This window comes from Acidovorax sp. SUPP2825 (assembly GCF_030158995.1).
In the GTDB taxonomy this organism is placed as follows: domain Bacteria; phylum Pseudomonadota; class Gammaproteobacteria; order Burkholderiales; family Burkholderiaceae_C; genus Paracidovorax.
Map to the genome: position 1 here is coordinate 112,689 of NZ_BQXK01000003.1, position 53,645 is coordinate 166,333.

Here is a 53,645-nt window from a genome sequence, read left to right on the forward strand (position 1 = left end):
CAGCCCGCGGCCACGGCCGGGCAGTTCGACTCCGAATCGCTGTGGGAGCGGGTGCAGCCGCAGGTTCAGCCCGGCGACCGCATCCTGATCGTGCGCGGCGCGCAGGGCGAGGCCGACGGCCCGTCGGACGCCGCCCAGAGCGGCACCGGGCGCGAATGGCTGGCGCAGCAGATCGCCGCGGCCGGCGGGCAGGTGGAGTTCGTCGCCGCCTACGAGCGCGCCGCGCCGCAGCTCACGCCCGCGCAGCAGGCCCTGGCCACGCAGGCCGCCACGGACGGCTCGCTCTGGCTGTTCAGCAGCTCCGAGGCCATCGCCCATCTCGCCGCCGCGCTGCCCGGCCAGGACTGGCGCGAGGCCCGCGCGCTGGTCACCCACCCCCGCATCGCGCAGGCCGCCGACGCCCTGGGCTTCGGGGCCGTGCGCCAGTGCCGGCCCGCCCTGGACGACGTGGTCGCCTCGATAGAATCGCACCCATGAGTTTTGAGCCCGCTTCCGCCCCCGCCGCCCCACCGCTGGCCGCCCCGCCCTCCGGTGCGGCCGTGCCCGCAGCGCCCGCGAAAGGCGCCAGCGGCAACCGCTACGCGCTCTGGGCCCTGGGGTTCGTGGCCGCGGCCGGCCTGCTGGGCAGCGTGTTGCTGTGGCAGCGCCTGAACACCATCCAGGAGCAACTGGCGCGACAGACCGCCGACTCCGGCACCCAGGCCATCGAAGCCCGCACCCTCGCCCACCAGGCACTGGACGTCTCGCGCGAAACCGCCGCACGGCTCACCGTGAACGAAACCCGCGTGAGCGAAGTGGCCCTGCAGCGCGCCCAGCTCGAGGAGCTGATGCAGAGCCTGTCGCGCTCGCGCGACGAGAACCTGGTGGTGGACATCGAATCCGGCATCCGCCTGGCCCAGCAGCAGGCCCAGTTGACCGGCAGCCTGGAGCCGCTGGTGGCCGCCCTCAAGAGCGCCAACCAGCGCATCGAACGCGCCGCCCAGCCCCGCCTGGCGCCCCTGTCGCGCGCCATCGGCCGCGACCTGGAGCGCATCGGCGCCGCCCAGGTGACCGACACCGCCGGCCTGCTCGCGCGGCTCGACGATCTGGTGCGGCAGGTGGACGAGCTGCCCCTGCAGAACGCCGTCGCCCAGGCCGCCGCCACGCGCCGCATGAACGCCCAGGTGCCCGCGGGCGACGCCGCCGCGCCGGCTGCGGCCCCCAGCCCCTGGTGGCAGTCCGCGCTGCAGCGCGCGTGGGAGGTCGTGCGCGACGAGGCCCGCGGCCTGCTGCGCGTGAGCCGCATCGACCGGCCTGAGGCCATTTTGGTGTCGCCCGACCAGGCGTTCTTCCTGCGCGAGAACCTGAAGCTCAAGCTCATGAACGCCCGCCTGGGCGTGCTGGCCCGCCAGCTCGACTCGGCGCGCGCCGACCTGGCCGCCGCCAGCGCCGCGCTCAACCGCTACTTCGACCCCGCGTCGCGCCGCACGCAGATGGCCGCCACGGTGCTGCAGCAGGCCCAGTCGCACATCCGCACGGCCGAGCTGCCGCCGCTGGACGAAACCCTGTCTGCCCTGGCCACGGCCGCGGCGGGCCGCTGAGCCGCCGGAGGACCGCCCACCCATGCGCGCCGCACTCTGGTTTCTGGCACTTTTTGGCGTGGCCGTCGCGGCCGCGCTGTTCGCGGGCAACAACCAGGGCACGGTGACCCTGTTCTGGCCGCCCTACCGCGTCGATCTGTCGCTCAACCTCGTCCTGCTGCTGCTGGTCGGCGGCTTCGCCACGCTGTATGCGGCGCTGCGCGCCTTGGCCGCGCTGCTGGAGCTGCCCCGCCAGGCGCGGCGCTGGCGCGCCCAGCAAAAGGAGCGCTCCATGCACGCGGCGCTGCTCGATGCGCTGTCGCAGCTGCTGGCCGGGCGCTTCATCCGCTCGCGCAAGGCCGCCACCGCCGCCCTCGCACAGGAAAGCGCGCTGGAGGCCTCGGGCGAGGCCGTGCCGCACGGCCGCCAATTGCGCACGCTGGCACATCTGGTGGCCGCCGAAAGCTCGCACGCCCTGCAGGACCGCGCCACGCGCGAGGCGCATTTGCAGAACGCGCTCAACAACATTCCCGACCGCGCGCCGGTCACCGAGCTGGAGCTGCGCGAAGGCGCGCACCTGCGCGCGGCCCGCTGGTCGCTGGACGAGCGCGATGCCAACGCCGCGCTCGAACGCCTGGCCGCCCTGCCCCAGGGCGCGGCCCGGCGCACGCTGGCGCTGCGCGCGCGCCTGAAGGCCACGCGCCTGGCCCACCAGACCCAGGAAGCCCTGGAAACCGCGCGGCTGCTGGGCAAGCACCGGGCGTTTTCACCCGCCGCAGCGCAGAGCATCGTGCGCGGCCTGGCCATGGAGCTGCTGAACGGCGCGCACGACCCGGCCCAGCTGCAACAGGTCTGGATGTCGCTGGAGCCCGCCGAGCGCGCCATGCCCGAGTTGGCCATCCACGCGGCGCAGCGCCTGAGCACCCTGAGCGGCGACGCCGGCCAGGTGCGCCAATGGCTGTTGCCCGTGTGGGAACGCATGGTGGAACTGCCGCACGCCATTCCCGACCACCAGGCGCTCAAGCTGGTGCGCGCCCTGGAAAACAACCTGGACGCGCTCGACGCCGCCTGGCTCGCCCGCATCGAATCGGCCCAGCAGGCAAACCCCCGCGATGCGCGCCTGCAGTACCTGGCCGCCATGGCCTGCCTGCGGCGCCAGCTGTGGGGCAAGGCGCAGCAACTGTTCACCCAGTCCACGGGGCAGTTGGGCGATGCGAGCCTGCGCTGCAGCGCGTGGCGCCACCTGGCCGAACTGGCCGAGCAGCGCGGCGACGCCGTGGCCGCGGCCACGGCCTGGAAGAACGCGGTCCTGGCGTCCTGACGCAAGGCCGGGCCTGGGCGCCGTGCCTGGGCTTGCGCCTTCCCCCGTCTCTGCGGCAGTCCTCGGCCGTGGGCCGCGTTACACCAGCGCGACCGCCGGCGCCGCATCCAGATTCCAGCCGCCCTCCTCCCACGCCCACACCACCTGCGGCGCAATCGCCTGCAGAAAATGCCGGTCGTGCGACACCACCAGCAGCGCGCCGGTGAACGACGCCAGCGCGGACTGCAGCGCCTCCACGGCCCGTGCATCGAGGTGGTTCGTGGGCTCGTCCAGCAGCAGCATCTGCGCCGGATCGCCGCTCCACAGCGCGCAGGCCAGCGCGGCCTTGATGCGCTCCCCGCCGCTCAAGGTGCCCGCCGGCCGCTGCACGCAGGCGGCGTCCAGCCCCAGTTGCGCCAGCCGAGTGCGCAGCGCGGAGGACGGCAGCGGCGAGCCGGTCTGCGCCAGCCGCTCCAGCACGCTCAGCCCCGGCGGCAGCAGCGCCGCGCTGTGCTGGTCGAGCCAGGCGGTGCGCACCATGCACTGCACCCGGCCGGACTCGGGCGCCAACTGCCCCGCCACCATGCGCAGCAGCGTGGTCTTGCCGCAGCCGTTCGGGCCGGTGATGGCGATGCGCACCGGCCCGCTCCACACCCCGTCGAGCGCTGGGGGCGGGCCGCTGCGCCGTGGCGACCACGGCACGGGCGGCACGGCGCGCTCCAGCCGCAGCACCGGCTTGGCCAGCGGAATGGCGCTGGCCGGCAACGGCAGTGCCAGGGCCGCGGCGGGCGCCACCCGGCCGGCGGCCTCGCGCACGGCGGCATCCAGCCGCCCCCCCGCCTCTTCGCGGCGCACATGCTCCCGCCCCGCGAAGGCCTCTGCACGGCTTTTTTGAAGGCCCAGCAGCAGGGGCGACTGGTTCGCGTCCTGCGCTGCCGCGCGGCCCCGGGCGGCCCGCCGCATCTGCGCGTCGTGCTGCCGCCGCAAATCGCGTTGCGCAGCATCGCGTTCGGCGCGCGCATGGTGCAGCGCGGCCTGGGCCGCCTGGGCCTCGGCATCGCGCTGCGCCGCGTAGACATCCCACGCACCGCCGTAGTGGCGCAGGCCTTGCGGGGTGAGCTCGGCGATGCGGTCCACCGCCTCCAGCAGCGCGCGGTCGTGCGTGGCCACCAGCACCGCGCCCCGCCAGTCCGCCAGGGCCGACAGCAGCCAGCGCCGGGCGGGCGCATCGAGGTGGTTGGTGGGCTCGTCCAGCAGCAGTACGTCGGCACCCGAGAGAAACGCCCCCGCCAGCGCCACGCGGGCCCGCTCGCCGCCGCTCAGGCAGGCCGCTTCGCGATCCGGGGACAGGTGGCCCAGCCCCACGCCGTCGAGCGCGCGCTGCCAGCGGGCCGCGCAGTCCCACTGCCCGTCCGCGAGCAGCAGGTCGGCTTCATCGCCCTGCCCGGCCTCCAGGCGGGCCAGCGCCCCCAGCACGGAGTCGATGCCCGCCAGCGCCGCCACGGTGCCACCCGGGCGGTGCTGGTCCACCGCGTGCAGGCGGCCCGGCCGCTCCACCGTGCCCGAGGCCGGCGCCAGCGTGCCGGCCGCCAGGGCGAGCAGCACGCTCTTGCCCACGCCGTTGTCGCCCACCAGGCCGGTGATGCCGGGGGCGAGGTGGAGCGTGGGCGGCTCGGCCCAGAGCGCCTCCCCGTCGGGCCGCCGCCATTGCACCCGGGCCAGGCGCAGCAGCGCGCCCTCCCGCCCCGGCGCGCAAGCCGCCAGGGGAGAGGACGTGAAAGAAGAGGAAAGGGAAACGGATGCGGTGCGCGCTGCACCGCGGGGCGGACGGGCGTCCGCGTTGAATGTCGCCATGGTCAAGCTCCAAGCCATCGAATCGGCCGCCTCCCCGGATCGGTGAGGGAAGCGGAACGGACGGAGGGGGCTTACAGGCGCATGGGTGAAGAACCTCGGTGGCGGCGATCGGAGCGATCGAAGGGCCGGACTATACGGCCGCAGGACCAGCAACGCAAATTCACTTAGGTTAAATGAATTACGGATAGTACAATTTTCAAATCCACCCGACGGAGACCGCCATGAACGCCGTGCCAAGACTGAAACCCGACCTGTCCACCCTGCCCCCGCCCGCCGCCGTGCAGCAGCTGCACCACTACGCCTACAAGGCGCGCGACGCCGAGGAAACGCGGCAGTTCTACGAAGACATCCTGGGCCTGCCGCTTTATCACATCATCCAGAGCGATCACGTGCCCAGCACGGGCGAGTACTGCCCCTACACGCACTTCTTCTTCCGGCTGAAGGACGGCTCGTTCATCGCCTTCTTCGACCTGGGCGACGACGTGAAGGCCGAGCCCTCGCCCAACACCCCGCTGTGGGTCAACCACATCGCGTTCCGCGTGGACACGGTGCAGGAGCTGGAGAACACCAAGGCCCGCCTGGAGGCGCATGGCGTCGAAGTGCTCGGCGTGACCGATCACCACATCTTCAAGAGCATCTACTTCTTCGATCCGAACGGCATCCGACTGGAGCTGTCGGCGCAGCTGGCCGATGCGCAGCAGATGGACAAGGACAGCACGGTGGCCCACCAGCGCCTGAACGAGTGGACCGCGCGCAAGGAGCAGTGGCGCAAGGAGCGTGCCGAGGGCAAGAGCGCCGCACCGCTCAAGCCTGCGCAGAACGACCGGCCGGAGTACGCCAAGGGTTGACCGGCCCGCATCGCGGCACCTCGGCCTGGGCATCAGCCTGGGGCCGGGGCCGGCCGCTCAATCGTCCAGCGTTTCGCGCCCGCGCATGACCTGGTGGCGCTCCCAGTAGTGCTCCAGCGTCGCCTTGAAGCGCTGCTTGTCCTTCTTGAGGCCCGGCAGCTTGAGCTTCGTGCTCTTGGCGCGCAGCAGGCTTTTTTCCGGGTGCGTGATGGTGAGCGAATCGCCCAGGATGCTGTCCTTGAAGGCCATGGCCTTCACCGCGTCCCAGGGCACCGTGGTGCCATCCGCCGACGCGGCGATGCCTTCGTGGCTCACCTGCACGGTGTGGCCGCCCTTCAGCGCGAACGACCGGGCCGGAAAGTACTTGAGCACCACCGCCAGTTCCTCGGCGGTGGCCGGCTCGTAGCGGTAGGCCAGGCTGCGTTCGTGGCCCTGCGCGAAGGCCTGCTCGTAGTCGCTCCACAAACGCTGCTCGATGGCGTCTGCCGTGAGGATGTCCTGCGCCCAGGTGCGCTCGGGCGGCCGCACCACGATGGCGCCGTAGTCCGATTCGGGCAGCACCCAGCCCACGTTGCGGATGCGCTCGGGCATGAGCGGGTGGGTGTCGAACGGATGGGGCACGTTGGCCGTCTGCATCGCCGTGCGGAACTCCGCCGACTGCGCATAGGGCGGCAGCCCGCTCGAGATGAAGTGCGCGATGCCCAGATCGCCCGCCAGCTGCTCTTCCTTGTCGAACAGGTCGCTCTCGATCTTGTGGCGGTACCTGGCATAGGCCGCGATCTTGACCAGCGACTGCCCGATGGCCTGGGGCGAGACCAGCTGCGCGGCGATGCGGTCGGCCTGGAACTCGCGCGCCCGGCTGTCGCGGGCCAGCGCCCATTCGAAGATCAGGCGGTGCAAGCCCAGTAGCGGGGACACCACCGCCGTCAGGCCCGAGGTGCGCATGGCATGGTGGTACTGGTCGTACTGCACCAGTTTCGGCCCCAGGCGCGCGCTGCTTTCGGTGTCGCCGCCGCCCAGGTGGGCCAGCTCGTGGGCGAACACCGCGTCGGCCTCGGACTGGTCGAGCAGGCGCAGCAGCGGAATGCTGACGAACAGCGTGCGCCCGGTGAGCGCCTGCCCCGCCACGTGGATGGGCGCTTCGGTCACGAAGAAATTGGCGTCGATGCCGGCCACGATGTGCTGCGGCGGCGCGGTCTGGAGCCGCGCGGCCATGTGGCGGATGCGCTGCCACAGCAGCGGCGCGTCGGCCTCCTGCACCAGCTCGCCCTCGACCTCGCTGTGGCGGTTCACCCGCTTGAAGATGCCTACCACCGCCAGCACCACGGCCACCGCCACGCCGATCGCCACCGCCATGATGAGCTTGGGCGAATAGCGGTGCCAGAAATACGCCGTCACCCAGAACGACAGCCAGGCCACCATCGCGCCCTGCACCACCACCTCCAGCGCGCTCGCGGCGGTCATCAGGCGCCAGCCGGCCACGAAGCTCGCGTGCTGCAGCCGGCGGTTGACGAAGGCCAGCGCCCCGAGCGCCAGCGCGGCCGCCAGCACCAGCGCGCCGGCCACCAACGTCCACAGCGCCACGGTGCGCGCCACGAAGAACTGCCAGTTGTTGGAATACGGCGGGCACATGGCCTCGCGGTATTCCTGCGCATCGGGCGTGCGGTCGGTGCAGATCGTGGAGGGCGGATGGGCCCGGTAGTAGTCCTTCTGTTCCTGCCGGTCCGCCGGGGACAGGTCCGTGGCGGCGTCGATGCGCGATTCGATGGCGACGAGGAACCTGGCGTCCAGGTCGCGCTGCACATGGTTCGCGAAGAACAGGGTGACCAGCGGCACCGCGAACAGCGACAGCACCGACCAGAGAAAGGCTTTGCCGAGACCGGCGCGCAGCGAGGGATGAAGAGCCATGGGTGCGGATTTGTTGGAATGGGAATGGGACCTTGGCGGCACGGCACGGAGCCGGCCACCCCCTGGCGGGTGCGCCGGATGGCTCCGAGGCCGACGATTATCAGCAGCCATCTTGCTCACATCCCCTTGCAGCCTTCGGCAAAAGGTAACAAAGCGATAGCAGATCCGGCCCGCCCGCCGGGCCCAGCGCCCGCGGAGCGCCGGTGCCGCTGCCTTAAAATGCCCGGTCCCCTTCCTGACCCGAAGCCCAGGCAGCCGCCTGCCCGTTGGCCTCTTCTTGCACCCACCAGACCCCATGAGCTCGCCCCTGAACCAACCCGGCCTTGAAAGCCTGTCCAAATCCTTCGAGCCCGCTGCCATCGAGGCCCATTGGGGCCCCGAGTGGGAACGCCGGGGCTATGGCGATGCGGGCTACCGTGGCTCGCGCCAGGCCCAGGCGGGCGAGCCCGCCTTCTCCATCCAGCTGCCACCGCCCAACGTGACGGGCACGCTGCACATGGGCCATGCGTTCAACCAGACCATCATGGACAGCCTCACGCGCTACCACCGCATGAAGGGCTTCAACACGGCGTGGATTCCGGGCACCGACCACGCGGGCATCGCCACGCAGATCGTGGTGGAGCGCCAGTTGCAGGAGCAGGGCATCAGCCGCCACGACATGGGCCCCACGCCGCCCGAGGCGCGCAAGAACTTCTTCGCCAAGGTCTGGGAGTGGAAGGAGCACAGCGGCAACACCATCACCACGCAGATGCGCCGCATGGGCGACAGCGTGGACTGGAGCCGCGAATACTTCACCATGGACGACAAGCTCTCCAAGGTGGTCACCGACACCTTCGTGCGCCTGTACCAGCAGGGCCTGATCTACCGCGGCAAGCGCCTGGTGAACTGGGACCCGAAACTGCAGTCCGCCGTGTCCGACCTCGAAGTGGAGAACGAAGAGAAGGACGGCTCGCTCTGGCACATCGCCTACCCGCTGACCGACGGCAGCGGCAGCCTCACGGTGGCCACCACCCGCCCCGAGACCATGCTGGGCGACGTGGCGCTGATGGTGCACCCCGAGGACGAGCGCTATACCGCGCTCATCGGCAAGACGGTGACGCTGCCACTGGTGGGCCGCGAGATCCCCATCATTGCCGATGCCTACGTGGACAAGGAATTCGGCACCGGCGTGGTCAAGGTCACGCCCGCGCACGACCCCAACGACTACCAAGTGGGCCAGCGGCACAACCTGCCGATGATTACGGTGCTTGATTTGCAAGCCCATGTCATCGCGCACCCTGCCGGAGATGACGCAGCAAGGATGCAAGAGCTTCGTCAGCGCCTTGATTCAGGAGAAACATCCTTCTTGATTGCGAACTCCCTTGCCAACTACGAAGGTCAAGTAGCCATTCCGGCCAAGTATCGGGGCCTGGACCGCTTCGTGGCTCGCAAGGCCATCGTGGCCGACCTGGAAGCCGCGGGCGCCCTGGTCGAGACCAAGAAGCACAAGCTGATGGTGCCCATCTGCACCCGCACAGGCCAAGTGGTCGAACCCATGCTCACGGACCAATGGTTCGTCGCCATGAGCAAGACCAGCGACCAGGACCCAACCGGCAAGAGCATCGCGCAAAAAGCCATCGACGCCGTGGCCTCGGGCGAAGTGCAGTTCGTGCCCGAGAACTGGGTGAACACCTACAACCAGTGGATGAACAACATCCAGGACTGGTGCATCAGCCGCCAGCTGTGGTGGGGCCACCAGATCCCGGCGTGGTACGACGAAGCGGGCAACGTGTACGTGGCGCGCGACGAGGCCGAGGCGCAAGCCCAGGCCGGCGCGGGCGCCAAGCTCACGCGCGACAACGACGTGCTGGACACTTGGTACTCGGCCGCGCTGGTACCGTTCTCCTCGCTCGGCTGGCCCGAAGCCCTTGACGATCAGAACGCCACCAAGGACTACGACCTCTACCTGCCCTCCTCCGTGCTGGTGACGGGCTACGACATCATCTTCTTCTGGGTCGCCCGGATGATCATGATGACCACGCACTTCACCGGCCGCGTGCCGTTCAAGCACGTGTACATCCACGGCCTGGTGCGCGATGCGCAAGGCAAGAAGATGAGCAAGTCCGAGGGCAACGTGCTCGACCCGGTGGACCTGATCGACGGCATCGCGCTCGACCCCCTGCTGGAAAAGCGCTCCACCGGCCTGCGCCGCCCCGAGACCGCGCCCCAGGTGCGCAAGAACACGCAAAAGGAGTTCCCCGAGGGCATTCCCGCCTACGGCGCCGATGCGCTGCGCTTCACCTTCGCGGCGCTCGCCAGCCTGGGCCGCAGCATCAACTTCGACAGCAAGCGCTGCGAGGGCTACCGCAACTTCTGCAACAAGCTCTGGAACGCCAGCCGCTTCGTGCTGATGAACTGCGAAGGCCAGGACTGCGGCCTGCAGGAGCACACCCCGGCCGATTGCGAAGGCGGCGGCTATCTGGCCTTCAGCCAGCCCGACCGCTGGATCGTCTCGCTGCTGCAGCAGGTCGAGGCCGAGGTGGCCAAGGGCTTTGCCGAGTTCCGCCTGGACAACGTGGCCAACACGATCTACGACTTCGTCTGGAACGAGTTCTGCGACTGGTACCTGGAAATCGCCAAGGTGCAGATCCAGACCGGCACGCCGGCCGAGCAGCGCGCCACGCGCCGCACGCTCATCCGCACCCTGGAAACCATCCTGCGCCTGGCGCACCCGCTGATCCCGTTCATCACCGAAGCCCTGTGGCAGAAGGTCGCGCCCGTGGCCGGCCGCGCGGGTGAATCGGTCAGCATCGCCGCCTACCCGCAGGCGCAGCTGGAGAAGGTCGACGAAGCCGCCATCGCCCACGTGGCGCGCCTGAAGGCTTTCGTGGACGCCTGCCGCACGCTGCGCGGCGAGATGAACGTCTCGCCCGCCACGCGCCTGCCGCTCTACGCGGTGGGCGATGCGGCCTTCATGCGCTCGGCCGCGCCCGCGCTGCAGGCCCTGGCCAAGCTCAGCGAGGTGCAGGTGTTCGAAGACGATGCCGCCTGGGCCGCTGCCGCGCAGGCCGCGCCCGTGGCCGTGGTGGGCGACGTCCGCCTGTGCCTGCACATGGAGATCGACGTGGCGGCCGAAAAGGCGCGCCTGTCCAAGGAGATCGCCCGCATCGACGGCGAGATCACCAAGGCGCAGGCCAAGCTGTCCAACGAGGCCTTCGTGGCCAAGGCACCGCCCGCCGTGATCGACCAGGAGAAAAAGCGCGTGGCCGATTTCGGCGCCACGCTGGCCCGCCTGCGCGACCAGCTGGCCCGGCTGGCTTGATAGCGCGGGCTTCGCCCCCACGTTCACCCTTTACGACACCGACTGACCGACCCCAAGAAGGACCATCGATGACCGACAACACTTCCGCGATCCGCAAAGCCGTGTTCCCCGTGGCAGGCCTGGGCACCCGCTTCCTGCCCGCCACCAAGGCATCCCCCAAGGAAATGCTCCCCGTGGTGGACAAGCCCCTGATCCAGTACGCGGTCGAGGAAGCCTATTCCGCCGGCATCCGCCACATGATCTTCGTGACCGGCCGCAGCAAGCGCGCCATCGAAGACCATTACGACACCGCCTACGAGCTGGAAAACGAACTCGAAGCCGCCGGCAAGAACGACCTGCTGCAGCTGGTGCGCTCGGTCGCCCCCAGCGACATGGATTGCGCCTTCGTGCGCCAGCCCCGCTCGCTGGGCCTGGGCCATGCCGTGCTGTGCGCCGAGCCGCTGGTCGGCCGCGAGCCCTTCGCCGTGCTGCTGGCCGATGACCTGATGGTCGGCCTGCCCGGCGGCCAGCCCGTGCTGGCGCAGATGGCCACCGCGTTCCGCAAGCAGGGCCGCTCGCTGCTGGCCGTGCAGGAAGTGCCCGCCGACCAGGTGCGCCGCTACGGCATCGTGGCCGGCGAGCCCGCCGGCGGTCCGCTGATCCGCATCGACCGCATCGTGGAAAAGCCCGCACCGGAAGACGCGCCCTCGCGCATGGGCGTGGCCGGCCGCTACATCCTCACGCCCGGCGTGTTCGACGAGATCCGCAACCAGCCCCAGGGCGTGGGTGGCGAGATCCAGCTGACCGATGCCATCGCCCGCCTCATGGCGCGCGAGGCCGTGTACGCCTTCCGCTACGAAGGCAAGCGCTACGACTGCGGCAGCAAGGAAGGCTTTCTGGAAGCGACGGTGGAACTGGCGCTGCAGCACCCGCAGGTGGGCGCTGCCTTCCGCGAATACCTCAAGACCGTGGATATCTGAAACAGATCTGAAACAAGCGCGGGGCCCGGTGCGGCCCTGCACTGAGGGCACTGCGGACACAAATTGGCCCGGTCACCGCTGCGTCCGCGCAGTGCCGGGCCGGCTCAGCGGCTGAAACGGAAAGGCCGCCCTGCTGGCGCTCAGCGCCGGCGCAGCAGGTGGATGAATTCGTCGCCCACGGTCTGCTGCTCGACCAGCTCGTTGCCCGTCTGCTTGGCGAAGGCCTGGAAGTCGCGCAGCGATCCGTTGTCAGTGGAGACCACCTTGAGCAACTGGCCGCTCACCATGTCGGCCAGGGCCTTCTTGGCCTTGAGAATGGGCAGCGGGCAATTGAGACCGCGGGTGTCGATTTCCTTGTGGATGTCCATCACATGCTTCCTGGGCGAATGAGCCCCATTCTAAGCAGCGGAAGGGGCTGCGCCGCTGTGGAACAGATCCACGAATTCGGGTTCGATGCCTTGGGTTCGCAGCCAGTCCGCCAGGGCGTAGCCGGTGCCCGCGGGCCAGCACTTCACGGCCTCGGGCGCCAGCAGGCGGTAGTCCACCAGTTCGGGCGACAGCCGCACCTCGCCGTGCGCCACCGCGTGATAGGCGATGATGACCTGGTTCATGCGCTGGAAGTCGTACACGCCGATGAGCGCCAGCGCGCTCACGTCGAGGTTGGTCTCTTCCTTGATCTCGCGCGTGATGCCCTCCTGCGGCGTCTCGCCCGCCTCCATGAAGCCCGTGATCAGCGCGTACTGCTTGCCCGCCCAGGCCGCATTGCGCGCCAGCAGCACCTGCCCGTCGCGCACCACCACCGCCGCCAGCACGGGCGTGGGGTTGTTCCAGTGCGTCCAGCCGCAGGCCGGGCAGCGCAGGCGCTCCACATCGCCGCCATCCTCGGCCACCGTGACGCGCGCCAGGGGCGTGGCGCAGTGGGTGCAGAAACGGGTTTCGTACATAGGCGCTACATTTTCAATAGCAGACAAGGCAATGGATACCCCGGCATGCGGCCTTTTTGAGCCTGAAAGCCGGTGCGGCGCCCCATCCAAGGCATCCCAGCGGCCGGCTCACGCCGGGAACACGCCCGTGGACAGGTAGCGGTCGCCCCGGTCGCAGACCACGAAGACGATGGTCGCATTGGATTCGCGCCGCGCGATCTCCTGCGCGGCCCAGCAGGCGCCCGCCGCCGAGATGCCGGCAAAGATGCCCTCTTCCCGCGCCATGCGCCGGCACATGTCCTCGGCGTCGTCCTGGCCCACGTTGATCGTCTCGTTCACCGCGCTCGGGTCGTAGATCTTGGGCAGGTATTCCTGCGGCCATTTGCGGATGCCGGGGATGCGCGAGCCCTCCTTGGGCTGCGCGCCGATGATCTGGATGGCGGGGTTCTTTTCCTTCAGGAAACGCGACACGCCCGTGATGGTGCCCGTGGTACCCATGGCGCTCACGAAGTGGGTGATGCGCCCTTCGGTCTGCTCCCACAGCTCGGGGCCCGTGGTCTCGTAATGGATGCGCGGGTTGTCGGGGTTGGCGAACTGGTCCAGCACCACGCCCTTGCCCTGCTTGACCATGGTCTCGGCCAGATCGCGGGCGTATTCCATGCCGCCGCTCTTGGGGGTGAGGATCAGCTCGGCGCCGAAGGCCTTCATGGTCTGAGCGCGCTCCACCGACAGGTCTTCCGGCATCACCAGCACCATGCGGTAGCCCTTGATGGCCGCGGCCATGGCCAGCGCGATGCCGGTGTTGCCCGAGGTGGCCTCGATCAGCGTGTCGCCCGGCCGGATGTCTCCGCGCTCCTGCGCCCGGCGGATCATCGACAGCGCAGGCCGGTCCTTGACCGACCCGGCCGGATTGTTGCCCTCCAGCTTGCCCAGCACCACGGTGCCGCGCTCTGCGTTCTCCTGCGCGCCGATGCGCTGCAGCGCGACCAAGGGGGTGTGTCCAATCGCGTCTTCGATGGTGGGATAGGTCTTCATAGCGCGCTACTGTGCCATAATTCGCGGCTTCGATCTTCGCGTCGCCCGGGTGGTGGAATTGGTAGACGCAGGGGACTCAAAATCCCCCGCCGCAAGGCGTGCCGGTTCGATTCCGGCCCCGGGCACCATGGCCCCTGCGCTATGGTTTTGAGGGACTTTCCTCATAGTTTCCGCAACCGTTTTCACAACGGCCTGCGCGGACCACTCATCCATTCCCTCCGCCAAGGCTGAGCACGCCAAGTCAACGGCCCGGCTCGGCGCCACGGGCTTGCCCGTCGTGCAGCTCCGGCCGGCCACCCCGTCCGCGTAAGCGGCCCGGCGCACCCCAGGGCCTGGACGGCGTTGTCATAGGTGTAGACCATCACGGCCTGCCACGAGCGGAAATTTTCTGAGGTTCATCGCCTCAACCCCGCACGAGCTCACGACAGGCCGCCCGCATGAAGAGGGGACGCCACCTCAACGGGAATGGGTCAGCCATGTGCGGGCTCCTTGCTGGGGAAGAGATCGGGCCAGATCAAATGCCAATCGTCGGGGCGGAGGTCTTTGCAGCCGGCGAAGCCCTGCGACTCGCGCTCGATCAACATGCGCAGGCTTTGGCTTGGCATCTTCAACACCGGTTCAAGCGTCGCGAGTGGGCGCTTTTTTTCAGGCGGAGCGGCTACATTGATGCATGAACATCAAACCTTCAAGCCACCGGCTCGTGATCGCAATCTTGGTGGCGCTCCACTCAGCAAGCGCGAGCGCACAGCTGAGAGACTTCCTTCGCGCAGACCTCGATCGCATTGGATACACGCTTGAAGGGAGTCATGATATTCAGCTCCTGATGCTCGGAAGCGTCTACGAACAACGACCCGATGGGGCATGTGATGAGGAGAGAACAACGCTCGTCGACCCCGCGGCCTTTGATCGCACAAAGCCCCAGACCGCGCCACCTGCCACCAAGACCGAGCGATTCATTGTGAGTTGCAGGCCCGTTCCAGAACAGTACCGAAGCAGCCTTCCGCCTATGAAGGCATCGCCGTTTTTCCCCCAATAGTTGCACAAGGCAACTTCCAAAGCATCACGCCCTCCTCCGAGGGCGTTTCTGTTTGCAGCGCCCCCATTCGGTGCCGGCAGTCCTCGGGTATCGGCCAACAAAAAGCCCCGGGGCGTCACCGCACCGGGGCTTTTCAAACCGCAGAGGCATCGCCTCCGCAGGCATTACTTCACGGCGTCCTTGATGTTCTCTTTGGCATCCCCGTAGTTCTTCTGAGTAGTGCCCTCGACCTGCTTGGCAATGCCCTTGGCTTGCTGCTCGGGGCTGTTGATCAGCTCGCCGGTCTTTTGTTGAACCTTGCCTGCCACGTCCTTCAATGCGCCCTTGACTTGATCAGTATTCATGGTGATTCCTTTCGGTGAAGTAAGTGCAAAACAAAATGGCTTTGCATGACCTGAAGGCTAAGACCCGATCCGCAGGGCCCGCGCGGGCCGAAACCATCCGTTGGCGTCAGCAACTGCCTACACAAGAAAAAACCCGCAGCGCTGTGGCGTGCGGGTCGGCAGATTTCGAAAGCAGTTTTTAATTAAAACTGGATATCGGCACTGATTGTTCGATGCAGTACCACGCTCAAGCGGCTGAATGGCTCATTTGGTCCACTTGCGCTGCACCTTGGGTTTGACCCGGATGTCCACGGCCTTGCGCACTTCGGGGCGTCCGGTTTCCGCATTGGTGTCCACCACATCTTCGAGGGCGATCTTCTCCACCTCGGAGTCCGTCTGTTCTTCCAGCTTCTCGAGCACGGCACCCACGCGCTTTTCCGCGTCCGACACCTCCCGCTCGGTGCCGCCGCGATTCATCGGAGGCTCCCTGCGTCGCTGCCTGCCGCGTACTGCACATGCGGTGGTTCGTCCGCCTGTTCGGGCGGAGGCGCGGGCACATCGGGCACATCGGGCTCGACGGGCAGGTCGGCCTTGCCTGGGGCGGGAGGATGGGAGGCCATGGAAGTTGGAGAGGTTGGTGGGGGCGGGATGGAGCGCGGTACAGGGTGCCGGGTGCCGGCGTCGGGATGCGGACCGAGATGCTCTGTTTCCTGCAGCTCAGAGACCGCTCATGACCGAAGCGGCCAGGTAGGCGATTCCGAGGCTGGAAAACAGCATGAATCCGGCGAGGACAGTCAAAGTTTCTTTCATATGTTCAATCCTTCAATAGGAACAGACCATCGAAAGCAAGCTATGACTGGCATCCACGACGCTGGGGGCACAAAACGGGGTGAGAAGAATCTCCTCGTATCAGCGGTTGGATGGAGTGCGTCCGCTGCCGGACTGCTTGCCACCGCCGGAATCCTTATTCACCGTGGCCCAGGCCCGGCGCTCGGCCTCTGGCTTGCTGAGACCCTGGTGTTCATCACTGTCTTCGATGTGTTCGGCTTGGCGTTTTTGCTTGTTTGTGTACGCCGACTTGTCACCTCTTGGCATGGCTGCTCCTCGGATGGGTTTGTCGTGCTGCTTGGGGTTCAACACGCCGTGAAGCAGCACAGGCGATACCTTAAAACCGCCCCCCGCGGGTCGTCTGTAGGACGAAGGCGTTTGCAGCAGGGTCTCAGGACCCGGCCACCATGAAAAAACCCGGCGGCCTCTCCATGGCTGGAGGGGCGGCACCGGGTGCGGACACCGGCATGGGGCCGGTCGAATCGATGGGGCGACGGCTGGCGGTCAGCTTTCCTGGCGGCGGATCAGTTGGCGGCCCGCGTCGGTGATGGCCAGATCGCCGGCCGGATTCTTGGCCACGTAGCCGCGTTCGTAGAGCCGTCCCGACAGGTGGTGCGTGAGCGCCTCGGGCACGCTGATGGCACGGCCCAGCTCCAGTTGCTTGAGCGCTTCGAGCTCATCCACCGTGGGGTCGAAATGCGGTGCGTGATAAACGGTTCCCATGAAGCTTTCTCCTTGTTGGTTGCACAGACGCTGCAGTTCGTGGGCCCACGGCCTAGCGCTTGAGCTGCAGCTGACCAAAGGGTAGCCGCGCCGCCACCCGCGCGCAATCGGCCGGCGGCACGGAAGGCGCCCGGGGGCTCAACTCGCGGCCATGTCCTGCAACCAGTGGGCGAAGGCGGCCAGCACGGGAGGCTGCGGCTGCGCCGGGGTGATGAGGTAGTAGGCGCGTTCGCCGCGCAGGGGCCGCTCGCAGGCCAGCACCAGCTCGCCCCGCGCCCGCTCGGCCTCGATCAGCAGCGGGGGCATGAGCGCCACGCCCAGCCCGTGCGAAGCGGCCACGGCCAGCATGGAGAACAACTCGTAGCGCGGCCCGTCGAGTGCGCGCGGCGCCTGCACGTCCATCGCCTCGAACCATTGCCGCCATCCGTAGGGGCGCGTGGTCTGCTGCAGCAGCGGCAGGCCCGCCAGCGCCTGGGGTTCGAGCGGCCGCCCGCCGGGCAACAGGCGCGCGCTGCACACGGGCACCACGTCTTCCTGCAAGAGCCGCAGGGCCTGCGTGCCCGGCCAGTTGCTGACCTGCTCGGGCGTGCCGGCATACAGCGCGGCGTCGAATCCGGTGTCGGCGAACAGGAAGGGCCGCGTGCGCGTCTCGATGTGCACGACGATGTCCGGGTGCGCCTGGGCCAGCAGGGGCAGACGCGGGATCAGCCAGCGCGTGGCGAAGGTGGGCACGGCGGCGAGCGTGATCGAGCCGCCCTGCCCCTGGTGCGCCATCACGTCCAGCGTGTCGCGCTCCAGCCCCTGCAGCCAGCGGCCCACCTGCCGCGCGTAATGGGTGCCCGCCGGGGTGAGTGCCACGCCGTGCCGCGTGCGGCGAAACAGCGCCACGCCCAGGAAATCCTCCAGCGCCATGATCTGCCGCGACACGGCGCCCTGGGTGAGCGCCAGTTCCTGGGCCGCTCGGGTGTAGCTTTCATGGCGGGCCGCAGCCTCGAAGCAGGCGAGCGACTGGGTGGAGGGCAAGGTTCGGCGCATGGCGCGATTGTGCCGAAACCCGCACTCGACTGGCCATCCAGATATGAATTGATCGCATGTCTGGATGCAGCATCCTCGCTTGCACCACACGATCCATGCGCCTACCATCGCATCAACCCGGCCGCCCATGCGCTTTTCTCACACCGGCGCCGATCCGAACCGACCTTCCCCGGAGACACCCCCATGGCCCACGCCGCCTTCCAATGGAGCGACCCGTTCCTGCTCGACCAGCAACTGACCGACGACGAGCGCATGGTTCGCGACGCCGCCGCCGCCTTCTGCCAGGACAAGCTCGCCCCGCGCGTGCTGGAACAGTTCCGCCATGAAAAGACCGACATCGCGATCTTCCGCGAGATGGGCGAAGTGGGCCTGCTGGGCCCCACCATTCCCGAGCAGTACGGCGGCCCCGGCCTGAACTACGTGGCCTACGGCCTCATCGCCCGCGAGGTCGAACGCGTGGACTCGGGCTACCGCTCGATGGCCAGCGTGCAAAGCTCCCTCGTGATGGTGCCGATCCACGAGTTCGGCACCGAGGCGCAAAAACAGAAGTACCTGCCCAAGCTGGCCAGCGGCGAGTGGATCGGCTGCTTCGGCCTGACCGAGCCCGACCACGGCTCCGACCCCGGCAGCATGGCATCGCGCGCCAAGAAGGTACCGGGCGGCTATTCGCTGTCGGGCGCCAAGATGTGGATCACCAACAGCCCCATCGCCGATGTGTTCGTGGTCTGGGCCAAGGAAGTGTCCGAAGGCGGCGCGGTCGGCCCGATCCGCGGGTTCGTGCTCGAAAAGGGCATGAAGGGCCTGAGCGCCCCTGCCATCCACGGCAAGGTGGGCCTGCGCGCCAGCATCACCGGCGAGATCGTGATGGACGAAGTGTTCGTGCCCGAGGAAAACGCCTTCCCTGAAGTGCAGGGCCTCAAAGGCCCCTTCACCTGTCTGAACAGCGCCCGCTACGGCATCGCCTGGGGCGCCCTGGGCGCGGCGGAATTCTGCTGGCACACCGCCCGCCAGTACACGCTGGACCGCAAGCAGTTCGGCCGGCCCCTGGCGGCCAACCAGCTCATCCAGAAGAAGCTGGCCGACATGCAGACCGAGATCGCCATCGGCCTGCAGGCCTGCCTGCGCCTGGGCCGCATGAAGGACGACGGCACCGCCTCGGTCGAGGCCACGTCCATCATCAAGCGCAACAGCTGCGGCAAGGCGCTGGACATCGCCCGCATGGCGCGCGACATGATGGGCGGCAACGGCATCAGCGACGAATTCGGCGTGGCGCGCCACCTGGTGAACCTGGAGGTGGTCAACACCTACGAAGGCACGCACGATGTGCACGCGCTGATCCTGGGCCGGGCCCAGACCGGCATCGCTGCCTTCGCGAACTGAACCGGCGGACCGACCCACGCGCCCCCGGCCTGGACCGCCAGGGCGGGCGCTGCCGGGCGGTTCATGGCCTTTCAGGCCTCCAGCACAATCAGTACTAGGGCATATTGCTACTTTTTTCATAGCAAATCGATTTCTGCATGACCACGACCCCCCAAGCCCCGGCGGGCGCCCTCGCCGGCATCCGCGTGCTCGATCTGTCCCGCGTGCTCGCCGGCCCCTGGTGCACCCAGGTGCTGGCCGATCTGGGGGCGGACGTGGTCAAGGTGGAGCGCCCCGGCGTGGGTGACGACACGCGCCACTGGGGCCCGCCGTTCCTGAAGGACGACGCGGGCAATGACACGGCGCAGGCCGCCTACTTCACGGCCTGCAACCGCAACAAGCGCTCGGTCACCATCGACATGGCCACGCCCGAGGGGCAGGCGCTGATCCGCCAGATGGCGCAGCAGGCCGACGTGGTGGTGGAGAACTTCAAGGTCGGCGGCCTGCGCCAGTACGGACTGGACCATGCCAGCCTGCGCGCGGCCAACCCGCGGCTCATCTACTGCTCGGTGACCGGCTTCGGCCAGGACGGGCCCTACGCCGAGCGCGCCGGCTACGACCTCATGATCCAGGCCATGACGGGCCTGATGAGCATCACCGGCCGGGCCGACGGCGAGCCCGGCGCCGGCCCGCTGCGCGTGGGCGTGGCCGTGATCGACCTGTTCACCGGGCTGTACGCCAGCAATGCCATCCTGGCTGCGCTGCACGTGCGCGAGCGCACCGGCGAAGGCCAGCACATCGACATGGCGCTGCTGGACGTGGGCATGGCCATGCTCGCCAACCAGGCCTCGGGCTTCCTGGCCACCGGACAGGCGCCGACCCGCCAGGGCAATACGCACCCCAGCCTCGTGCCCTACCAGGACTTTCCCACCGCCGACGGCGCCATGCTGCTGGCCATCGGCAACGACGGGCAGTTCGCGCGGTTCTGCGCGGCGGCCGGCCGGCCGGAATGGGCGCATGACGCCCGGTTCGCCACCAACCCGCTGCGGGTCAAGCACCGGGCCGAACTGGTCCCTGCCCTGCAGGAGGTCACCCGCACCCGCACCACGGCCGACTGGATTGCCCTGCTGCAGGACAAGGCCGTGCCCTGCGGCCCGGTCAACACGCTGGCCGAGGCGTTCGACGACCCGCAGGTGCAGGCCCGGGGCCTGCGCGTGGAGCAGGCCCGGTGGCCGCAGGGCGAGCCCGGCGACGGCATCGGCCGCATCGCCGGGGTGGCGAGCCCGCTGCGGCTGTCAGCCACGCCACCGGTGCTGCACCGGGCACCACCGGCCCTGGGGCAGCACACCGACGAGGTGCTGGCGGGCCTGGGGCTGGACGCCGAACGCATTGCGCAACTGCGCGCGGCGAACGTGGTTTAACCCACCCCCAGCCGACGGCATCGGCGCCGCCAGGAAAAAGCCTTGCCTTCGCGCAAGGCTTTTTTACATGGGCCGGGCGCTCGGGATTACCCTGACAGATGGCCCTCGAAAACCATCTGCTACCCATTGCCTCGCCGGCTGGCAAGAAGATTGCGTTGTACCCCCTGAATCGGAGCGCGGGCGCAACACGGGAAAATATTAGGACCGGGCCTACACCATCACGCTCTAAAATTTGTAAACACGCGTATCCAATGCGAAGGAGGCAGCGATGAAGGCAGTGCAGCAGGAAATTGACGAGCGGACCAACCTCACCGGAACCAACAAATTCGAGTTGCTGCTCTTTCGGTTGGGCATCGACGAAAACCTGGGCAAGTCCGAGCTGTTCGGCATCAACGTCTTCAAGATCCGCGAGATCGTGGCGATGCCCAGCATCACGCCCATCGCCGGCGCCACGCCGCACTCGCTGGGCGTGGTCAATCTGCGCGGCCAGATCATTCCGGTGCTCGACCTGCCCTCCATCGTCGGCTGCAAGCCGCAGACCGGCCTGAACATCATGCTGGTGACCGAATATGCGCGCACCACGCAAGCCTTCGCCGTGGAATCGGTGGAAGACATCGTGCGCCTGGACTGGAAGCAGGTGCTCTCCGCCGAAGCCAGCGGCACCGGCGGCCAGCTGGTGACCAGCATCGCCCGGCTGGACGGCAACACCGACGGCTCCCGCCTGGCGCAGGTGCTGGACGTGGAAGCCATCTTGCAGATGGTCTCGCCTTCCGACGAGCACAAGGTCGATCCCGAGAAGGTCGGCCCGCGCCTCAAACTCAAGCCCGGCACCATGATCCTGGCCGCTGACGACTCGTTCGTGGCCCGCTCGCTCATCGAGAAGGAACTGCAGGCCCTGCACGCGCCTTACGAAATGACCAAGTCGGGCAAGGAGGCATGGGATCGGCTGAACGCCATCGCCCGCGCTGCCGAGGCCGATGGCAAGACCGCCGCCGATCGCGTGGCGCTGGTGCTGACCGATCTGGAAATGCCCGAGATGGACGGCTTCACGCTCACCCGCAACATCAAGCAGGACGCGCGCCTGAACAAGATTCCGGTGGTCATCCACTCCTCGCTGTCGGGCTCGGCCAACGAGGACCATGTGCGCAGCGTGGGGGCCGACGGCTACGTGGCGAAGTTCGTCGCGGAAGACCTGGCCGAGACCATGCGCCGCGTGCTGCCCAAGTAAGTCAATCAATCCAGCCCACACGGCGCCGCAGGGGCCGCGGCGGCCTCGCCGCCGCTCAGCGCGGCCGCGGGTAGCCGTTCTCCACCCAGGCCGCCGCGCTGGCGCTGGTGAGCACGAAGCCGGGCGACACGCCCACGCGGGCCAGCAGTTCGTCGTCCAGCGCCGAATGCGCGCTCAGCGTCGCGGTGGGATGCTCATCGTCCGGCTCGATGGCCAGCGACACGCGCACGCGCTGGTCCCGCACGGTGACCGTGACGCTCTTGTTCAACTGGGCATGCAGTTGCTGCTCATGGCGGCGCAGCACCTCCGACGCGGTCTTGACCAGCGTGTGGAAGGCCGAGACATCCAGCGGCTTGGGATTCTTCTTGTCACGCCCCATGGTCCAGGGGCCGACCAGCGCGGGCTCGGACTCTCCCCGCAGCGTCATCTCGACGGCCCAGCCGTCGTCGTCTTCGTTCTTGACGACGCGCGCGGTCCAGCGCTCATCGCTCCACAGACGGGGTTCCTGCACGGGGGTGGGTTCTGAGTCTTCGGTCATGTCGGCCAGTTGGGGCCTTCGGCCGCACCGAGGCCGTCCGAAGGCAAAGCCGCAGAGTGTAGAGCGTGACACACCGGCGGCGGCGCGGTTCACCGTCATCCACCGGCCAAGCCGTCGCATAGACTGCCCGGATGATCCTGGAAACCGCCCCGCTCACCATCCGCCCCGGGCAGAACGCCGCCTTCGAGCAGGCCTTCGCCGAGGCGCAGGGCCTCATCGCCCGCATGCCCGGATACCTTTCGCACGAACTGCACCACTGCGTAGAGCGCCCGCAGGAATACCTGCTGCTGGTGCGCTGGACCACGGTCGAGGCGCACGAACAAGGCTTTCGGCAGTCGCCGCAATACCAGGCGTGGAAGTCGCTGCTGCACGGGTTCTACGATCCGTTCCCGACCGTGCTGCATTACGCCCCCGTGGCCGGCCTGCAAAATGCCTCTGCCGCGCCCCGCCCCGCCGCCGTGTGAAGACGGGGCAAAGCCTGACAATGGCCCCCGCGCAAGGTCAACCAAAATGGTCACCAGCGCGTCACACACGGGCGCGGCGTGTCGCCTGACCGCCGCCGTCACCCATCGGCCGCCAGACGCTTCCTGCAGCGCGGCCACCAGCCAGCGAGGCCTTTCCATGTTCCACCCCGCCCTCCGAATCCTTGCCGCCGGCACCCTGGCCGTGCTGGCCACGGGCTGCGCGGTGCCCGGCGACCCGTACTACGAGTCCGCCTATCCGTCCGCCAACTATCCGGCAGCGCCGTCCTATCCCTACCCGGCCAACGGCTCGACGTCGATCACGGTGTACGAACAGCCCGCCTACGGCTACAGCCGGCCCGCCTACCCCGTCTATGTGCCCACGCCGGTGCCGGCGTATGGCTGGGACCGCCGTGACGATCGCCGGGATGACTGGCGTGAACGGCAGATGCGCGAAGACCGCGAGCGCGCCTGGCGAGACCGCCGGGACCGCGAGACCCGGGAAGCGCGCGACGCCGACCGCCGCCGGGACAGGGACCGGGACCGGGACGGCCAGCGTGCGGATGCCGACCGGCGCCGTGCCGAGATGGACCGCCAGCGCGCCGAGCTGGACCGGCAGCGCCGCGAACAGGCCGACCGCCAGCGCGGTGAAGACCGCCGCCCGCCGGGCGCGCAAGACCAGCGGCCGGCACCGGGCTGGCGCCTGGAGCAAAATCCCCAGAACCGGCCCTGACCGCCCGGCACCACCGACCTGAACCGACCGATCGCCCACGGGAAACGGCCATGATCCAGCGCCCTGCCTTCCTAGCCCCTCGCTCTGCCGCATGGCGCCTCGGCGCCGCGCTGTCGGTGGCGGCGTGCGCTGCAGCCCCCTTGGCCACCCATGCCCAGGTGATGCGCTGCACCGACCCCGCCTCCGGCAAGGTCACCTACACCGACGGTGCCTGCGACAAAGGCACGGCCGCGCGCGAGGTCGAGGCCCGCAAGAGCCGCGAGGAAATCGAGGAGGAGCGGGCCCAGGCCCTGCAGGCGTTGCAGCTCAAGCAGCAGCGCCAGCAGATCGAGCGCCAGGAAGCCCAGCAGGAGGCACGCCAGGACCGCGAGCGCGCCGCCGCGCGGGCCCCGGCCGATCCGTCCCGATCGCCCGAATGCGCCCGCTCGCGCCGCAACCTCGACCGCGTGGCCAACGAATCGGGCGGGGGCAACTACGACGGCCAGGCCCGCCTGACCGCGGCCCAGCGCCAGATGGACCTCGACTGCCTCGGCCCGCAGGGCTATGCGGAGGTCGAACGGTCTCGCCGTTACAGCGGCGGCAGTGGCGACTACTACGCGCCCCCCGCCGTCGTGGTGCTGCCGCCCCGGCGCCCGGTGGTGGTCCAACCCGCGCTCCCGGTGCCCTCCGCCCCGATTTCGCACTGCAACGTGTTCCGCTGCTACGACCAGCAAGGGAACGTCCACCCGCGCTGATGCGTGCGGGTGGGCGCGTCAGGTCGCGCGCAGGCCCTGGGCCACGGTCGGGTAGCGCAGCACCACGCGCAATTCCTTGCGCAGCCGCGTGGCATCCAGCCGGCGGGACTCGCCCATGAAGCTCAGCAGCGGCGCGGGCAACTGCGCCTTCGCATCGCTGCGCGCGATGCGCGGCGGGCGCGGCAACCCGTACAGGTCCGCGGCCAGATCGAAGTAATCGCCCATCTTGATGTCGCTCGCATCGCTCACGTGGTACACGCGCTGCGGCTGGCCGCGCCACAGGGCCGCCACGCAGGCGCGGGCCAGGTCGTCGGCATGGATGTGGTTGGTGTAGACGTCGTCCTCGGGCAGCAGCACCGGGGTGCCACGGCGCAGGCGGGCTTCGGGCGTGCCGCCTTCGCGATCGGGCGCATAGATACCGGGAATGCGCAGGATGCTGGCGCGCACGGCGCTGCGGCCCAGGTGGCGCACGGCGCGCTCGGCATTCACCCGCCGTTGCGCGCGGGACGTGGCGGGCGCGACGGGACGCGCCTCGGTCACCCACGCGCCGCCGCAATCGCCATACACCCCGCTGGTCGAGCCGTACACCAGCGCGCGCGGCAAGGTGCGCAGGCGCAGCGCCCGCGCCAGGGCGACCGTGCGGCCGTCATACCCTTTGGCGGCGCCGGCCACCGCATCGCCCGGCGGGGGCGCCAGGTGCAGGACGCGGGTGGCCAGGCCGGACAGGCGGCGCAGGCTGGGCGCATCGTCCAGGTTGCCCAGCAGGGGGGTGATGCCGGCGGCGCGCAACGGCGCCCTGCGCTCGGGGCTGGAAGTCAGCGCCAGCACCCGGGGCCGGGGACCGCCGGCCGATGCGCCCAGCACCCGGGCGGCCCGCAGCCCCACGTCGCCACAGCCGATGATGAGCACGCGCTGGCGGCGAAAGCGCGCCGGCAGGGCCCCGAGGGGGCTTTGGTTTGAGGGCAAAATCGGATCCGTTTGGCGAGAAGAACCTCCAAGGATACCCACTCCATGACCCCCGCAGAGACGGCCGCAGCCGCCCACCAGATCACCGTACAGCCCAGCGGCCGGGCCTTTGCCGCCCAGCCCGGCGAATCCATTCTGGCCGCGGCCATCCGCAGCGGCGTGGGCCTGCCCTACGGCTGCAAGGACGGGGCCTGCGGCTCGTGCAAGTGCAAGAAGCTCAGCGGTTCCGTGGCCCACGGCGAGCACCAGTCCAAGGCCCTGAGCGCGGCCGAGGCCGACGCGGGCTTCGTGCTCACCTGCTGCGCCCAGCCACTGACCGACGTGGTGCTCGAATCGCGCCAGGTGACCGACGAAAGCGCCTACCCCATCAAGAAGCTGCCGGTGCGCGTGTCCACGCTCACGCGGGTGTCGCACGACGTCATGCAGGTGCGCCTGCAGTTGCCCGCGGCGGACACGTTCCGCTACCACGCCGGCCAGTACATCGAATTCATCCTGCGCGACGGTGCGCGCCGCGCGTACTCCATGGCCAACGCGCCCCACACCCAGGCCGACGCGCCGGGGCTGGAACTGCACATCCGCCACATGGCGGGCGGGCGCTTCACCGACCACGTGTTCGGCGCCATGAAGGAAAAGGAAATCCTGCGCGTGGAAGGCCCCTTCGGCAGCTTCTTCCTGCGCGAGGACAGCCCCAAGCCCATCATCCTGCTGGCCTCGGGCACGGGGTTCGCCCCGATCAAGGCGCTGCTCGAACACATTCAGGCCAAGCGCATCGAGCGCCCGGTCACGCTCTACTGGGGTGGCCGCCGTCCCGGCGATCTGTACATGGATGGCTGGGTGCGCGAACGCATGGCCACGATGCCCCAGCTGGCCTATGTGCCCGTGGTGTCCCATGCCTTGCCGGAAGACGCCTGGGCGGGCCGCACGGGCTTCGTGCACCAGGCGGTGATGGACGACCATGCCGACCTGTCGGGCCACCAGGTCTATGCCTGCGGCGCCCCCATCGTGGTCGATACGGCACGGGTGGTGTACAGCGCGGAGCGCCAGCTCCCCCCCGATGAGTTCTATGCAGACGCCTTTACATCCGAGGCCGACAAGCACGGGGCGAGCGAGCCTTCCGCCCAACCCTCCGGAGCCACCTCAGGCTGACGCGGTCCGGGCGCCGGCTTGCAGCAAGGTACGCGCTCCCGTTGCGCGGCCTTCAGCGGCGCCAGCCCGGCCGGCCGTAATAGCCGCGCCCATAGCCACCCCGGCCATAGACGCCGAAGAAGCCGATGGTCGGCGCCACCACCACGGGTGGCGGGGCCACGTACACGGATTCGGTCTGGTAGTAGCCCGGCCCGCCGTAATAGCCGGACCCGGCGTAGTAGCCCGGACCAACCGGGGCCACGACGCAGCCGGTGAGCAGACTGGTGGCCACCGAAGCGGCGGCGAGGGTGATGAGGCGGATGGACATGGTGGCTCCTTGGTGCGGGGTCCGAGACGCCATTCAACGCCCCGGACCTTAAGCGGTCACTTCCGCACGGTATCGCAGAAGTAACAACCGGTAATAGCCATCCACCGGCATTGATGGACGGTCTTCAGCGCGACAGCGCGCGGCAGGCCTCGGCACAGCGGCGGCAAGCTTCGGCGCAGGCCTGGCAGTGGGCCATGCCGTGCCGGGCGCACTCGTTGGCGCAGCTATCGCACAGTCGGGCGCACAGGGCGCAGATCTCCGGCGCGTGGGCGCTTTCGCGGGCCATGGCGGCGGCGGCCACGCGGCACAGCGCGGCGCAGTCCATGTCCAGGGCGATGCACTGCACCATGCAGCGGGGCTCGGGCTCGCGCAGGCACGCGGCCGCGCAGTAGTCGCACGCATCGGCACATTCGTTGCAGGCGCGAATGCACTCGGCATAGCGCGATGCGGTGACGGTGTCGTGTGGGGCGGCCTGCGGCATGGAATGTCCTTTTTCCGCCGGTGCGGCGGCGCGTGATGGGGTGCAAACTGGGAAACGGCTTCGACGTTTATAGAAATGCCCCCTCACGGAACCTGTAGGACGGCGCTGCGACCTCGCACCGCCGGACCCCCTTTCAATTTTTTGCACAATGGCAGCATGAATCGCAGAAACCTCCTTCTCTCGGCCGCCGCCCTCGCCACGGCGTTTGCATCCCCGCTGGGCTACGCGCAGGATGCGCCGATCCGGCTGATCGTGCCCTACGCACCCGGGGGGCCGCTGGACGTCACGTCCCGCGCGCTGGCCGAGCGGGTGCGCGACACGCTGGGCACGGTGATCATCGACAACAAGGCCGGCGCGGGCGGCAACATCGGCGCGGATGCCGTCGCCAAGGCCGCGCCGGACGGTCTCACCATCGGCCTGGCCGCCACGGCGACGCATGCCGTCAACCCCTGGCTCTACAGCCGCATGCCTTACGACGCGGCCAAGGACTTCGCCGGCATCACGCAGATGGTGAGCGTGCCCAACGTGCTCGTCATCAATGCGGCCAAGGCGGCGGAACTCAAGATCAACACCGTGGCCGATTTGATCGCCTACGCCAAGGCCAACCCCGCCAAGCTGAACTACGGCAGCGGCGGCAACGGCAGCGCAGGCCACCTGGCCGGCGAAATGTTCAAGCAGCGCGCCGGCATCTACGCCCTGCACATTCCCTACCGCGGTGCCAGTCCCGCGCAACTGGCGCTGCTGGCCGGCGAAGTGGACTTCAACATCGACAACCTGGCCGCCGCCGCGCCCAACATCCGCTCGGGCAAGCTGAAGGCGCTCGCAGTGACCTCGCCGCAGGCCAGCGCCATGCTGCCGGGCGTGCCCCCGCTGTCGGCCACGTTCAAGGGCTTTGCGATCGAGACGTGGTGGGGCCTCGTGGCACCAGCCGGCACGCCCAAGCCCGTCATCGCCAAGCTGAACAAGGCCTTCGTGGCCGCGCTCAACGCGCCGGAGACCAAGACGCGCTTCGCAGCCCTCATGGCCGAGCCCGTGGGCACCACGCCCGAGCAGTTCGATGCCTTCATGGCGTCGGAGCGTGCCAAGTACCAGCAGGTGGTGAAGGCTTCCGGCGCGAAGGTCGACTGACCAGGCCAGGGCCCGCAGCCGCCCTTGGATAGAAACGGCTTCCGGCGTATACCCATCGTTGGCCGGCAGCTATATTTTCAATAGCAAATCGTTTCAGGCGGCGGCGCGGAACTGCCGCCGGTAGGCGGAGGGCGCAATGCCCACCGCCGCCGAGAAATGCTGCCGCAGCGAGACGGCGGAGCCGAAGCCCGACGCGACGGCCACGGCATCGATCGACTGGTCTCCACCCTCCAGCAGGCGCTGCGCCAGCGCGATGCGCTGGTTCTGCAGCCATTGCCCCACCGTGGTCCCGGTGGACTGGCGAAAGCGGCGCGTGAAGGTGCGCGGGCTCATCACGGCACGCTCGGCCAGCGCCTCCAGCGTGTGCGCCTCGTGCAGGTGTTCGCCCAACCACTGCAGCAGCGGCGCAAGCCGATCCCCCCGCACCGAGGGCGCCACCGGCTGCTGGATGTACTGCGCCTGGCCGCCCTGCCGGTGCGGGGCCACCACCATGCGGCGCGCGGCGCAGTTGGCGGCCTCGGCACCGTGCTGCTGGCGCAGCAGGTGCAGGCAGCAGTCGATGCCCGCTGCGGTGCCGGCCGAGGTCAGCACCGTGCCATCTTCCACGTACAGCACTTCGGGCCGGAGCGCCACCTGCGGGTAGCGCTGCGCGAACGCCTGCGCCAGCGCCCAGTGGGTGGTGGCGGCGCGGCCGTCGAGCAGCCCCGCCTCGGCCAGCACGAACGCCCCCAGGCACAGACCCACGATGCGCGCGCCGCGGCGGTGCGCGGCCCGCAGCGCGGCCAGCAGCTCGGGGGGCGCGGGGGCCAGGTTCTCGTGCCAGGACGGCACCACGACGATCTGCGCCCGACGCAGCACCGCGAGGCTGTGCGCCACGTCGATGCCGAACCCGGCGGACGTGCGCATCGGGCCGGGCGCCAAGCCGCACACGCGCAGCCGATAGCGCGGTGCGCCTTGCACCGTGCGGTCCTCGCCGAACACCAGGCAGGGCACCGAAAGGTGAAAGGGGCTGATGCCGTCGAAGGCCACGACGGCCACGGTGTCGAGGGCGGGCTGGGAGATGCTGCGCATGATGGCCCGATTCTATCGATCGGTGTCAATCCAGCCACTTTCAGCGGTGACACGAAAGGCGAACAATCACCTCAGACCCTTCCGCCGCTTCAGGCAACCACCCTTCAAAAGGACTTCGAGAATGCCCACCACCCCCACCCCTCCCCGCCGCGCCCTGGTCGTCATCGACGTGCAGAACGAATACTTCGCGGGCGGCAACCTGCCCATCGAATACCCGCCGGTGGCGGACACGCTGCCCAACATCGCCCGCGCCATGGACGCCGCTCGGGCCGCCGGCGTGCCGGTGGTGGTGGTGCAGCACACCGCGCCCAAAGGCGCCCCCGTGTTCGACAAGGCCACGGACCGCTGGCAACTGCACCCGGAAGTGGCGCGCCGGCCTGCCGACCACCGCATCGAAAAACAGCTCGCCAGCGTCTTTGCGAACACCGACCTGGCCGACTGGCTGGCTGCCCGCGGCATCGATACGCTGACCGTGGTGGGCTACATGACGCACAACTGCGACGCCAGCACGGTGTTCGAAGCGGCGCACCGGGGTTTGGCCGTGGAGTTCCTGAGCGATGCCAGCGGCGCCCTGCCCTATGCCAATGCGGCCGGCCGCGTGAGCGCCGAGGAAATCCACCGCGTGTTCAGCGTGGTGTTCCACAGCAACTTCGCGGCGGTGGCGACCACCCGGGACTGGCTGGCGGCCGTGCAGGCCGGCCAGGCCCTGCCCAAGGGCGATGTGTATTCGTCGAACCAGCGCGGGCGCGAGGCCGCCTGAACGGTGGCGGTGAAAGTCCACCCGTTAGCGTTCCCCACGAGCGCGGGGGTGGCGCTCAGGGCCAGAAGGGCCCGATCCGCTCGATGCGCTGTGACTGCACGGCGGCCAGGCGAGCGGGCTCGACGCGCGCCGGCGCGATCTCGGCCAGGGGCTGCAGCACGAAGGCGCGCTCACCCATGCGCGGATGGGGCACGGTGAGTTCCGGGGTGTCGATGCGCTCGTCGCCGTACAGAAGTACGTCCAGGTCCAGCGTGCGCGGCGCGTTGCGGTAGGGGCGCTCACGGCCGGCCGCCTGCTCGATGGCCTGCAGAGCATGCAGCAGGTCGATGGCGGCCAGCGGGGTGGCCAGTTCGGCCACGGCATTCCAGTAGTCCGGGCCACCGGCATCCACCGGTGCGCTGCGGTACAGCGACGACACCCGCAGCAAACGGCTGCCGGGCCATTGCGCCATGGCATCGAGCGCGCCGAGCAGCGCTGCCCGCGCATCGCCCAGGTTGGCGCCCAGACCGATCCAGGCGGAGACGGGGGTGCCTAGGCCGCCCGCAGGAAAGGACACCGCCGCCATGCCGTGCCCCGCCCCGTTCAATCGCCCGAAGGGCCGGACGAGGCCGCGGGGGCCGCGCCCTCGCCGCCACCACCACCGCCCGAAGGCTTGCGGCGGCGCCGGCGGCGCTTCTTGGGGGCGGCCTGGCCGTCGCCGGCCGGGTCTTCGCCGCCATCGTGTTCATGGTCCTGGCCGTCCTGCCCTTCCTGATCGCCCCGGGAGGGGACAGCGGCCGGGCGGGCCTCGCCAGGGGAGGCGGCTGCGCCGTCCGCCTCCGCCGCAGGCCGGGGCACGCGGCGCACGACGGGCTGGGCCTTGCGCTGGCGGGACTTCTGCTCTTCGCGGGCCTGGTCGATCATGTCGTCGCGGCGCATGTCGTCGGCGTGCTGGAACTCCTGCCACCATTCGGCCAGCGCCTCCTCGACCTCGCCGACATCGGCGCGCAGGCGCATGAAGTCGAAGCCGGCGCGAAAGCGCGCCTGGGCCACCATGCTGTAGGGCGTGGAGCCCACGCGCTTGTCGAAGCGCGGCTGCATGACCCAGATCTCGCGCATGTCCGCGGCCAGCTTGCCGCGGCCCGATACGTCGCCGATGCGCCGCTCGAACACGTCGTCGATGGCGTCCTGCAGCGCGGGAAAAGGCTGCTCGCGCTGCGCGATACGCCGGTCCCAGCCGGTCTTCACGTCCTGCCACAGCACGCAGGCCAGCAGAAAGCTCGGCGCCACGGGCTTGCCCTCGCCCACGCGGCGGTCGGTGTCGGCCAGGGCGGCGCTCACGAAGGAGGAATCGGCGCGCTCGACCACCACGTCCAGCAGCGGGTAGATGCCGGTCGCCATGCCCAGCTTCTTGAGCTGCGCGATCGTGGCCAGCGCGTGGCCCGTCTGCAGCAGCTTGAGCATTTCGTCGAACATGCGGCTTTGCGGCACGTCGGCCAGCAGCGCCTGCGACTCGATCAGCGGGCCCGCCGTCTTGGGCTCGATGGTGAAACCCAGGCCCGCGAGCTTGGCCGAGAAACGCACCGCGCGGATGATGCGCACCGGGTCTTCGCGGTAGCGCGTGGCCGGGTCGCCGATCATGCGCAGCAGCTTTTTCTTCGCGTCCTGGATGCCCTTGTGGTAGTCCACCACGACCTGAGTTTCGGGGTCGTAGTACATCGCGTTGACGGTGAAGTCGCGCCGCGTGGCGTCTTCGTCCTGCGGGCCCCAGACGTTGTCGCGCAGCACGCGGCCGCTGGCGTCCACGGCGTGCTGCATGCCCACCAACTGCTGCTTGCTGGTCTTTTCGTTGCCGCTCACCTGCTGCTCGATGGCGGTGTTGTCCAGGTAGGCGCGGAAGGTGGAGACCTCGATCACCTCGTGCTCGCGGCCGCGGCCGTGCACCACGTGCACGATGCGAAAGCGCTTGCCGATGATGAAGGCGCGGCGGAACAGGCCCTTGACCTGCTCGGGCGTGGCGTTGGTGGCCACGTCGAAGTCCTTGGGCCGCAGGCCCAGCAGCAGGTCGCGCACGGCGCCGCCCACGATGTAGGCCTCGTAGCCCGCCGCCTTGAGCGTGCGCACCACGTCGGCCGCGCGGCGGTCCACCAGTTCGGGGTTGATGCCGTGCACCGAGGCAGGCACTTCCTCGCGCTTGCCGAAGCGGTTCTTTCCGCGGCCGGCGCCGGGGGCGCCCTTGCCCAGCAGTTTGTCGATGAACTTCTTGATCATGGTTGGGTGGGAAAGAGATCCAATATGCGCCAGCCACGCTGCTGCGCGAGCGCCCGCAGGCGGGGGTCGGGGTTGGTGGCCACCGGGTGATCGACGGTTTCGAGCAGCGGCACGTCGTTCATGGAGTCGCTGTAGAACGTGCTCTCCACGCCGCTCCAGGCCAGGCCGCGCGCCGCGAGCCATTCTTCCATGCGCCGCACCTTGCCTTCGCGCATGGTCGGCGTGCCCTCGATGGCGCCGGTGTACCAGCCCTGCGCGTCGCGCGCAAGGCCCATGGAGAGCAGTTCGTCCACGCCCAGCGCCTGGGCGATGGGGCCGGTCACGAACTCGTTGGTGGCCGTGATGATGACCACCTGGTCGCCCGCCGCCTGGTGCTGGCGCACCAACTCCAGCGCCTGCGGATGGATGGCGGGCCCGATCACCTCGCGCATGAACTGCGCATGCGCCGCTGCGGCGGCCTCGGGCCCGCGCTGGCGCACGGCCTCGATGGCAAAGCGCACGTAGTCGTGCACGTTCAGCGTGCCGGCCTGGTAATGGGCGTAGAACTCGTCGTTGCGGCGGCCGAACTCCACCGGGTCGTTCCAGCCGATGCGGATGGTGAACTCGCCCCACTCGTAGTCGGAGTCGAGCGGCAGCAGCGTGTGGTCGAGGTCGAACAGGGCCAGCCGAGGGCGTTGCGCCGGGGGTTCAGGGTTCATGCGGTGTGGGGTGTGGAAAAAGGGGGCGGGCGGAGGGAGGCAAAGCCGGCAGCGTGCGCGGCTATTCGGACTCCAGCATGGCCCGCAGCAGGGGAATGGTGATGGCGCGCTGGGTGCGCAGGGCGAAGCTGTCCAGCTGGTCCAGCAGCTGCATGAGGCTGCCCAGATCGCGCGAGAAGCGCTTGAGCATGTAGTCCATCACATCGTCGCCCAGGAAGATGCCGCGCGCGTCGGCCTCCTGGCGCAGCACGGCGCGGCGCTCGGCCTCGCCCAGCAGGTGCAGCTGGAAGATGTGGCCCCAGCCCAGGCGGCTGCGCAGGTCGTCGCGCAGCGGCAGGTCGGCCGGCGGCGTCTGGCCGGCGGCCAGCACCCAGCGGGGGTCGCCCACGGCGGGGCTGATGGCATTGACGAACCAGTTGAAGGCGGCGGCCTGCTGGGCCGTGTTGTACAGGTGCACCTCGTCCAGCAGCACGGCAGACCAGCGGTCGTCGAACGCCGTCGGCTCGGCCACCGAGGCATCGAGCCAGCCGACCGAGGCGCCCTGCTCGCGCAGCGCCTCGCGCACGGCCTCCAGCAGGTGGGTCTTGCCGCTGCCCGACTCGCCCCAGAGGTAGGTGGGCACCGGCGAGCGCAGCACCTCGACGGCGCCATCGCCCACGGCCAGCCGCAGGTGCTGCAGGGCCGCTTCGTTGGTTCCGGCGAAGAACCGGGACAGCGTGGGCCCGGTGGCCAGGCCGATGTCGAGCGCGAGCTGCTTCATGCGCCGCGCCCCGGCACGGCGGCCCGCACGCGCCGCGCACCCGGACCGCAGCGGCAGGCGCGGTGCGGGACGAAGGGCGGCAGTGGGGGGCGAGGCGGCATGGAAGTGGGAATGGCAAAGGGCCGGATGGCAGGGCGCGTGGGACACGCCGGCGCGAATTTTAGTCTGCCGCGGCGACCCGTCCGGCCACGGCGCGACGGGCCACCCGCGGCCACGCCATCCGCCGGCCCCGCGGGGGCATTGGCGGGCCAGGCGGGCGGGGCCTTTAAAATCCGCCGCTCCAGCCCGCCGCGCGGGCCCACCAGCACTCACGAACCCTTCCATGAGCTCCTCCGACTCCTCCACCCCCATCTCCTACAAAGACGCTGGCGTCGACATCGATGCCGGCGACGCGCTGGTCGAGCGCATCAAGCCGCTCGCCAAGAAGACCATGCGCGAGGGCGTGCTGGCCGGCATCGGCGGTTTCGGCGCCCTGTTCGAGGTGCCCAAGCGCTACCAGGAGCCGGTGCTGGTGAGCGGCACGGACGGCGTGGGCACCAAGCTCAAGCTGGCCTTCGAGTGGAACATGCACGACACCGTGGGCATCGACCTGGTGGCCATGAGCGTGAACGACGTGCTGGTGCAGGGTGCCGAGCCGCTGTTCTTCCTCGACTACTTTGCCTGCGGCAAGCTGGACGTGGACACGGCCGCGGCCGTGGTGGGCGGCATCGCCCGGGGCTGCGAACTGTCGGGCTGCGCCCTGATCGGCGGCGAGACGGCCGAAATGCCCGGCATGTACCCCGCCGGCGAGTACGACCTGGCCGGCTTTGCGGTCGGTGCGGTCGAAAAATCCAAGATCCTCACCGGCAAGACCGTGGCAGCCGGCGACGTGGTGCTGGGCCTGGCCTCGGCCGGCGTGCACTCCAACGGCTTCAGCCTGGTGCGCAAGTGCATCGAGCGGGCCGGCGATTCGGCCCCCGCCACGCTGGACGGCAAGCCGTTCAAGCAAGCCGTCATGGAACCCACGCGCCTGTATGTGAAGAACGTGCTGGCCGCGCTGGCCAAGCACCCCGCGCCGCAGGATGCGGCATCGGCCGGCGGCATCAAGGCCCTGGCCCACATCACGGGCGGCGGCCTGCTGGAGAACATTCCGCGCGTGCTGCCCGAGGGCCTGGCCGCCCACCTGAAAGCCGGCAGCTGGCCGCAGACCGAGCTGTTCGCCTGGCTGCAGAAGACGGCCGGCATCGACGACATCGAGATGAACCGCACCTTCAACAACGGCATCGGCATGGTGGTGGTGGTCTCGGCATCCGAGGCCGAAGCCACGGCCGCCACGCTGCGCTCGCTGGGCGAGACGGTCTACACGATCGGCACCATCGCCGAACGCGGCGACGGCGCGCCCGTGGTGGTGGGCTGACCCCCTCAGCCGCACCCCGCCGCCCATGATGGAGCCGCTCGCACCGCACGACGTTCCGCCCTCCGCCGCCGGCCCCGTGCGGGCGGCCCCCACGGCGCCCGGCGCGACCGGTGCCGGCGTGCCTGCGGGCACCGCGGCGGCGGTCCCTTCTCAGGCCTTGGCAACGCCCCCCGCCCGGCCCCGCGGCGTGGTCACGGCCAGCTACGTGCTCATGGCCGCGGCGCTGCTGCTGGTGATGTGGCAGGGCCTGCTGCCCGGCCTGCTGTGCGCCTGCCTGGGCTTTCTGCTCACGCGCTGGCTGGCGCCGCGCTTGGCCTGGCCGCCGGGGCGCAGCGTGCACCGCCCGTCCGGCAGTGGCGCCACGGCGGGCCAGGTGATCGCGGCGGCCGTGGTCATGCTGGCGCCGCTGTCGCTCATCGTGCTGGCGGCCTCGCATTCGCGCAGCTATATCGTCGAGGCACCGCAGCAGTACCGCGAACTGCTCGACTTTCTCGCCCGCACGGTGCTGGAGCTGCGCCTGAAGCTGCCGCCCGACATCGCCTCGCACCTGCCCGAAGGCGCGGTGGAGATCCAGCGCACCATCGCCGGCTACCTGGGCGCCAAGGCGGGCGCGCTGGCCATGGCCGGCCGCGCGTGGCTCAGCGGCCTGCTGCATGCCTACGTGGGCCTGCTCATCGGGGCCCTGGCCGCGGTGCGCACGCTGGACGGGCCCCGCGGACCGCTGGCCGAGGCGCTCTCGGCGCGCATCACCTGGTTCGGCGAGGCCTTCCGCCAGATCGTGGCGGCGCAGTTCTGGATCGCGGCGTTCAACACGCTGCTGACGGCGGTCTTCCTGCTGGGCGTGCTGCCGCTGTGGGGCATGCAGCTGCCCTACACGCCCGCGCTGATCACGCTCACCTTCCTGGCGGGGCTGGTGCCGATCGTCGGCAACCTGCTGTGCAACGCGGTCATCACCATCGTGGGGCTGTCGGTGTCGCCGGCCGCGGCCATCGCCTGCCTGGCGTTCCTGATCCTGATCCACAAGGCCGAATACGTCATCAACGCCAAGGTGGTCGGCCAGCGCACCCACATGGGCGTGTGGGAGCTGCTGGCGGTGATGTTCGTGGCCGAAGCGGTGTTCGGCCCGGCCGGGCTGGTGGCAGCGCCGCTGTTCTACGCGTACCTCAAGAAGGAACTGCAGGCAGCGCAGCTGGTGTGACCGGCCGCCCGGATGGCATTTGCTATAAAAAATATAGCAAAACAGACAATGAGTTCTAGGGCATGAGGCCCTTTTGGCTCAAACCTTCTGGAATTGCCGCGCCACGAACGCCCAGATGAGCGCCGAGGCGTCCGGGCCGTCCGGATCGCTGTAGGGCACGCTGGCCAGGCCGCCGCTCCAGGCATGCCCCAGGCCCAGGATTTCCCGCAGCGCCACCACGGTGCGGCCCTGCCGCTTGAACTCGGTCAGGCGCGTGGCGTGCCGCTTGCCGCGCTGCTGCATGCGCGCGGCGCCGGCCTTGGCGCCCAGCGCCTGCGCCCAGAGTTCGGCGGTCGCGCAGGCATTGCGGGGCGATACCACGCCGTCGGCCTCGCCGTGCAGCACCAGCAGCGGAGGCAAGGGCAGCGGGCCTTCGGGCGGGGGCGGGCCCATGCCCAGCACCGGGGGCGCGGGCTCGGGCAGCAGGGCCTCGCGGCGCCCGCTCATGGCGGCCAGCGCCTGGGCGGACGACTCCGCCGTGCCCGGCGCCACGCCCGAATGCATGGCCACCGCGCAGAACCGTTCCGGATAGCGCGCCGCCAGCAGCACCGCCATGCATGCGCCGGCTGACAGGCCGGCCACTGCCACGCGCGTGAGATCGACCGGATGGCGCCGCGCCACTTGGTCCACCGCCGCCATGAGCGTGGCCGCTTCCGCGTGGGCCTTGCCGTTGCGGTGCGAGAACCAGTTCCAGCAGCCCTGCGCGTTGGCGATGCGCTCCTGCTCGGGGTACAGCACCAGAAAGCGCTCGCGGGCAGCGAGCCGGTTCATGCGCGAACTGGCGGCCAGATCGGCCCCCGTCTGCCCGCAGCCGTGCAGCATCACCATCATGGGGAGCTTTTCGCCCGCGCCCAGGGCCAGGCCCGGGGGAATGTGCAGGTGAAAACGCCGCGCGCCGGCCGGGCCGGGGGCGATGCCGCCGATCCATTCGCCCGCCCCGGGCGGCACCTTGCGCGGCGCCCGGGCCTTGGGGGTGGCGGCATTCACCAGCGACAGCAGGGGCTTGGCGGCCGCCTTCACCCGCGCGGGGCGCGTGGCGCGGGCCAGCGCCTTCAGGTTGCGCTGGTAGGCCCGGGTGAAAACGGACAGGGAAAACAGGCGGGAGCTGCGGGGCATGGGCGGTCGTCCAATCGGCGGGGTAGCGGGTTCACCATACCAGTTTTGTTGCAGTGCAGCATTTTTTGGGCCTGCCAGAACTGGAATTGGGCGCCACGGCCTACGAACCCGCCGGCCGCGTGCCATCGAAACATGTCCTGAAATGATCGATCCCTGGCCGCCCCGGGCCGGACGCCGGCCGCCGCTGCTCTCAAAATCAGCGCCATACTCCACCACCCATCGAATCGCCCCCATGAAAACCTGTCTCATAGTGATCGACGTGCAGGAATCGTTCCGCCAGCGTCCCTATTTCACCGCGCAGAGCCTGCCGCCCTACTTGGCCGCGCAGAACGCACTCATCAAGGGCTGCGCGGCCCGAGGCGTGCCGGTGGTGCGCATCTTCCACAGCGACGGTCCCGCCGATGCCGGCAACCCGTTCGCCATCGAGTCCGGCCACGTGCGCCCGCTGGAGGGCCTGGCACCGTTCGACGCCGCCGCCACCTTCACCAAATCGCGCCACAGCGCGCTGGTGGACACGGGCCTGGCCGTCTGGCTGACGCAGCACGGCATCCAGCGCCTGATCGTGAGCGGCATCCGCACCGAGCAGTGCTGCGAGACCACCACCCGCCATGCCTCCGACCTGGGCTGGCAGGTGGACTACGCCCTCGATGCCACGCTCACCTGGGACATGGTGCAGCCCGACGGCCGCACGCTCACCGCCACCGACATCCGGGACCGCACGGCCACCGTGCTGCAGGACCGCTTCGCCACCGTGTGCACCGCCGCCCAGGCGCTGGAGCGCGCGGCCGCCGCGGCCTGATCCCCGCCCTTTCCGCCCCCACCCCGTCCACCCCGCCCCTCCGCCATCACGACGAAAGAAGACGCGCCATGCTGGAACTGCGCCCCACCTGCGAACACTGCAACACCGCCCTGCCGCCCGCCTCGCCCGATGCGCGCATCTGCAGCTTCGAGTGCACCTTCTGCGCCGACTGCGTGGACCACGTGCTCGGCAACGTGTGCCCCAACTGCGGCGGCGGCTTCGCCCCGCGCCCGATCCGGCCGGCGTACAACCACAAGGGCAACAACTTCCTGGGCAACGACCCCGCCAGCACCGTGGTGCGCCACCGGCCCGTGGACCCGGCCGCCCACGCGGCCTTTTCCGCCGCCCTGCGGCAGATTCCGCCCGCACAGCGATGAGCAGCGGCCCCGGCGCGCCCATCCACGTCTTCTTCGCGCTGCTGCCCGGCAGCCTGGTGCTGGACTGGGCCGGGCCCGCCGAGGCGCTGCGCATCGCCAACCAGGTGCTGCAGGCGCGGGGCGGGCCGCCGGGCTTCGTGCTGCACTTCGTCAACCCGGCGCCCGAATCGGTCACTTCGGTCGGCGTATCGCTGACTGGGCTGGCCCCGCTGCCGGCCACGCTGCCGCAGCCCGCCTGGGTGGTACTGGTGGGCCTGCCCGGGCAGCGCATCGACGTGCAGCGCAGCGAGGCGCGCGAACTGCTGCACTGGCTGCGCGGCCTGCGGCTGGCCACGGGCCGACTGGAACTGGTGACGGTGTGCGCGGGCGCCGTGCTGGCCGCGCACGCAGGGCTGCTGGCCGGCCGGCGCGCCACCACGCACCACCAGCACCTGGCCGAACTGGCCGAGGTGGAGCCCCGCTGCGACGTGGTGGCCAACCGCGTCTTCGTGGCCGATGGCGCCCTGCACACCAGCGCGGGCGTGACCACGGGCATCGACCTGGTGCTGCACCGCATCGCCGATGCCTGCGGCCCGGCCATCGCCGCCGAGGTGGCGCAGACCATGGTGGTGGCGCTGCGGCGCGGCCCGCACGACCCGGAAATGTCGCCCTTCCTGCACCACCGCAACCACCTGCACGGCGCGCTGCACCGCGTGCAGGACGCGGTCGCCCAGCAGCCCCAGGCCGACTGGAGCGTGCCCGCCATGGCCGAGGTGGCGCACGCCTCGCCGCGCCACCTGACCCGCCTGTTCCTGGACCACGCCAGCATCGCGCCGCTGCAGTACCTGCGCCGCATCCGCCTGGCCACCGCCGAGGCCGCGCTGCGGTCGGGGCGCAACGTGACCGAGGCGGCGGCGATGGCGGGGTTCAGTTCGGATACGCAGCTGCGCCGGGCGTGGAAGCAGTTCGGGCGGGGTGGGACGCCTTCGCAACTCGGGGGAACGGGTGGCGGCGCAGGGCTGCCGGGCCTCTAAAGCGCGCGCATGCGTCCAGGGCGGCCGCTTTCGGCGGGTTGCTGGCGAGGGGTGCAGGGCAACGCCGCCCGGTCGTCGGCGAAAGGCTGTTCGCAAAGGGCGTGGGAGCGCCAAGCGGGGGATGCCGCTGGCTCGGGTCTTGTGAAGGGCATACTTTGCCAACGGCCCGGCCGCTCACTGCTGTCATCCACCATGCCACCGATCCAACCCACACCCCTCTCCATCCGATCGCGCCTGCGGGGCGCGGTCTACGGCCTGCTCGTTGGCGATGCGCTGGGGGTGCCCTACGAGTTCTCCGATGCCGCAGAACTGCCGGAACTCCGCTTGATCGAGATGGCACCGCCCGATGGATTTCGCCGCGCCCATCCGGGAGTGCCGGCAGGCACCTGGAGCGATGACGGCGCGCAAGCACTGCATCTGCTGAGGGTTCTTCTCGATGGGGACCACGCACTGGAAAGCAGGTTCGCCGATGGCTTGCAGTCCTGGCATTCCTCCGGTGAACTGACACCCGATGGCCGCGTGTTCGATATCGGCATCCAGACGCAGGAAGCCTTGGCGAAACTCCGGCGAGGTGTGCCGCCCAGCCAGAGCGGCCCTTGCGAAGAGAGGAACAATGGAAATGGGTCGCTCATGCGGGTGCTTCCCGCGGCCTTGCTTCCCGCTGCAGACGACCGGGTCCTGATCGACCGCGCGAGAAGGCAAAGCCTTCCCACCCATGGGCACATGAGGTCGCTGCTCGCGTGCGCGTTGGCGACCTTGGTATCCGCCCGCCTTCTCAGGGGCCTCTCGTTCGTGGAGGCGCTCGACGGGGCCCAGGAGCACCTCGAAGAGACCACATCCGAATCCGAGCGATTTGAACTTCGCATCCTTTTGAACGGACGGTTTGATCCCCCGAGCGGAAGCGGGTATGTGGTGGACTGCCTTTGGTCGTCCGTTGCAGCCGTCCTTCGCACGCGCAACTTCGAAGACTGCGTGCGGTGCGCGATCGGTTTTGGCAACGACACCGATACCACTGCCTGCGTCGCGGGGGGATGGGCGGGACTGCTCTATGGCGAGCAAGGCATTCCGCTGCGATGGCGCGAGCAGCTTCAAGGAAAGCCCCTCGTCGAGCCCTTGCTCGACCGCCTGCTCGCCGCCTGGGAGTGATTCCTGCCAGAACCGGCAAGGAAAGAGAAGGCGCCAAGGCGGCGGCTCGCGGAAAGATCCGGCGCTTCAGGAACACCGCCCTTCACCACGCCGGGCCCCTGATCGGTGAGGCAAAATGCCCCACCCCGCCCGACCCTGAAATGCCGTGCCGAATGCAACAATCGGGGCCGGGTTCGGCACCCGTCTCGGCGCCGACGAAACCACCGGAAAAGCATTTGGAGGCCATGCACCTCACGATTGATCTTTTCACGCAATCGCCAGGAAATGCTCAAAAAATGGATTGGTTCCCTATCGTCTTCATCGCGTTCAAGGTCATCGTGCTCGGAACGGGCATGTTTTTAGCCATCAAGTGGCACCACGATCAAGGCAAGAAGAAGAAAAAATAATGCCGGCCGGGTTGGAGGGCGCCCACCAAACGCATCCTTGACGCCCCGGTGGGTCCAACGGCATCGCCCGCAAGGGGCGTTGTTTCTAATTCGGTCCGATAAGAACGATCCGCACCCAAAGGTTTTTTGACCCGCAGCGATCGCCGGCTGAATGGCGCTGCAACGCGAGGTTCGAAAACGAATGGGTTGCCAGCCCTTCCCCACCGACCGTGGGCGCTTCGGACTCCCCTTAGTTCGGACCGTCCACCATCAGCCTCAGGTTCTGCACGGCCGCCCCGGCAGCCCCCTTTCCCAGGTTGTCCAGCACTGCACTCAAGACGACCTGCCCCGTGCGCTCGTTCCATGAGACGGCCAGGCCCATGTCGTTCGAACCGTTGTGGACCTGCGGGTCCCGTTCGGTCATCGGCTCGGCCGACGACATCGGCAGCACCTGCACATGCGCCGCATCGCGGTACCGCTGCGCCAGGCATTCGTGGATGCGTGCGCCCGAAGCCTGTGCGGGCAGCATTCGCGCATGCAACCCGATGGTGAGCACGATGCCCTGACGGTAGCTGCCGTAGGCCGGCACGAAGAGGGGCCGCTCCGTGAGGCCCGCATAGGCCTGGATCTCCGGCACGTGCTTGTGCTCCAGGGCCAGGCCGTAGACCGTGAGCGAATGCGCGCCCAGTCCCGCCTCCTGCGCTTCGCCCCCCGCCCGGCCCATGCCGGAATAGCCGGAGACGGCATGGATGGTGAGCGGATAGTCGGCGGGCAGCAGGCCCGCATCCGTCAAGGGCCGCAGCAGGGCGACTGCGGCGGTGGGGTAGCAGCCCGGGTTGGTGACCCGCGACGCCTTGGCGATGCGTTCGCCTTGCTGCGCATCCAGTTCCGGCAGGCCATAGACCCAGCCGGGGCTGGTGCGGTGGGCGGAGCTGGCGTCGATGACGCGCACGCCGGGGTTGTCGATCATCGCGACCGCCTCGCGCGCCGCTGCATCGGGCAGGCACAGGATGGCGATGTCGCAATCGTTGATCGCCGCCTTTCGCGCGGCCGGGTCCTTGCGCAAGCCCGCAGGCAAGGTGTGGATGCGAAATTCCGAGCCCCGGAGCCGGTTCTGCAGGTCCAGGCCCGTGGTGCCCTGGTCGCCGTCGATGAAGATTTGGTGGTTCATAGAACGCGATCGTAGGGAGACCGCCTCGATGGCTCCAGCGAAATATCGGCAACCCCAAGTTAAGAAAAATTAAACTGTCGGCATGCGAGAACTGAGCCTGGACCACTTGCGCACCCTGGTTGCCATCGCCGATCTCGGCTCCCTGGCCAATGCGGCGCGCGCCCTTCACCTGGCGGCCCCCACGGTCACCGTGCAGATCGCGGAGCTGGAGTCGCGCCTGGGCGGCCAGTTGCTCGTTCGCGGGCGGGGGCCCGCGCAACCGACGGCCCTGGGCGAGCGGTTCATCGCGCGGGCGCGCCGGCTGCTAGCGGACGCGGACGATGCCGTCGAGGACGTTCGGCGCCAACTCGCTGGCCAGACGGGCCGCGTGCGCGTGGGGGCCTCGACCGGCGCCATCGCGCACCTGCTGCCGCCCGCGCTCGAGCGCCTGGCCCGGCAACACCCCGGGGTCGATGTGAACGTGCAGGTGCTGACCTCCAACGAAAGCATGGCCCGGCTCGCGGCCGGCAGCCTGGACCTGGCGGTAGTGGCGCTGCCGCAGCCGGCCGTGCGCGGCGTGCAGGTCACGCCCCTGCGGCGCGAGGCGGTGGTCGCCTTCCTGCCATCGGCCTGGAAGGCGCCGCAGCGGCTCACGGCGCAATGGCTGGCGGAGCGGCCGCTCATCATGAACGACGCCTCCACCCGCCTGTACCGGCAGACCGCGGAATGGTTCTCGGCAGCAGGCGTCCATTGCCGGCCCCGCATCGAACTCAACTACAACGACGCGATCCGCACGCTGGTCGCCGCCGGCTACGGAGCGGCGCTGCTGCCGCAGGAGTCGTACGAGGCCACGCGCGACCCACGCATCGCCATCCGCCCGCTCCGCCCGGCGCTGTGGCGACAGCTCGGCCTCGCGGTGAGCGACCGGGGCGCCAGCGGGCCGACGCGTTTCGTGCTGGAGGCGTTGCTGCCGGAGAAGGGCCCGGCAGCGTGAGCCGGCACTGAATGCCGTTCGTCGGGCGGCGATGGCAACGGGGCGATACTGCGCACCGCCGCCTCTCGAGCAGCCCTCCTCCACCCGCTTTTCTGCTCCCTGCTTTTCCGGCCTTCTCATGGACCATCCGCTCGCATCGCCCACCCCACGCCATCGCGCCGTGCTGTTGGCAGGCATCGCCCTCTGCATCGCCCTGGGACTGGCCTCGCGCCGGTGGCCCGGTGTGCTGTTTTCCGAAGCGCTGGGCAAGTATCCCGGCGATGCGCTGTGGGCGCTGATGGTGATGTTCGGCTGGGCCTGCCTCTGGCCGCGCATGGCCCCGGGCCGGCTGGCCCTGCTGGCGCTGGCGACCTCGTTCGCGGTGGAGTTCTCGCAGCGGTACCAGGCGCCGTGGATCAACGCGATCCGCAGCACCACCCCGGGCCACCTGGTACTGGGGTCGCGGTTCAACGCGATGGACCTGGCGGCCTATTCCGTGGGCGTGGCGGTCGGCCTGGGGCTCGACATGCCTTACCGGGCCTGGCTGCGCCGAAGGACTGGAAGCCAGGCGACACGCCCCGATTGAGCGGCCGGGAGGCCCTGCGCGAAGGCCCCTGCCCGTCCGGATGCCCGCAAGCCTGGCTCACTCAGTCGAACAGCCCCGGCGTCATCGGCCCCTGGCGGGCCACCGGCGCATCGCGCGCGGCCTGTTCGGTCAGCAGGTTGCCCACGCGCACGCCCAGCAGCCGCAGCCGCTTGTCCAGCGGCACGCGCTTGAGGCACTGCCCGGCCGCCCGGCGGATGGTGGCGGCGTCCTGCGTGGGGTGGTCGATGGTGAGGTCGCGCGTGGCGATCTTGAAGTCGTCGTAGCGCAGCTTGATGCCGATGGTCTTGCCCACGTAGCCCTTGCGCTGCAGGTCGCCGGCCACGCGCTCGCACAGGTCGGTGAAGATGCGGCCCAGCTCGGCGCGGTCGCGCACGGCGTGCAGGTCGCGGTCGAAGGTGGTTTCGCGGCTCATGGAGACGGGCTCGCTTTCGGTGACCACGGGGCGGTCGTCGCGGCCCCAGGCGGCCTCGTGCAGCCAGGCGCCGCTGGCCTTGCCGAAGTGGCGCACCAGCCAGTCGCGCGGGCGCGCGGCCAGCTCGCCCACCGTGTGGATGCCATGGGACTGCAGCTTGGCGTCGGCCTTGGGGCCGATGCCGTTGATCTTGCGGCAGGCCAGCGGCCATACCCGGGTTTCCAGGTCGCCCTCGTGCACGATGGAAATGCCGTTGGGCTTGTTGAACTCGCTGGCCATCTTGGCCAGGAGCTTGTTGGGCGCCACGCCGATCGAGCAGGTCAGGCCGGTGGCGTCGAGGATGCTTTTCTGGATGAGCCGCGCGAGCGACCGGCCGCCGTCGCGCTGGCCGCCCGGCACGTGCGTGAAGTCGATGTACACCTCGTCCACCCCGCGGTCTTCCATGACGGGCGCGATGGACACGATCACTTCCTTGAACATCCGCGAAAAGCGCCGGTACGAGGGAAAGTCCACCGGCAGCAGGATGGCCTGGGGACACAGGCGCGCGGCCTTCATGAGCCCCATGGCCGACCCCACGCCGAACTGCCGCGCGGGGTAGGTGGCGGTGGTGATGACGCCCCGCCCCACATAGTCCTTGAGCAGCGGGAAGGCCGCGACGGGAATCTCCGCCTCGCGGCCGGCGTACTCGGCCACCAGGGACTCGTCCTGCGCCCGCCGGCCACCACCGATGACGGCGGGCAACCCTTTGAGCTGCGGGTAGCGCAGCAACTCCACCGAGGCATAGAACGCGTCCATGTCCAGGTGGGCGATACGGCGTGGCAGGGGTGCGGCGGGCTCTTCGGGGGCGGTCACGTCCACCATTGTCCACGCGCTCCCCACCAGCTGCGCGGGCCCGGCGGGATGCCCCCGCAAGCACCTGCGCGATGGGCGATCAGCGCACGCGCAGCGCGCCCGGCTGGCCGTGGCCGGCCAGGCGGAACACGGCCACCGTGTCCACCAGTTGCTGCGCCTGTGCCTTGAGGCTTTCGGCCGCGGCGGCGCTTTCCTCCACCAGCGCCGCATTCTGCTGCGTGACCTGGTCCATCTGGCTCACGGCCTCGCCGACCTGGGACACGCCCGAGCTCTGCTCGGCGGTGGCGGCGCTGATCTCGCTCACGATGTCGCTCACGCGCTGGATCGACGACACGATCTCGCTCATCGTGGTGCCGGCCTCGTCCACCAGGGCGGTGCCGCGCTCGACGCGCTCCACGCTGTCGGTGATGAGGGCCTTGATCTCCTTGGCGGCGTCGGCCGAGCGTCCAGCCAGGCTGCGCACTTCGCTGGCCACCACGGCGAAGCCCCGGCCCTGCTCGCCGGCGCGGGCGGCTTCCACCGCGGCGTTCAGCGCCAGGATGTTGGTCTGGAAGGCGATGGAGTCGATCACGCTGATGATGTCGGCAATGCGGCGCGAGCTGTCGTTGATACCCTTCATGGTCTGAACCACCTGGCTCACGACCTCGCCGCCGCGCACCGCCACGCCGGAGGCGCTGCGCGCCAGCTGGTTGGCCTGCTGCGCGCTGTCGGCGTTGTGCTGCACGGTCGAGCCCAGCTCTTCCATCGACGCGGCGGTTTCTTCCAGCGAGCTGGCCTGCTCTTCGGTGCGCTGGCTCAGATCGGCATTGCCCTGCGCGATCTGCACGCTGGCGTTGGCCACGCTTTCGGCATTGCCACGCACCGAATCCACCACCGCGCTCAGCCGGTCGTTCATGGTGGCCAGGGCCTGCAGCAGGCGCGCGATCTCGTCGCGGCCTTCGGTGCGCACGCTGGTGCTCAGGTCGCCCTGCGCCACGGCTTCGGCCAGTTGCACGGCCACGGCCACCGAGCGCGTCGTGGCGCGGGTGACGATCCACATCACCCAGGCCGCCAGCGCGGCCAGCAGGGCCACGGCAGTCACCATCAGCAGCATGTCGCGGCGCAGCGTCTGGATCCGGGTGCCCAGCGTGTCGCTCAGCACGTCGAACGACACCGCCACGAGCGCGAACTGGGTGTCGATGATGCGGGTCATCTGCGCCACCCACTGCGTGGAAGGCATCGACAAGGTGGCCGCCTGCACGATGTTGTCGTCCGCGAGCTTGAAGCCCTCTTCCGCCGCCGCCAGCGCGGCCTTGCGTGCGGCTTCCACTTGCGGCGGCAGTTTGCCGCCCGAGGCCAGCTCGAGCGTCTTGCGGGCATCACCGTAATGCTGGCGGGCCCGGTCGGCCAGGGTTTCGATGCGCGCGCGCTCTTCGGGCGATGCGTCGCCGCGTGCGAGCACCAAGGCCCCGCGCGCCCGCATCTGGCCCAGGGATTCGGTCAGGTGCGGCAGATGGGCCAGAGCAGCCCGCTGAAGAAAATAGCTGGCGGGCTCCGAATCCAGGGAGATGCCCGAGCTGTTGGCCACATCGTCGATCAGCCCCAGTTCGCTCGCCACCAGCGCGGCATGGCGGGCATTGCTTTGGGCACCCGTGATGGACTTGGCCCCCACGCCCGCGACCAGGGTGCGCCAATCGCCCGACAACGCGTCCAGCTTGGCGGACAGCTCCCGGTCCTGCAGTCCGGTAGCGGCCGCCTGGGCCCGCACGATCGCGGCTTCGACCTCGGACTGCTTGGCCTGGCGCGGCGTGTTCAAGGAGGCATCGCCGCCCAGGAAGGCCGCCGACAAACCGCGGTGCTGCTGCGTGAGCTGCACCAGCTTGAGCAGTTCCTTGGCGGGGGCGATGCCCAGGTTTTCACGCTCCACCGTGCGCAGGGTGTCCCAGTTGAGATGCACCAAAAGGGTGGTGGGAATGGCGAACATGAAGAACGCCAATGCGCCGATGAGCAAGAACTTGCGCGAAATCCGGAGGTTGTTGATCCAGTGGGTCATAGGTCATCACTGGCAACAGCGTCACCAGTTGTAAAAATTAAAACAACACGGATTTGATAGAAACATCCAACACCGGGCCGTAGGAGAACGCCTTATTTCGCCGATTGCCAGCTAAATTTAGCGATTCCATCATTTTATTGATTCAGTCGGACGCACGCCGACAGCTGACGCATTAGGCGTACAGATACACAAAGATACCAAAAAATTTGACTTTTCACCAGATCGGTGCATTGCGACGAGCGCACCGCCTTGGTGCCAGTCAGCGCACGGTGATGATGTCCCGGTGCATGGGGGCCAGCAGCGCCAGCAGCCGGCTTTGCTGGGTGAACGCAATGCCCTGTTCGTCCATGGCATCCTGAAGCAGCTCCACCAGGACGTTGAAGTCGCGCTTTCGGATGGGCAAATCGGCATGCGCCGACTTCATGTCGGCCCCTTCGTAGCGGCACGGGCCGCCGGAGAGCACGCAGATCTGGTCCGTCAGACTGTCCTTGAGCGCCTGGGGCTTGGTCTCCTTGAACAGGGGGCCGATGCGCTCATCCTTGAATGCCCGGTCCACCAGGCCACTCATGATGCGGGCGATGCCGGGCTTGCCGCCCAGCGCGTCGTAAAGGCCTTCGGGCGCGGCAGTGGCCGGCACCGCAGCGGACGCAGCGGCCCCGGGTGGCGTGGCAACAGCGGCAGGTTGCTGCGCCGCAGCGGGCACGGCCGTGGCGAGGGCTGCGGCCAGCGCGAGCGCCAGGGCGGCGGCGCGCGGCACGCGGCATGGCGGCACCGCGAATCGGGGGGTGGCAGGGATGGGCATGGGGCCTCCTCTCGTCTTTCGGCCAGCGGCTCAGTACGCGGCCTGCACCGACAGGTACAAGCCGTTTTGCCGGCGGTAGCCCGTCACGCCCGGCACGATGAGGCCCAGGTTGACGTAGGCCAGGGTGATCGACATGTGCTTGTTGGGCGCCCAGGCGATGAACAAATCGCGCCAGTCGTCCTCGCGCAGCGCGGCGCCCAGTCCCGCCGAGGCGCCGATCGCCTGCAGGTTGTTGGGCTTGAAGCGGTATTCGGCGCCGATCGCCAGGTCACGGCGCAGCAGGTAGGCCACGGAGAATTCGGGCTGCAGGCTGCGGCGGCTGCGTCCCGGGGCCGAGCCGCCGAAGCCCAGCAGGCCGTTCTGGTTGGCGTTGGTGGAGCGCAGCGTGGCGCTCAGCACCAGGTTGCGGTCCAGCAGCAGCTTGGTGGCGGTCACGTAGACATCGGTGCCGCTCGTGTCGGCCCCCAGGAACTCGATGACCCTGCTGGCCGAAGCGGGGTGCAGCCGCTTGTGCTCCACGCCCACCGCCACCTGCGGCATGGCGCTGTCGGCTTCCAGCACCGCATCGCCGAGCAGGCGGACCTTGACCCCGATGATGTCCATCTTGAGGTGCAGATCGGGCTCGACGCCGAATGCCGCGATGCCGTTCAGCGCGACGGCGGGGGCGGCATCGAAGTCCTGCTTCGCCACTGACACCTCCACCCGCTCGTTCCAGCCCATCGCCGCGCCGTAGCTCGTGAGGCCGTAATCGCGCGTGCGGGTGCGGGTGGTGAAGGCGCTCATGCCGATCTCGCCCTCGGTGGCATTCGAGCCCACCACCGCCCAGGGGGTGAGCCCGCCGCCGGCCGAGCCGGAGATGCTGCTCACGCCGCCCGTCAGCAGCAGCTTGCCGGTTTCAGCCCGTGCCGTGCTGGCGGCGACCAACAGCGTGCAAAGTCCGGTGGTGCATGCCACCGTGGAGATCCAGTGAATGGGGTGCATGGGGGTCCGTCCGCAAAGGAGCGCCAACCTGCGCTGTAGCAGAGTGTTACCTAAATCGACGCCCGACGAAACCCCCATTCCGCAAAGCAGAATATGAGGCCGTTTCGCTACAGCATGCGTTCGATCAGCGCGCCCGTGAACAGCACCGGCCCGGTCGGGCCCTTGTCGCCCGGCACGCCGCCCTGCGGCTCCAGGCTGATGGCCAGCGTGGGCACGTTCTTCACCGCGCTCTCCGGCGTGGCCAGCGTGAGCAGCGCCTGCGGCCCCAGCACGCCGAGCGAGCGAGGGCCTGCGCCGGGCGGCAGCGCCCACAGCTGCAGCGAATGGTCGCTGCCTTCCTGGAAACCGCCCACGCGCTGCAGCACCAGCGCGTTCTTCTGGGCATCGAACGTGACAAGCATGGACGGCGCGGCTTTCGCATCGGCCAGCACCGCCACGTAGCGCACCTGCGGCGTGGCCGCCAGCTGCTGGCGCAACTGCGCGATCTGCGCCCTGCTGTCCTGCTGGAGCCGCTGGTGCGTCTGCAGCCCGACGACCACGGCGGCCACCGTGGCCAGCGCGCCCAGCGCCGCAGCCCCGCGCCACAGGCGCACGCTGCGCAGCCATCCGCCAGGGCCCGCACGGTGGCCGTCGCCCTCGGCCCGCGCCGGGACGGCCCCCTGCCGCGCCGCGCGCATGGCCTCGCGTTCCTTTTCGGCCTGGACCAGGTTGTGGATGCGCAGCCACACTTCGGGCGGCGGGGCCTGCTCGGCCTGCAGCTCGGTCAGGCCGGACCAGCGCGATTGCCACACCAGCGCCGCCGCCCGCACGCCGGCATGCTCGCGCGCCAGGGTCTCGAAGCGGCGCCGCGCACCGCCGCGCAGCGTGCCCAGCGCATAGGCGGCCGCCAGGCGGTCCAGCAGTTCAGGGGATTGCGAAAGATTCATGGCAGCACCTCACGCGTAGCGCGACAGGCAGTCGCGCAACTGGCCCAGCCCCCGGCGGATCCACGTCTTGACCGTGCCCAGCGGCAGCTTCAGCTGCTCGGCCAGCTCGCCGTGGCTCAGGTCGCGCAGGTACGCCAGGCTGACCACTTCGCGATGGCGGTGCTCCAGGCGGCCCAGGCATTGGTGCAGCGCGGTCGCCTGCTCGCTGGCCTGCGCGATGTCCACCGGCGAGGGCTGGTCTGCCTGCAGTGTCTGCGCCAGTTCGTCATCGAACTCCTGGGTGAGCTGCGCCCGGTCGGCCGTGCGCCGGCGCAGAAAGTCCAGTGCCCGGCTGCGCACGATCAGGCCCATCCACGCCATCGGCGGGCTCAGGGTTTCGCGGTAGCTGCCGGCCACGCGCCAGATGGTGAGGTAGGCCTCCTGCAGCACGTCCTCGGCCCACTCGCGGTTGCGCAGCACGCGCAGGGCCACGCCGAACAGGCGCGACGACGTGTGGTCGTACAAGCGCTTGAGGGCGGCATCGTCGCGTCCCGCGACCTGGTCAATGAGGGCCATCAGTTGGGTGTCCGTGAGGGAGGTGCTCATGCACGCATTGTGTGAGAAAAAGTGCGGTCTCAGCCATGCAGCGGGATACGGTGGGTGTGGGTTGGCGGATACAAAGCCCTCTTTCGGACAAGGACTCTGAATCCGATCGGCCACGGCCGGCGTATGAAGGACACCTGCGGCGCGCAGTCCTCTTTCCCGACCCACCAGGAGACAGCATGCGAGACAACCGATCCAAGGCCCTTCCCTTCGGCGACCTGCGTTCCATGAAGCGCCGCGCCACCCTCGCTGCCGGCGCGCTGCTGCTGGCGGCCGGCGCGTTCTACGCCGGCAAGAGCGCGGTGGCGCACGAACTGCCGGCCGCGGGCGCGGTCGTGCAGGCGGTGACCGGCTGATCGCCCGGCGCCCGCCGGGGCCGGCTCGCTAGCGGCGGGCCGCAGGCCCGCCCTCGCTGACGTCGCCGGCCTCTTCCATGGCCACCTGGGCGACGGCTTCTTTCGCCTGGGCGGCGCGGTTGCGCTTTTTCAGATGGGCGTCGCGCATCAGCAGATACTTGTCCAGGGCCACTTGGTCCACCCATTCGCTGGCCCCCAGATAGTTGGCGCGCTGGCTGACCACCTGGACGGCGGTCAGGCTGTTCTTCACAGAGACGCTGGAGATCTGGTTCTTCGGGTTGCCCAGGCCATCGACCTGCGATGCGAACACGTCCCTTGCATTGGACGGGCCGAAGAGCGGCATCACCAGATACGGCCCCGTGCCCACGCCCCAGGTGTCCAGGGTCAGGCCGAAGTCTTCCTTGCGATGGGGCATGCCCCAGCCGCTGGCCACGTCCACCAGGCCGAGGACGCCCACCGTGGTGTTCGTGCCGAAGCGCGCGAGGGTCGTCATGCCCTCGCCCACCCTCCCCTGCAGCATCAGGTTGACCGACGACCACGGGTTCTGCCAATTGGAAAAGAAGTTGTTCAAGCCTTTCTGCGCCACGTCGGGAACCACGGTTTTGTAGGCCTTGGCAGCCGGCTGCAGGACGACCTGGTCCACGCCTTCGTTAAAGGAAAAGATCTTGCGGTTGACGGGCTCCAGCGGATCCGGCTGCGCCAGGGAGGCGCATCCGGTACTGAGGACCGCCAAGGCGCAGACGGCATACCGGGCATTCGGCATGCGGCGATTCCAGGGTGCTGAGAGATGCAGGCGAGAGGGCATTCGTACCTCCGGTGACAGTGGGTGATGGAGACTTGAGGCATGGAGTGCATCGCATCCCATGGGCCGCCATCGTCACCGCGCCCGCATTGCTGAATCCTTACTGGCCGGGGCCGGGCGCCGATGCGTGCGTCACGCGCACTTCCAGCCCCACCGCGCCATTGCGCGCTTCGATGGTCCAGCCATGGGCGGCGGCGATCTCCTGGCAGATCGACAGGCCCAGCCCGGCCCCTTCGTCGCGCCGGGACGCACCCCGCCAAAAGCGCTCGCAGAGCTTGCCCAGGTGCTCCGGCGCCACCCCCGGCCCTTCGTCGGACACCACGAACCCCCGGCCATGCACCTGTAGCCGCACCACGCGATGCGGCGGGCTGTGCTGGATGGCGTTCTCCAGCAGGTTCTTGAGCAGTGTGAAGAGCGCGCCCCGGTCGGCGTCCCAGAGTCCCACGCCCTCGTCGAAAAACAGCGCGATCTGCACCTGGCTGCGCTCGGCCACACGGTCCATGAAATCGCTGGCCTCCAGGATCGCGGAGCGCGGGTCGCACCGCTCGATCCGGTAGTTGCGCTGCTCGCTGGCCTCGGCCAGGTGGAGCAGCTGCTGCACCTGGCGCGCCATGCGGTCGATGTCCTGGAGCAGGTAGCGGCTGTGCCCGCTGCCACCGGCCTTGCCACCGCTGTGGCCGCCCAGTTCCACCTGCGCACGGATCAGCGACAGCGGGGTCTTCAATTCATGCGCGGCATTCGCCAGGAACTCCTGCTGCGTCTGAAACCCCAGCTGCACGCGGTCCAGCGCCCGGTTGAAGGCATCGACCAGCGGCACCAGTTCGCTGGGCAGATCGCCCAGCGCCAGCCGGTCGCCCAGGGACTGCGGCGTGATGCGCTGTGCCTGCAGCGATGCGATGCGCAGCGGCTCGAGCACCCGGCGCAGCGTCAGGTGCATGGCGATCACGAAAATCACGAGGAACGTGAGGCAGGTGGCCACGATGCCCTTGCGCAGCGCCGGCAACCCGATGCTGTGCTGCAGCAGCAGAACGATTCGGTCGCTGATGGCGAACTGCACATACCACGTCCGGTCGGGCCGCTGCAGGGGCACCGTGGCAGCATGCATCGCCACGCCGTCGCGCTGCAGCGCGAAGCCCTTGCGCTGTGGATCGAACCCCAGGCCCTCGGGCGCCAGCGGGAATCTTTTCCCGTCGGTGGTGTAGAACACCGCGCCGTGCGGATCGACGATGCGCAGCACCACCTCTTCGCTCAGGCTGGCGAAGGGCCATTCGTCGATGCGGGACCGGTCCAGGCCCACGGGCAGTCCCGCGCCGTCGAAGCGGATGATCCTGGCGATCGACTCCGCCCGCTCGATCACGCTGTGCTGCAGCATGTACCGCTCCAGCGGTTCGAGCAGCACCATGACGACGGCCATGACCAGCCCGCCGCTCAGCAGCATGCCGGCCACGTACAGCAGCAGCAGGCGCCCGCGAAAGCTACGGGGCCAGTGGCTTTTCGCGGACGGCATATCCATGGGTCCTGATGTTGGCGATCTGAACGCTCGATCCCACCGCAACGAGCTTGCGCCGCAGCCGGTGCAGCGCCACGTCCAGCGCGTTCGGCGTGACGGCCTCGGCGATGCCCCAGGCGGCGGCCTCCAGCTCCGAGCGGCGCACCACCTGGCCGGTCTTGCGCAGCAGGCACAGCATGATCTGCACCTCGGTGAGCGGCAGCGCAACGGTTTCCCCGCCGCACACCAGGCACCCCCGGCCCGCATCCAGGCGCAGGTCGCCGTACACCGGGTCCAGCGCCTTCAGGTGGGAGGGCCGCCGCAGCAGCGCCCGCACCCTGGCGATCAGCTCCTCCATGGGAAACGGCTTGGTCAGGTAGTCGTCCGCGCCGGATTCGAGGCCGTCGACCCGGTCGTGCAGCGCGTCCCTGGCCGTCAGCATCAGGCAGGGCACGGTCTGGTCCCCCGCGCGCAGCCGCCGCACCAGTTGCAGGCCGTCGCCGTCCGGCAACCCCCGGTCGATCACCAAGGCGCCGTAGGGAATGTCGCGCAGTGCGAG

The 53,645-nt window shown here is 69.3% G+C and carries 56 protein-coding genes and 1 tRNA gene (2 of these 57 cut by a window edge); 26 read left to right on the forward strand and 31 right to left on the reverse strand.

Translation table 11 applies throughout. From position 1 onward, the window contains the following. The 3 genes in view from AVAK2825_RS05290 to AVAK2825_RS05300 are tightly spaced (at most 22 nt apart) and all read left to right on the forward strand, a layout consistent with a single transcriptional unit that may run on beyond the window. On the forward strand, positions 1-477 hold the 3' portion of the coding sequence (locus AVAK2825_RS05290; RefSeq protein WP_284394852.1) for a uroporphyrinogen-III synthase. The gene continues 369 nt to the left of window position 1, outside the view; 477 of the gene's 846 nt are visible here — the last part of the coding sequence; its start codon lies beyond the left edge, outside the window; the stop codon is at positions 475-477. Beyond that, positions 474-1,580, forward strand: a complete 1,107-nt coding sequence (locus tag AVAK2825_RS05295) for a uroporphyrinogen-III C-methyltransferase (protein ID WP_284394854.1) — start codon at positions 474-476, stop codon at positions 1,578-1,580. Before AVAK2825_RS05290 ends, AVAK2825_RS05295 begins: the two co-directional genes overlap by 4 nt. Before the next feature lie 22 nt (positions 1,581-1,602). Next, positions 1,603-2,880, forward strand: a complete 1,278-nt coding sequence (locus AVAK2825_RS05300) for a heme biosynthesis protein HemY (RefSeq protein ID WP_284394856.1) — start codon at positions 1,603-1,605, stop codon at positions 2,878-2,880. A gap of 78 nt (positions 2,881-2,958) precedes the next feature. On the opposite strand, the gene AVAK2825_RS05305 is transcribed toward AVAK2825_RS05300, so the two are convergent. Next, the gene (locus AVAK2825_RS05305) at positions 2,959-4,713 is read right to left on the reverse strand and encodes an ATP-binding cassette domain-containing protein (protein ID WP_284394858.1); all 1,755 of its coding nucleotides are present in this window, start codon (positions 4,711-4,713) and stop codon (positions 2,959-2,961) included. 221 nt (positions 4,714-4,934) lie between these two features. Here AVAK2825_RS05305 and AVAK2825_RS05310 point away from each other — a divergent pair, with 221 nt between their 5' ends. Then, positions 4,935-5,561 carry a VOC family protein gene (locus AVAK2825_RS05310; RefSeq protein ID WP_284394860.1) on the forward strand — a complete coding sequence of 209 codons (627 nt, stop codon included), beginning with the start codon at positions 4,935-4,937 and terminating at the stop codon, positions 5,559-5,561. A 57-nt stretch (positions 5,562-5,618) separates the two neighbouring features. Here the strand turns inward: AVAK2825_RS05310 and AVAK2825_RS05315 are convergent, their stop codons facing one another. Then, a complete protein-coding gene (locus AVAK2825_RS05315) occupies positions 5,619-7,469 on the reverse strand; it encodes a M48 family metallopeptidase (RefSeq protein WP_284394862.1) in 1,851 nt (616 codons plus the stop codon). A gap of 295 nt (positions 7,470-7,764) precedes the next feature. On the opposite strand from AVAK2825_RS05315, the gene AVAK2825_RS05320 reads away from it, so the two are divergent. Next, positions 7,765-10,770, forward strand: coding sequence for a valine--tRNA ligase (locus AVAK2825_RS05320; RefSeq protein ID WP_284394865.1), 3,006 nt, complete (start codon positions 7,765-7,767; stop codon positions 10,768-10,770). A gap of 68 nt (positions 10,771-10,838) precedes the next feature. Beyond that, the gene (gene galU, locus AVAK2825_RS05325) at positions 10,839-11,729 is read left to right on the forward strand and encodes a UTP--glucose-1-phosphate uridylyltransferase GalU (protein WP_272564407.1); all 891 of its coding nucleotides are present in this window, start codon (positions 10,839-10,841) and stop codon (positions 11,727-11,729) included. 140 nt (positions 11,730-11,869) lie between these two features. Here galU and AVAK2825_RS05330 read toward each other — a convergent pair whose 3' ends face one another. From AVAK2825_RS05330 to cysM, 3 genes are all read right to left on the reverse strand, one after another. Then, complete coding sequence (locus AVAK2825_RS05330; protein WP_272548545.1) at positions 11,870-12,097, reverse strand: sulfurtransferase TusA family protein; 228 nt, start codon at positions 12,095-12,097, stop codon at positions 11,870-11,872. 30 nt (positions 12,098-12,127) lie between these two features. Continuing rightward, positions 12,128-12,673, reverse strand: a complete 546-nt coding sequence (locus tag AVAK2825_RS05335) for an NUDIX hydrolase (RefSeq protein WP_284394869.1) — start codon at positions 12,671-12,673, stop codon at positions 12,128-12,130. Between the two features lie 108 nt (positions 12,674-12,781). Next, on the reverse strand, positions 12,782-13,687 hold the full coding sequence (cysM, locus tag AVAK2825_RS05340; protein WP_272564409.1) for a cysteine synthase CysM: 906 nt from the start codon (positions 13,685-13,687) through the stop codon (positions 12,782-12,784). Positions 13,688-13,730: 43 nt separating this feature from the next. Between cysM and AVAK2825_RS05345 the strand changes: the two genes are divergently transcribed. Next, positions 13,731-13,815, forward strand: a tRNA-Leu gene (locus AVAK2825_RS05345). 1,072 nt (positions 13,816-14,887) lie between these two features. Here the strand turns inward: AVAK2825_RS05345 and AVAK2825_RS05350 are convergent. The 6 genes from AVAK2825_RS05350 to AVAK2825_RS05375 all read right to left on the reverse strand — a co-directional run bounded on the left by AVAK2825_RS05350 (position 14,888) and on the right by AVAK2825_RS05375 (position 17,632). Then, positions 14,888-15,067, reverse strand: a complete 180-nt coding sequence (locus AVAK2825_RS05350; RefSeq protein ID WP_272548548.1) for a CsbD family protein — start codon at positions 15,065-15,067, stop codon at positions 14,888-14,890. Between the two features lie 243 nt (positions 15,068-15,310). Next, positions 15,311-15,523 carry a hypothetical protein gene (locus AVAK2825_RS05355; protein WP_272564447.1) on the reverse strand — a complete coding sequence of 71 codons (213 nt, stop codon included), beginning with the start codon at positions 15,521-15,523 and terminating at the stop codon, positions 15,311-15,313. Next, complete coding sequence (locus AVAK2825_RS05360) at positions 15,520-15,666, reverse strand: hypothetical protein (RefSeq protein ID WP_284394882.1); 147 nt, start codon at positions 15,664-15,666, stop codon at positions 15,520-15,522. The genes AVAK2825_RS05355 and AVAK2825_RS05360 overlap by 4 nt, the downstream gene beginning before the upstream one ends. Positions 15,667-15,955: 289 nt before the next feature. Further along, the gene (locus AVAK2825_RS05365) at positions 15,956-16,141 is read right to left on the reverse strand and encodes a hypothetical protein (protein ID WP_284394884.1); all 186 of its coding nucleotides are present in this window, start codon (positions 16,139-16,141) and stop codon (positions 15,956-15,958) included. A gap of 237 nt (positions 16,142-16,378) precedes the next feature. Continuing rightward, positions 16,379-16,597, reverse strand: a complete 219-nt coding sequence (locus tag AVAK2825_RS05370) for a hypothetical protein (protein WP_272548552.1) — start codon at positions 16,595-16,597, stop codon at positions 16,379-16,381. Positions 16,598-16,735: 138 nt separating this feature from the next. After that, a complete protein-coding gene (locus tag AVAK2825_RS05375; protein ID WP_284394886.1) occupies positions 16,736-17,632 on the reverse strand; it encodes a LysR substrate-binding domain-containing protein in 897 nt (298 codons plus the stop codon). Between the two features lie 183 nt (positions 17,633-17,815). On the opposite strand from AVAK2825_RS05375, the gene AVAK2825_RS05380 reads away from it, so the two are divergent. From AVAK2825_RS05380 to AVAK2825_RS05390, 3 genes are all read left to right on the forward strand, one after another. Then, the gene (locus tag AVAK2825_RS05380) at positions 17,816-19,012 is read left to right on the forward strand and encodes an acyl-CoA dehydrogenase (protein ID WP_284394888.1); all 1,197 of its coding nucleotides are present in this window, start codon (positions 17,816-17,818) and stop codon (positions 19,010-19,012) included. 137 nt (positions 19,013-19,149) lie between these two features. After that, positions 19,150-20,412, forward strand: coding sequence for a CaiB/BaiF CoA transferase family protein (locus AVAK2825_RS05385; RefSeq protein WP_284394890.1), 1,263 nt, complete (start codon positions 19,150-19,152; stop codon positions 20,410-20,412). A 268-nt stretch (positions 20,413-20,680) separates the two neighbouring features. Beyond that, positions 20,681-21,640: a chemotaxis protein gene (locus AVAK2825_RS05390; RefSeq protein ID WP_272564454.1), complete on the forward strand. Its 960-nt coding sequence runs from the start codon at positions 20,681-20,683 to the stop codon at positions 21,638-21,640. A gap of 55 nt (positions 21,641-21,695) precedes the next feature. Here the strand turns inward: AVAK2825_RS05390 and AVAK2825_RS05395 are convergent, their stop codons facing one another. Next, positions 21,696-22,178, reverse strand: a complete 483-nt coding sequence (locus tag AVAK2825_RS05395; RefSeq protein WP_284394894.1) for a hypothetical protein — start codon at positions 22,176-22,178, stop codon at positions 21,696-21,698. A 131-nt stretch (positions 22,179-22,309) separates the two neighbouring features. Between AVAK2825_RS05395 and AVAK2825_RS05400 the strand changes: the two genes are divergently transcribed. The 3 genes from AVAK2825_RS05400 (at position 22,310) to AVAK2825_RS05410 (ending at position 24,106) form a co-directional block, all read left to right on the forward strand. Beyond that, complete coding sequence (locus tag AVAK2825_RS05400) at positions 22,310-22,642, forward strand: antibiotic biosynthesis monooxygenase family protein (protein WP_284394897.1); 333 nt, start codon at positions 22,310-22,312, stop codon at positions 22,640-22,642. 157 nt (positions 22,643-22,799) lie between these two features. Then, positions 22,800-23,372: a hypothetical protein gene (locus AVAK2825_RS05405; protein WP_284394900.1), complete on the forward strand. Its 573-nt coding sequence runs from the start codon at positions 22,800-22,802 to the stop codon at positions 23,370-23,372. A 50-nt stretch (positions 23,373-23,422) separates the two neighbouring features. Further along, positions 23,423-24,106: a DUF4124 domain-containing protein gene (locus tag AVAK2825_RS05410; RefSeq protein ID WP_284394902.1), complete on the forward strand. Its 684-nt coding sequence runs from the start codon at positions 23,423-23,425 to the stop codon at positions 24,104-24,106. 18 nt (positions 24,107-24,124) lie between these two features. Here the strand turns inward: AVAK2825_RS05410 and AVAK2825_RS05415 are convergent, their stop codons facing one another. Next, complete coding sequence (locus AVAK2825_RS05415) at positions 24,125-25,072, reverse strand: NAD-dependent epimerase/dehydratase family protein (protein ID WP_284394904.1); 948 nt, start codon at positions 25,070-25,072, stop codon at positions 24,125-24,127. A gap of 45 nt (positions 25,073-25,117) precedes the next feature. Between AVAK2825_RS05415 and AVAK2825_RS05420 the strand changes: the two genes are divergently transcribed. After that, a complete protein-coding gene (locus AVAK2825_RS05420) occupies positions 25,118-26,218 on the forward strand; it encodes a CDP-6-deoxy-delta-3,4-glucoseen reductase (RefSeq protein ID WP_284394906.1) in 1,101 nt (366 codons plus the stop codon). A gap of 52 nt (positions 26,219-26,270) precedes the next feature. On the opposite strand, the gene AVAK2825_RS05425 is transcribed toward AVAK2825_RS05420, so the two are convergent. Together AVAK2825_RS05425 and AVAK2825_RS05430 are read right to left on the reverse strand one after the other, a co-directional pair. Beyond that, positions 26,271-26,525, reverse strand: a complete 255-nt coding sequence (locus AVAK2825_RS05425) for a hypothetical protein (protein WP_284394909.1) — start codon at positions 26,523-26,525, stop codon at positions 26,271-26,273. 124 nt (positions 26,526-26,649) lie between these two features. Further along, on the reverse strand, positions 26,650-27,006 hold the full coding sequence (locus AVAK2825_RS05430; RefSeq protein ID WP_272564461.1) for a four-helix bundle copper-binding protein: 357 nt from the start codon (positions 27,004-27,006) through the stop codon (positions 26,650-26,652). A 156-nt stretch (positions 27,007-27,162) separates the two neighbouring features. Here AVAK2825_RS05430 and AVAK2825_RS05435 point away from each other — a divergent pair, with 156 nt between their 5' ends. After that, entirely contained in the window at positions 27,163-28,134 is a 972-nt protein-coding gene (locus AVAK2825_RS05435; protein WP_272564462.1) for a tripartite tricarboxylate transporter substrate binding protein, read from the forward strand. A 93-nt stretch (positions 28,135-28,227) separates the two neighbouring features. Here the strand turns inward: AVAK2825_RS05435 and AVAK2825_RS05440 are convergent, their stop codons facing one another. Beyond that, a complete protein-coding gene (locus tag AVAK2825_RS05440; RefSeq protein ID WP_502870486.1) occupies positions 28,228-29,205 on the reverse strand; it encodes a GlxA family transcriptional regulator in 978 nt (325 codons plus the stop codon). Positions 29,206-29,326: 121 nt separating this feature from the next. On the opposite strand from AVAK2825_RS05440, the gene AVAK2825_RS05445 reads away from it, so the two are divergent. Beyond that, the gene (locus AVAK2825_RS05445; RefSeq protein ID WP_284394913.1) at positions 29,327-29,965 is read left to right on the forward strand and encodes a cysteine hydrolase family protein; all 639 of its coding nucleotides are present in this window, start codon (positions 29,327-29,329) and stop codon (positions 29,963-29,965) included. A gap of 55 nt (positions 29,966-30,020) precedes the next feature. On the opposite strand, the gene folK is transcribed toward AVAK2825_RS05445, so the two are convergent. The 4 genes from folK to hda all read right to left on the reverse strand — a co-directional run bounded on the left by folK (position 30,021) and on the right by hda (position 33,673). Next, positions 30,021-30,530 (reverse strand): 2-amino-4-hydroxy-6-hydroxymethyldihydropteridine diphosphokinase, encoded by a 510-nt coding sequence (gene folK, locus AVAK2825_RS05450; protein ID WP_284394915.1) that lies wholly within the window; start codon positions 30,528-30,530, stop codon positions 30,021-30,023. Between the two features lie 17 nt (positions 30,531-30,547). Then, entirely contained in the window at positions 30,548-32,215 is a 1,668-nt protein-coding gene (pcnB, locus tag AVAK2825_RS05455) for a polynucleotide adenylyltransferase PcnB (RefSeq protein WP_284394917.1), read from the reverse strand. Beyond that, positions 32,212-32,913, reverse strand: a complete 702-nt coding sequence (locus AVAK2825_RS05460) for a histidinol-phosphatase (protein ID WP_272564467.1) — start codon at positions 32,911-32,913, stop codon at positions 32,212-32,214. Before AVAK2825_RS05460 ends, pcnB begins: the two co-directional genes overlap by 4 nt. A gap of 61 nt (positions 32,914-32,974) precedes the next feature. Further along, positions 32,975-33,673, reverse strand: a complete 699-nt coding sequence (gene hda / locus AVAK2825_RS05465) for a DnaA regulatory inactivator Hda (protein WP_284394925.1) — start codon at positions 33,671-33,673, stop codon at positions 32,975-32,977. A gap of 322 nt (positions 33,674-33,995) precedes the next feature. On the opposite strand from hda, the gene purM reads away from it, so the two are divergent. Next, positions 33,996-35,069, forward strand: a complete 1,074-nt coding sequence (gene purM, locus AVAK2825_RS05470; RefSeq protein WP_272564468.1) for a phosphoribosylformylglycinamidine cyclo-ligase — start codon at positions 33,996-33,998, stop codon at positions 35,067-35,069. Between the two features lie 211 nt (positions 35,070-35,280). Continuing rightward, on the forward strand, positions 35,281-36,267 hold the full coding sequence (locus AVAK2825_RS05475) for an AI-2E family transporter (RefSeq protein ID WP_502870494.1): 987 nt from the start codon (positions 35,281-35,283) through the stop codon (positions 36,265-36,267). Positions 36,268-36,345: 78 nt separating this feature from the next. Here the strand turns inward: AVAK2825_RS05475 and AVAK2825_RS05480 are convergent, their stop codons facing one another. Continuing rightward, positions 36,346-37,422, reverse strand: coding sequence for an extracellular catalytic domain type 1 short-chain-length polyhydroxyalkanoate depolymerase (locus AVAK2825_RS05480; protein WP_284394929.1), 1,077 nt, complete (start codon positions 37,420-37,422; stop codon positions 36,346-36,348). 232 nt (positions 37,423-37,654) lie between these two features. Between AVAK2825_RS05480 and AVAK2825_RS05485 the strand changes: the two genes are divergently transcribed. From AVAK2825_RS05485 to AVAK2825_RS05505, 5 genes are all read left to right on the forward strand, one after another. Then, positions 37,655-38,221, forward strand: a complete 567-nt coding sequence (locus tag AVAK2825_RS05485) for a cysteine hydrolase family protein (RefSeq protein ID WP_284394930.1) — start codon at positions 37,655-37,657, stop codon at positions 38,219-38,221. Between the two features lie 68 nt (positions 38,222-38,289). Next, positions 38,290-38,598, forward strand: a complete 309-nt coding sequence (locus tag AVAK2825_RS05490; RefSeq protein WP_284394931.1) for a DUF1272 domain-containing protein — start codon at positions 38,290-38,292, stop codon at positions 38,596-38,598. Next, entirely contained in the window at positions 38,595-39,611 is a 1,017-nt protein-coding gene (locus AVAK2825_RS05495) for a GlxA family transcriptional regulator (protein ID WP_284394933.1), read from the forward strand. The genes AVAK2825_RS05490 and AVAK2825_RS05495 overlap by 4 nt, the downstream gene beginning before the upstream one ends. Positions 39,612-39,803: 192 nt before the next feature. Then, complete coding sequence (locus tag AVAK2825_RS05500) at positions 39,804-40,757, forward strand: ADP-ribosylglycohydrolase family protein (RefSeq protein WP_284394934.1); 954 nt, start codon at positions 39,804-39,806, stop codon at positions 40,755-40,757. Next, on the forward strand, positions 40,754-41,143 hold the full coding sequence (locus AVAK2825_RS05505; RefSeq protein WP_284394937.1) for a hypothetical protein: 390 nt from the start codon (positions 40,754-40,756) through the stop codon (positions 41,141-41,143). Before AVAK2825_RS05500 ends, AVAK2825_RS05505 begins: the two co-directional genes overlap by 4 nt. A gap of 229 nt (positions 41,144-41,372) precedes the next feature. On the opposite strand, the gene argC is transcribed toward AVAK2825_RS05505, so the two are convergent. Then, the gene (argC, locus tag AVAK2825_RS05510) at positions 41,373-42,293 is read right to left on the reverse strand and encodes an N-acetyl-gamma-glutamyl-phosphate reductase (protein WP_284394939.1); all 921 of its coding nucleotides are present in this window, start codon (positions 42,291-42,293) and stop codon (positions 41,373-41,375) included. 82 nt (positions 42,294-42,375) lie between these two features. Here argC and AVAK2825_RS05515 point away from each other — a divergent pair, with 82 nt between their 5' ends. Continuing rightward, positions 42,376-43,266: a LysR family transcriptional regulator gene (locus tag AVAK2825_RS05515; RefSeq protein ID WP_272564478.1), complete on the forward strand. Its 891-nt coding sequence runs from the start codon at positions 42,376-42,378 to the stop codon at positions 43,264-43,266. A gap of 118 nt (positions 43,267-43,384) precedes the next feature. Next, complete coding sequence (locus AVAK2825_RS05520; RefSeq protein ID WP_284394943.1) at positions 43,385-43,831, forward strand: ribosomal maturation YjgA family protein; 447 nt, start codon at positions 43,385-43,387, stop codon at positions 43,829-43,831. Positions 43,832-43,892: 61 nt separating this feature from the next. On the opposite strand, the gene AVAK2825_RS05525 is transcribed toward AVAK2825_RS05520, so the two are convergent. The 6 genes from AVAK2825_RS05525 to AVAK2825_RS05550 form a co-directional block, all read right to left on the reverse strand. Further along, positions 43,893-45,125 carry a DNA polymerase Y family protein gene (locus tag AVAK2825_RS05525; RefSeq protein WP_284394945.1) on the reverse strand — a complete coding sequence of 411 codons (1,233 nt, stop codon included), beginning with the start codon at positions 45,123-45,125 and terminating at the stop codon, positions 43,893-43,895. Positions 45,126-45,195: 70 nt separating this feature from the next. Then, positions 45,196-47,148, reverse strand: a complete 1,953-nt coding sequence (locus tag AVAK2825_RS05530) for a methyl-accepting chemotaxis protein (protein WP_284394947.1) — start codon at positions 47,146-47,148, stop codon at positions 45,196-45,198. A 259-nt stretch (positions 47,149-47,407) separates the two neighbouring features. Then, positions 47,408-47,950, reverse strand: a complete 543-nt coding sequence (locus AVAK2825_RS05535) for a group I truncated hemoglobin (RefSeq protein WP_284394948.1) — start codon at positions 47,948-47,950, stop codon at positions 47,408-47,410. Between the two features lie 30 nt (positions 47,951-47,980). Beyond that, complete coding sequence (locus AVAK2825_RS05540; RefSeq protein ID WP_284394949.1) at positions 47,981-48,931, reverse strand: DUF3034 family protein; 951 nt, start codon at positions 48,929-48,931, stop codon at positions 47,981-47,983. 107 nt (positions 48,932-49,038) lie between these two features. Beyond that, positions 49,039-49,857 (reverse strand): anti-sigma factor, encoded by an 819-nt coding sequence (locus AVAK2825_RS05545; RefSeq protein WP_284394951.1) that lies wholly within the window; start codon positions 49,855-49,857, stop codon positions 49,039-49,041. 9 nt (positions 49,858-49,866) lie between these two features. Then, entirely contained in the window at positions 49,867-50,442 is a 576-nt protein-coding gene (locus tag AVAK2825_RS05550; protein ID WP_284394953.1) for an RNA polymerase sigma factor, read from the reverse strand. A gap of 176 nt (positions 50,443-50,618) precedes the next feature. On the opposite strand from AVAK2825_RS05550, the gene AVAK2825_RS05555 reads away from it, so the two are divergent. Further along, positions 50,619-50,795, forward strand: coding sequence for a hypothetical protein (locus AVAK2825_RS05555; RefSeq protein ID WP_284394958.1), 177 nt, complete (start codon positions 50,619-50,621; stop codon positions 50,793-50,795). 28 nt (positions 50,796-50,823) lie between these two features. Here the strand turns inward: AVAK2825_RS05555 and AVAK2825_RS05560 are convergent, their stop codons facing one another. The 3 genes from AVAK2825_RS05560 to AVAK2825_RS05570 form a co-directional block, all read right to left on the reverse strand. After that, entirely contained in the window at positions 50,824-51,558 is a 735-nt protein-coding gene (locus tag AVAK2825_RS05560; RefSeq protein ID WP_284394960.1) for an MlaA family lipoprotein, read from the reverse strand. Positions 51,559-51,697: 139 nt separating this feature from the next. Then, complete coding sequence (locus AVAK2825_RS05565) at positions 51,698-53,104, reverse strand: sensor histidine kinase (protein ID WP_284394962.1); 1,407 nt, start codon at positions 53,102-53,104, stop codon at positions 51,698-51,700. Further along, a protein-coding gene (locus AVAK2825_RS05570; RefSeq protein ID WP_284394963.1) for a response regulator transcription factor crosses the window boundary here: on the reverse strand, positions 53,073-53,645 show its 3' portion. 114 nt of this gene lie beyond the right edge of the window; 573 of the gene's 687 nt are visible here — the last part of the coding sequence; its start codon lies beyond the right edge, outside the window — the gene reads right to left on this strand; its stop codon occupies positions 53,073-53,075. The genes AVAK2825_RS05565 and AVAK2825_RS05570 overlap by 32 nt, the downstream gene beginning before the upstream one ends.

Coding starts and splice junctions, on each gene's coding strand:
- AVAK2825_RS05480 (WP_284394929.1), bottom strand. CDS start 37,422: ATGCCCCGCAGCTCCCGCCTGTTTTCCCTGTCCGTTTTCACCCGGGCC.
- AVAK2825_RS05405 (WP_284394900.1), top strand. CDS start 22,800: ATGTTCCACCCCGCCCTCCGAATCCTTGCCGCCGGCACCCTGGCCGTG.
- AVAK2825_RS05370 (WP_272548552.1), bottom strand. CDS start 16,597: ATGGGAACCGTTTATCACGCACCGCATTTCGACCCCACGGTGGATGAG.
- argC (WP_284394939.1), bottom strand. CDS start 42,293: ATGAACCACCAAATCTTCATCGACGGCGACCAGGGCACCACGGGCCTG.
- AVAK2825_RS05545 (WP_284394951.1), bottom strand. CDS start 49,857: ATGAATCTTTCGCAATCCCCTGAACTGCTGGACCGCCTGGCGGCCGCC.
- AVAK2825_RS05530 (WP_284394947.1), bottom strand. CDS start 47,148: ATGACCCACTGGATCAACAACCTCCGGATTTCGCGCAAGTTCTTGCTC.
- AVAK2825_RS05460 (WP_272564467.1), bottom strand. CDS start 32,913: ATGAACCCTGAACCCCCGGCGCAACGCCCTCGGCTGGCCCTGTTCGAC.
- folK (WP_284394915.1), bottom strand. CDS start 30,530: ATGGCGGCGGTGTCCTTTCCTGCGGGCGGCCTAGGCACCCCCGTCTCC.
- AVAK2825_RS05475 (WP_502870494.1), top strand. CDS start 35,281: ATGGCCGCGGCGCTGCTGCTGGTGATGTGGCAGGGCCTGCTGCCCGGC.
- AVAK2825_RS05385 (WP_284394890.1), top strand. CDS start 19,150: ATGACCACGACCCCCCAAGCCCCGGCGGGCGCCCTCGCCGGCATCCGC.
- AVAK2825_RS05440 (WP_502870486.1), bottom strand. CDS start 29,205: ATGCGCAGCATCTCCCAGCCCGCCCTCGACACCGTGGCCGTCGTGGCC.
- AVAK2825_RS05335 (WP_284394869.1), bottom strand. CDS start 12,673: ATGTACGAAACCCGTTTCTGCACCCACTGCGCCACGCCCCTGGCGCGC.
- AVAK2825_RS05515 (WP_272564478.1), top strand. CDS start 42,376: ATGCGAGAACTGAGCCTGGACCACTTGCGCACCCTGGTTGCCATCGCC.
- AVAK2825_RS05445 (WP_284394913.1), top strand. CDS start 29,327: ATGCCCACCACCCCCACCCCTCCCCGCCGCGCCCTGGTCGTCATCGAC.
- purM (WP_272564468.1), top strand. CDS start 33,996: ATGAGCTCCTCCGACTCCTCCACCCCCATCTCCTACAAAGACGCTGGC.
- AVAK2825_RS05300 (WP_284394856.1), top strand. CDS start 1,603: ATGCGCGCCGCACTCTGGTTTCTGGCACTTTTTGGCGTGGCCGTCGCG.
- AVAK2825_RS05380 (WP_284394888.1), top strand. CDS start 17,816: ATGGCCCACGCCGCCTTCCAATGGAGCGACCCGTTCCTGCTCGACCAG.
- AVAK2825_RS05330 (WP_272548545.1), bottom strand. CDS start 12,097: ATGGACATCCACAAGGAAATCGACACCCGCGGTCTCAATTGCCCGCTG.
- AVAK2825_RS05485 (WP_284394930.1), top strand. CDS start 37,655: ATGAAAACCTGTCTCATAGTGATCGACGTGCAGGAATCGTTCCGCCAG.
- AVAK2825_RS05550 (WP_284394953.1), bottom strand. CDS start 50,442: ATGAGCACCTCCCTCACGGACACCCAACTGATGGCCCTCATTGACCAG.
- AVAK2825_RS05410 (WP_284394902.1), top strand. CDS start 23,423: ATGATCCAGCGCCCTGCCTTCCTAGCCCCTCGCTCTGCCGCATGGCGC.
- AVAK2825_RS05560 (WP_284394960.1), bottom strand. CDS start 51,558: ATGCCGAATGCCCGGTATGCCGTCTGCGCCTTGGCGGTCCTCAGTACC.
- AVAK2825_RS05540 (WP_284394949.1), bottom strand. CDS start 48,931: ATGCACCCCATTCACTGGATCTCCACGGTGGCATGCACCACCGGACTT.
- AVAK2825_RS05525 (WP_284394945.1), bottom strand. CDS start 45,125: ATGGTGGACGTGACCGCCCCCGAAGAGCCCGCCGCACCCCTGCCACGC.
- AVAK2825_RS05535 (WP_284394948.1), bottom strand. CDS start 47,950: ATGCCCATCCCTGCCACCCCCCGATTCGCGGTGCCGCCATGCCGCGTG.
- AVAK2825_RS05315 (WP_284394862.1), bottom strand. CDS start 7,469: ATGGCTCTTCATCCCTCGCTGCGCGCCGGTCTCGGCAAAGCCTTTCTC.
- AVAK2825_RS05355 (WP_272564447.1), bottom strand. CDS start 15,523: ATGAATCGCGGCGGCACCGAGCGGGAGGTGTCGGACGCGGAAAAGCGC.
- AVAK2825_RS05375 (WP_284394886.1), bottom strand. CDS start 17,632: ATGCGCCGAACCTTGCCCTCCACCCAGTCGCTCGCCTGCTTCGAGGCT.
- AVAK2825_RS05435 (WP_272564462.1), top strand. CDS start 27,163: ATGAATCGCAGAAACCTCCTTCTCTCGGCCGCCGCCCTCGCCACGGCG.
- AVAK2825_RS05395 (WP_284394894.1), bottom strand. CDS start 22,178: ATGACCGAAGACTCAGAACCCACCCCCGTGCAGGAACCCCGTCTGTGG.
- AVAK2825_RS05365 (WP_284394884.1), bottom strand. CDS start 16,141: ATGCCAAGAGGTGACAAGTCGGCGTACACAAACAAGCAAAAACGCCAA.
- AVAK2825_RS05520 (WP_284394943.1), top strand. CDS start 43,385: ATGGACCATCCGCTCGCATCGCCCACCCCACGCCATCGCGCCGTGCTG.
- AVAK2825_RS05430 (WP_272564461.1), bottom strand. CDS start 27,006: ATGCCGCAGGCCGCCCCACACGACACCGTCACCGCATCGCGCTATGCC.
- AVAK2825_RS05305 (WP_284394858.1), bottom strand. CDS start 4,713: ATGGCGACATTCAACGCGGACGCCCGTCCGCCCCGCGGTGCAGCGCGC.
- AVAK2825_RS05360 (WP_284394882.1), bottom strand. CDS start 15,666: ATGGCCTCCCATCCTCCCGCCCCAGGCAAGGCCGACCTGCCCGTCGAG.
- AVAK2825_RS05350 (WP_272548548.1), bottom strand. CDS start 15,067: ATGAATACTGATCAAGTCAAGGGCGCATTGAAGGACGTGGCAGGCAAG.
- hda (WP_284394925.1), bottom strand. CDS start 33,673: ATGAAGCAGCTCGCGCTCGACATCGGCCTGGCCACCGGGCCCACGCTG.
- AVAK2825_RS05420 (WP_284394906.1), top strand. CDS start 25,118: ATGACCCCCGCAGAGACGGCCGCAGCCGCCCACCAGATCACCGTACAG.
- AVAK2825_RS05400 (WP_284394897.1), top strand. CDS start 22,310: ATGATCCTGGAAACCGCCCCGCTCACCATCCGCCCCGGGCAGAACGCC.
- AVAK2825_RS05500 (WP_284394934.1), top strand. CDS start 39,804: ATGCCACCGATCCAACCCACACCCCTCTCCATCCGATCGCGCCTGCGG.
- galU (WP_272564407.1), top strand. CDS start 10,839: ATGACCGACAACACTTCCGCGATCCGCAAAGCCGTGTTCCCCGTGGCA.
- AVAK2825_RS05295 (WP_284394854.1), top strand. CDS start 474: ATGAGTTTTGAGCCCGCTTCCGCCCCCGCCGCCCCACCGCTGGCCGCC.
- AVAK2825_RS05425 (WP_284394909.1), bottom strand. CDS start 26,525: ATGTCCATCCGCCTCATCACCCTCGCCGCCGCTTCGGTGGCCACCAGT.
- AVAK2825_RS05555 (WP_284394958.1), top strand. CDS start 50,619: ATGCGAGACAACCGATCCAAGGCCCTTCCCTTCGGCGACCTGCGTTCC.
- AVAK2825_RS05490 (WP_284394931.1), top strand. CDS start 38,290: ATGCTGGAACTGCGCCCCACCTGCGAACACTGCAACACCGCCCTGCCG.
- AVAK2825_RS05390 (WP_272564454.1), top strand. CDS start 20,681: ATGAAGGCAGTGCAGCAGGAAATTGACGAGCGGACCAACCTCACCGGA.
- AVAK2825_RS05495 (WP_284394933.1), top strand. CDS start 38,595: ATGAGCAGCGGCCCCGGCGCGCCCATCCACGTCTTCTTCGCGCTGCTG.
- AVAK2825_RS05320 (WP_284394865.1), top strand. CDS start 7,765: ATGAGCTCGCCCCTGAACCAACCCGGCCTTGAAAGCCTGTCCAAATCC.
- AVAK2825_RS05310 (WP_284394860.1), top strand. CDS start 4,935: ATGAACGCCGTGCCAAGACTGAAACCCGACCTGTCCACCCTGCCCCCG.
- pcnB (WP_284394917.1), bottom strand. CDS start 32,215: ATGATCAAGAAGTTCATCGACAAACTGCTGGGCAAGGGCGCCCCCGGC.
- cysM (WP_272564409.1), bottom strand. CDS start 13,687: ATGAAGACCTATCCCACCATCGAAGACGCGATTGGACACACCCCCTTG.
- AVAK2825_RS05565 (WP_284394962.1), bottom strand. CDS start 53,104: ATGCCGTCCGCGAAAAGCCACTGGCCCCGTAGCTTTCGCGGGCGCCTG.